The organism is Sulfitobacter litoralis (assembly GCF_900103185.1).
GTDB classification, from domain to species: domain Bacteria; phylum Pseudomonadota; class Alphaproteobacteria; order Rhodobacterales; family Rhodobacteraceae; genus Sulfitobacter; species Sulfitobacter litoralis.
This window is the reverse complement of the sequence record NZ_FNJD01000016.1, coordinates 1-56,731: the sequence shown is the minus strand read 5'-3', so window position 1 is coordinate 56,731 and position 56,731 is coordinate 1. Positions and strand designations below refer to the sequence as shown.

Annotated in this window: 54 protein-coding genes and 1 tRNA gene (1 of these 55 cut by a window edge); 20 read left to right on the top strand and 35 right to left on the bottom strand. The window is 59.6% G+C overall.

Features of this window, described 5'->3' with window-relative positions:
* A protein-coding gene (locus BLQ98_RS12940) for an efflux RND transporter permease subunit (protein ID WP_093733730.1) crosses the window boundary here: on the top strand, positions 1-3,298 show its 3' portion. It extends 524 nt beyond the left edge of the window; only the last 3,298 of its 3,822 coding nucleotides appear in the window; the start codon falls outside the window, past its left edge; it ends in the stop codon at positions 3,296-3,298.
* A gap of 3 nt (positions 3,299-3,301) precedes the next feature.
* Here the strand turns inward: BLQ98_RS12940 and BLQ98_RS12935 are convergent, their stop codons facing one another.
* The gene (locus tag BLQ98_RS12935) at positions 3,302-4,528 is read right to left on the bottom strand and encodes a multidrug effflux MFS transporter (RefSeq protein WP_093733729.1); all 1,227 of its coding nucleotides are present in this window, start codon (positions 4,526-4,528) and stop codon (positions 3,302-3,304) included.
* Positions 4,529-4,749: 221 nt separating this feature from the next.
* On the opposite strand from BLQ98_RS12935, the gene BLQ98_RS12930 reads away from it, so the two are divergent.
* On the top strand, positions 4,750-5,205 hold the full coding sequence (locus tag BLQ98_RS12930) for a DUF302 domain-containing protein (protein ID WP_093733728.1): 456 nt from the start codon (positions 4,750-4,752) through the stop codon (positions 5,203-5,205).
* Between the two features lie 32 nt (positions 5,206-5,237).
* On the opposite strand, the gene BLQ98_RS12925 is transcribed toward BLQ98_RS12930, so the two are convergent.
* On the bottom strand, positions 5,238-7,094 hold the full coding sequence (locus BLQ98_RS12925) for an ABCB family ABC transporter ATP-binding protein/permease (protein ID WP_093733727.1): 1,857 nt from the start codon (positions 7,092-7,094) through the stop codon (positions 5,238-5,240).
* An 87-nt stretch (positions 7,095-7,181) separates the two neighbouring features.
* Entirely contained in the window at positions 7,182-8,471 is a 1,290-nt protein-coding gene (locus BLQ98_RS12920) for a LysM peptidoglycan-binding domain-containing protein (protein ID WP_093733726.1), read from the bottom strand.
* A 111-nt stretch (positions 8,472-8,582) separates the two neighbouring features.
* Between BLQ98_RS12920 and BLQ98_RS12915 the strand changes: the two genes are divergently transcribed.
* Positions 8,583-9,137 (top strand): LOG family protein, encoded by a 555-nt coding sequence (locus tag BLQ98_RS12915; protein WP_093733725.1) that lies wholly within the window; start codon positions 8,583-8,585, stop codon positions 9,135-9,137.
* 260 nt (positions 9,138-9,397) lie between these two features.
* Here BLQ98_RS12915 and BLQ98_RS12910 read toward each other — a convergent pair whose 3' ends face one another.
* From BLQ98_RS12910 to BLQ98_RS12875, 8 genes are all read right to left on the bottom strand, one after another.
* Positions 9,398-9,853, bottom strand: a complete 456-nt coding sequence (locus BLQ98_RS12910) for a host attachment family protein (RefSeq protein ID WP_093733724.1) — start codon at positions 9,851-9,853, stop codon at positions 9,398-9,400.
* The gene (locus BLQ98_RS12905; protein ID WP_093733723.1) at positions 9,850-10,059 is read right to left on the bottom strand and encodes a hypothetical protein; all 210 of its coding nucleotides are present in this window, start codon (positions 10,057-10,059) and stop codon (positions 9,850-9,852) included. The genes BLQ98_RS12910 and BLQ98_RS12905 overlap by 4 nt, the downstream gene beginning before the upstream one ends.
* Before the next feature lie 153 nt (positions 10,060-10,212).
* Positions 10,213-10,812 carry a superoxide dismutase gene (locus BLQ98_RS12900; protein ID WP_093733722.1) on the bottom strand — a complete coding sequence of 200 codons (600 nt, stop codon included), beginning with the start codon at positions 10,810-10,812 and terminating at the stop codon, positions 10,213-10,215.
* A gap of 195 nt (positions 10,813-11,007) precedes the next feature.
* Positions 11,008-11,589 (bottom strand): sarcosine oxidase subunit gamma, encoded by a 582-nt coding sequence (locus tag BLQ98_RS12895; protein ID WP_093733721.1) that lies wholly within the window; start codon positions 11,587-11,589, stop codon positions 11,008-11,010.
* A complete protein-coding gene (locus BLQ98_RS12890) occupies positions 11,582-14,599 on the bottom strand; it encodes a sarcosine oxidase subunit alpha family protein (protein WP_093733720.1) in 3,018 nt (1,005 codons plus the stop codon). The genes BLQ98_RS12895 and BLQ98_RS12890 overlap by 8 nt, the downstream gene beginning before the upstream one ends.
* A gap of 79 nt (positions 14,600-14,678) precedes the next feature.
* Positions 14,679-15,008 carry a sarcosine oxidase subunit delta gene (locus tag BLQ98_RS12885; protein ID WP_093733719.1) on the bottom strand — a complete coding sequence of 110 codons (330 nt, stop codon included), beginning with the start codon at positions 15,006-15,008 and terminating at the stop codon, positions 14,679-14,681.
* Between the two features lie 93 nt (positions 15,009-15,101).
* Entirely contained in the window at positions 15,102-15,356 is a 255-nt protein-coding gene (locus BLQ98_RS12880; RefSeq protein WP_093733718.1) for a hypothetical protein, read from the bottom strand.
* A 97-nt stretch (positions 15,357-15,453) separates the two neighbouring features.
* Positions 15,454-16,698 (bottom strand): sarcosine oxidase subunit beta family protein, encoded by a 1,245-nt coding sequence (locus BLQ98_RS12875; RefSeq protein ID WP_093733762.1) that lies wholly within the window; start codon positions 16,696-16,698, stop codon positions 15,454-15,456.
* Positions 16,699-16,933: 235 nt separating this feature from the next.
* Here BLQ98_RS12875 and ccmI point away from each other — a divergent pair, with 235 nt between their 5' ends.
* Genes ccmI through BLQ98_RS12860 form a run of 3 tightly spaced genes read left to right on the top strand, consistent with a single transcriptional unit; the run spans position 16,934 to position 18,925 of the window.
* Positions 16,934-18,160, top strand: a complete 1,227-nt coding sequence (gene ccmI / locus BLQ98_RS12870; RefSeq protein ID WP_093733717.1) for a c-type cytochrome biogenesis protein CcmI — start codon at positions 16,934-16,936, stop codon at positions 18,158-18,160.
* Positions 18,157-18,642 (top strand): Holliday junction resolvase RuvX, encoded by a 486-nt coding sequence (gene ruvX, locus BLQ98_RS12865; RefSeq protein ID WP_093733716.1) that lies wholly within the window; start codon positions 18,157-18,159, stop codon positions 18,640-18,642. Before ccmI ends, ruvX begins: the two co-directional genes overlap by 4 nt.
* 40 nt (positions 18,643-18,682) lie before the next feature.
* Positions 18,683-18,925 carry a DUF1289 domain-containing protein gene (locus BLQ98_RS12860; protein WP_093733715.1) on the top strand — a complete coding sequence of 81 codons (243 nt, stop codon included), beginning with the start codon at positions 18,683-18,685 and terminating at the stop codon, positions 18,923-18,925.
* A gap of 17 nt (positions 18,926-18,942) precedes the next feature.
* Here BLQ98_RS12860 and BLQ98_RS12855 read toward each other — a convergent pair whose 3' ends face one another.
* Entirely contained in the window at positions 18,943-19,161 is a 219-nt protein-coding gene (locus tag BLQ98_RS12855; RefSeq protein ID WP_093733714.1) for a hypothetical protein, read from the bottom strand.
* A 287-nt stretch (positions 19,162-19,448) separates the two neighbouring features.
* Between BLQ98_RS12855 and dusA the strand changes: the two genes are divergently transcribed.
* A complete protein-coding gene (dusA, locus tag BLQ98_RS12850; RefSeq protein ID WP_093733713.1) occupies positions 19,449-20,462 on the top strand; it encodes a tRNA dihydrouridine(20/20a) synthase DusA in 1,014 nt (337 codons plus the stop codon).
* Positions 20,463-20,604: 142 nt separating this feature from the next.
* On the opposite strand, the gene BLQ98_RS12845 is transcribed toward dusA, so the two are convergent.
* The 10 genes from BLQ98_RS12845 to glpD form a co-directional block, all read right to left on the bottom strand.
* Complete coding sequence (locus tag BLQ98_RS12845; RefSeq protein ID WP_093733761.1) at positions 20,605-21,738, bottom strand: iron-containing alcohol dehydrogenase; 1,134 nt, start codon at positions 21,736-21,738, stop codon at positions 20,605-20,607.
* A gap of 4 nt (positions 21,739-21,742) precedes the next feature.
* Positions 21,743-22,726 (bottom strand): class 1 fructose-bisphosphatase, encoded by a 984-nt coding sequence (locus tag BLQ98_RS12840; protein ID WP_093733712.1) that lies wholly within the window; start codon positions 22,724-22,726, stop codon positions 21,743-21,745.
* 10 nt (positions 22,727-22,736) lie between these two features.
* Positions 22,737-24,224 carry a glycerol kinase GlpK gene (gene glpK, locus BLQ98_RS12835; RefSeq protein WP_093733711.1) on the bottom strand — a complete coding sequence of 496 codons (1,488 nt, stop codon included), beginning with the start codon at positions 24,222-24,224 and terminating at the stop codon, positions 22,737-22,739.
* 153 nt (positions 24,225-24,377) lie between these two features.
* Positions 24,378-26,099 carry an ABC transporter substrate-binding protein gene (locus tag BLQ98_RS12830; RefSeq protein ID WP_093733710.1) on the bottom strand — a complete coding sequence of 574 codons (1,722 nt, stop codon included), beginning with the start codon at positions 26,097-26,099 and terminating at the stop codon, positions 24,378-24,380.
* 71 nt (positions 26,100-26,170) lie between these two features.
* A complete protein-coding gene (locus BLQ98_RS12825; protein ID WP_005852584.1) occupies positions 26,171-26,443 on the bottom strand; it encodes a DUF2160 domain-containing protein in 273 nt (90 codons plus the stop codon).
* A gap of 24 nt (positions 26,444-26,467) precedes the next feature.
* Complete coding sequence (locus BLQ98_RS12820; protein ID WP_093733709.1) at positions 26,468-27,307, bottom strand: carbohydrate ABC transporter permease; 840 nt, start codon at positions 27,305-27,307, stop codon at positions 26,468-26,470.
* A complete protein-coding gene (locus BLQ98_RS12815; RefSeq protein ID WP_009826626.1) occupies positions 27,307-28,182 on the bottom strand; it encodes a carbohydrate ABC transporter permease in 876 nt (291 codons plus the stop codon). The genes BLQ98_RS12820 and BLQ98_RS12815 overlap by 1 nt, the downstream gene beginning before the upstream one ends.
* A 51-nt stretch (positions 28,183-28,233) precedes the next feature.
* Complete coding sequence (locus BLQ98_RS12810) at positions 28,234-29,313, bottom strand: ABC transporter ATP-binding protein (RefSeq protein ID WP_093733708.1); 1,080 nt, start codon at positions 29,311-29,313, stop codon at positions 28,234-28,236.
* Between the two features lie 15 nt (positions 29,314-29,328).
* Positions 29,329-30,417 carry an ABC transporter ATP-binding protein gene (locus BLQ98_RS12805; RefSeq protein WP_093733707.1) on the bottom strand — a complete coding sequence of 363 codons (1,089 nt, stop codon included), beginning with the start codon at positions 30,415-30,417 and terminating at the stop codon, positions 29,329-29,331.
* 13 nt (positions 30,418-30,430) lie between these two features.
* Entirely contained in the window at positions 30,431-32,044 is a 1,614-nt protein-coding gene (glpD, locus tag BLQ98_RS12800) for a glycerol-3-phosphate dehydrogenase (RefSeq protein WP_093733706.1), read from the bottom strand.
* A 287-nt stretch (positions 32,045-32,331) separates the two neighbouring features.
* Here glpD and BLQ98_RS12795 point away from each other — a divergent pair, with 287 nt between their 5' ends.
* From BLQ98_RS12795 to BLQ98_RS12785, 3 genes are read left to right on the top strand one after another with little or no spacing between them, the layout of a single operon-like run.
* Positions 32,332-33,087: a DeoR/GlpR family DNA-binding transcription regulator gene (locus BLQ98_RS12795; protein ID WP_093733705.1), complete on the top strand. Its 756-nt coding sequence runs from the start codon at positions 32,332-32,334 to the stop codon at positions 33,085-33,087.
* Positions 33,088-33,114: 27 nt separating this feature from the next.
* Positions 33,115-33,987 carry a carbohydrate ABC transporter permease gene (locus tag BLQ98_RS12790; protein WP_093733704.1) on the top strand — a complete coding sequence of 291 codons (873 nt, stop codon included), beginning with the start codon at positions 33,115-33,117 and terminating at the stop codon, positions 33,985-33,987.
* Complete coding sequence (locus BLQ98_RS12785) at positions 33,987-34,793, top strand: carbohydrate ABC transporter permease (RefSeq protein WP_093733703.1); 807 nt, start codon at positions 33,987-33,989, stop codon at positions 34,791-34,793. The genes BLQ98_RS12790 and BLQ98_RS12785 overlap by 1 nt, the downstream gene beginning before the upstream one ends.
* Before the next feature lie 20 nt (positions 34,794-34,813).
* Here the strand turns inward: BLQ98_RS12785 and BLQ98_RS12780 are convergent, their stop codons facing one another.
* The 4 genes from BLQ98_RS12780 to BLQ98_RS12765 are packed head-to-tail and all read right to left on the bottom strand — an operon-like array spanning position 34,814 to position 38,327.
* A complete protein-coding gene (locus BLQ98_RS12780) occupies positions 34,814-35,656 on the bottom strand; it encodes a metal ABC transporter permease (RefSeq protein ID WP_093733702.1) in 843 nt (280 codons plus the stop codon).
* Entirely contained in the window at positions 35,653-36,528 is an 876-nt protein-coding gene (locus tag BLQ98_RS12775; protein WP_093733701.1) for a metal ABC transporter permease, read from the bottom strand. The genes BLQ98_RS12780 and BLQ98_RS12775 overlap by 4 nt, the downstream gene beginning before the upstream one ends.
* Positions 36,525-37,421 (bottom strand): manganese/iron ABC transporter ATP-binding protein, encoded by an 897-nt coding sequence (locus BLQ98_RS12770; protein ID WP_093733760.1) that lies wholly within the window; start codon positions 37,419-37,421, stop codon positions 36,525-36,527. Before BLQ98_RS12770 ends, BLQ98_RS12775 begins: the two co-directional genes overlap by 4 nt.
* A 12-nt stretch (positions 37,422-37,433) precedes the next feature.
* The gene (locus tag BLQ98_RS12765; RefSeq protein ID WP_093733700.1) at positions 37,434-38,327 is read right to left on the bottom strand and encodes a metal ABC transporter substrate-binding protein; all 894 of its coding nucleotides are present in this window, start codon (positions 38,325-38,327) and stop codon (positions 37,434-37,436) included.
* Between the two features lie 147 nt (positions 38,328-38,474).
* On the opposite strand from BLQ98_RS12765, the gene BLQ98_RS12760 reads away from it, so the two are divergent.
* On the top strand, positions 38,475-38,885 hold the full coding sequence (locus BLQ98_RS12760; RefSeq protein WP_093733759.1) for a Fur family transcriptional regulator: 411 nt from the start codon (positions 38,475-38,477) through the stop codon (positions 38,883-38,885).
* Here the strand turns inward: BLQ98_RS12760 and BLQ98_RS12755 are convergent.
* The 6 genes from BLQ98_RS12755 to rpiA form a co-directional block, all read right to left on the bottom strand.
* Positions 38,882-39,568, bottom strand: a complete 687-nt coding sequence (locus tag BLQ98_RS12755; RefSeq protein WP_093733699.1) for a TetR/AcrR family transcriptional regulator — start codon at positions 39,566-39,568, stop codon at positions 38,882-38,884. The two genes, BLQ98_RS12760 and BLQ98_RS12755, sit on opposite strands and share 4 nt — an antisense overlap.
* A gap of 142 nt (positions 39,569-39,710) precedes the next feature.
* Entirely contained in the window at positions 39,711-41,195 is a 1,485-nt protein-coding gene (locus tag BLQ98_RS12750) for a Do family serine endopeptidase (protein ID WP_093733698.1), read from the bottom strand.
* Positions 41,196-41,434: 239 nt separating this feature from the next.
* Positions 41,435-42,418 (bottom strand): protease modulator HflC, encoded by a 984-nt coding sequence (hflC, locus tag BLQ98_RS12745; protein ID WP_093733697.1) that lies wholly within the window; start codon positions 42,416-42,418, stop codon positions 41,435-41,437.
* Positions 42,418-43,650: an FtsH protease activity modulator HflK gene (hflK, locus tag BLQ98_RS12740; RefSeq protein WP_093733696.1), complete on the bottom strand. Its 1,233-nt coding sequence runs from the start codon at positions 43,648-43,650 to the stop codon at positions 42,418-42,420. Before hflK ends, hflC begins: the two co-directional genes overlap by 1 nt.
* Positions 43,651-43,744: 94 nt before the next feature.
* Positions 43,745-45,211, bottom strand: coding sequence for an FAD-dependent oxidoreductase (locus tag BLQ98_RS12735; protein WP_093733695.1), 1,467 nt, complete (start codon positions 45,209-45,211; stop codon positions 43,745-43,747).
* Positions 45,212-45,232: 21 nt separating this feature from the next.
* On the bottom strand, positions 45,233-46,021 hold the full coding sequence (rpiA, locus tag BLQ98_RS12730; protein WP_093733694.1) for a ribose-5-phosphate isomerase RpiA: 789 nt from the start codon (positions 46,019-46,021) through the stop codon (positions 45,233-45,235).
* Positions 46,022-46,249: 228 nt separating this feature from the next.
* Here rpiA and BLQ98_RS12725 point away from each other — a divergent pair, with 228 nt between their 5' ends.
* The 4 genes from BLQ98_RS12725 (at position 46,250) to BLQ98_RS12710 (ending at position 50,135) form a co-directional block, all read left to right on the top strand.
* Positions 46,250-46,936 carry a glutathione S-transferase family protein gene (locus tag BLQ98_RS12725; RefSeq protein ID WP_093733693.1) on the top strand — a complete coding sequence of 229 codons (687 nt, stop codon included), beginning with the start codon at positions 46,250-46,252 and terminating at the stop codon, positions 46,934-46,936.
* Entirely contained in the window at positions 46,936-48,309 is a 1,374-nt protein-coding gene (locus BLQ98_RS12720) for an L-serine ammonia-lyase (RefSeq protein ID WP_093733692.1), read from the top strand. Before BLQ98_RS12725 ends, BLQ98_RS12720 begins: the two co-directional genes overlap by 1 nt.
* Before the next feature lie 93 nt (positions 48,310-48,402).
* Positions 48,403-49,083, top strand: a complete 681-nt coding sequence (locus BLQ98_RS12715; RefSeq protein ID WP_093733691.1) for a nitroreductase — start codon at positions 48,403-48,405, stop codon at positions 49,081-49,083.
* A gap of 140 nt (positions 49,084-49,223) precedes the next feature.
* Positions 49,224-50,135 (top strand): pirin family protein, encoded by a 912-nt coding sequence (locus BLQ98_RS12710; protein WP_093733690.1) that lies wholly within the window; start codon positions 49,224-49,226, stop codon positions 50,133-50,135.
* 39 nt (positions 50,136-50,174) lie between these two features.
* Here the strand turns inward: BLQ98_RS12710 and BLQ98_RS12705 are convergent, their stop codons facing one another.
* Positions 50,175-50,762, bottom strand: coding sequence for a TetR/AcrR family transcriptional regulator (locus BLQ98_RS12705; RefSeq protein ID WP_093733689.1), 588 nt, complete (start codon positions 50,760-50,762; stop codon positions 50,175-50,177).
* 22 nt (positions 50,763-50,784) lie between these two features.
* Between BLQ98_RS12705 and BLQ98_RS12700 the strand changes: the two genes are divergently transcribed.
* The 4 genes from BLQ98_RS12700 (at position 50,785) to BLQ98_RS12685 (ending at position 54,522) form a co-directional block, all read left to right on the top strand.
* Complete coding sequence (locus BLQ98_RS12700) at positions 50,785-51,138, top strand: hypothetical protein (RefSeq protein WP_237271896.1); 354 nt, start codon at positions 50,785-50,787, stop codon at positions 51,136-51,138.
* Between the two features lie 106 nt (positions 51,139-51,244).
* Entirely contained in the window at positions 51,245-52,531 is a 1,287-nt protein-coding gene (locus BLQ98_RS12695; protein ID WP_093733688.1) for a homoserine dehydrogenase, read from the top strand.
* Positions 52,532-52,632: 101 nt separating this feature from the next.
* Positions 52,633-54,372, top strand: coding sequence for a single-stranded-DNA-specific exonuclease RecJ (gene recJ / locus BLQ98_RS12690; RefSeq protein WP_093733687.1), 1,740 nt, complete (start codon positions 52,633-52,635; stop codon positions 54,370-54,372).
* Positions 54,373-54,447: 75 nt separating this feature from the next.
* Positions 54,448-54,522 (top strand) — tRNA-Glu (locus BLQ98_RS12685).
* Between the two features lie 18 nt (positions 54,523-54,540).
* Here the strand turns inward: BLQ98_RS12685 and BLQ98_RS12680 are convergent.
* Both BLQ98_RS12680 and BLQ98_RS12675 read right to left on the bottom strand, forming a co-directional pair.
* The gene (locus BLQ98_RS12680) at positions 54,541-54,984 is read right to left on the bottom strand and encodes a hypothetical protein (RefSeq protein WP_093733686.1); all 444 of its coding nucleotides are present in this window, start codon (positions 54,982-54,984) and stop codon (positions 54,541-54,543) included.
* On the bottom strand, positions 54,984-55,739 hold the full coding sequence (locus BLQ98_RS12675; protein WP_093733685.1) for a site-specific integrase: 756 nt from the start codon (positions 55,737-55,739) through the stop codon (positions 54,984-54,986). Before BLQ98_RS12675 ends, BLQ98_RS12680 begins: the two co-directional genes overlap by 1 nt.
* Positions 55,740-56,477: 738 nt before the next feature.
* Here BLQ98_RS12675 and BLQ98_RS12670 point away from each other — a divergent pair.
* A partial coding sequence (locus BLQ98_RS12670; RefSeq protein WP_141135334.1) for a transposase occupies positions 56,478-56,731 on the top strand: 254 nt, incomplete at its 3' end.

Below are 56,731 nucleotides of genomic sequence, written 5' to 3'. Positions count from 1 at the left end.
GGCGGGCGACCGTGACGAGATGCTCGAGGTGCTGATCGACCCCCTGCGGCTGGAGGCCTATGACGTCACCGCGGGCGAGCTGATCAATGTGGTGCAGAATAATAACCAGTTGATTGCTGCGGGCGAAGTGCGATCGGATCAGGGCAGCTTTTCCGTCAAGATCCCGTCGTCCTTCAACGACCCGCGCGATGTCTATGCCCTGCCGGTTAAAACCAACGGCGACCGTGTGGTGACACTGGGCGATCTGGCGACGATCAACCTGACATTCGAAGACCGCCAAGGCACAGCGCGGTTTAACGGCGAAAAGACACTGGCGCTGCAGGTGGTCAAACGCAAAGGCTATAATCTGATCGACACCTCCGCGCAGGTAAAAGAGATCGTCGCCGCCCAAAGCGCCGCCTGGCCCGAGGGGCTGAAAGCCGCCGTCACGCTTGGCACCTCCAACGACCAAAGCCGGATCGTCAACAGTATGGTGCAGCAGCTTTTGGGGTCGGTCTTTACCGCGATTGCGCTGGTGATGATCGTGGTGCTGGCCGCCCTTGGCATCCGCGCGGCACTTCTGGTGGGCTTTGCGATTCCCACGTCGTTTCTGCTGTGTTTTGCCTTTCTGGCGCTCATGGGGATTTCCATCTCGAACATCGTCATGTTCGGGCTGATCCTCGCCGTGGGGATGCTTGTGGATGGCGCGATTGTTGTCGTGGAATACGCAGACGCCCGCCAGCAACAGGGCGAAGGCCCGATGGCCGCCTATGTAGAGGCCGCCAAGCGCATGTTCTGGCCGATCATCTCGTCCACAGCGACGACGCTATGTGCCTTTTTGCCCATGCTGTTCTGGCCCGGCGTCCCGGGGGAGTTCATGGGCATGTTGCCGGTCACGTTGATCTTTGTACTATCTGCCTCGCTGGTGGTGGCGCTGATCTACCTGCCCGTCATGGGCGGCGTCACCGGACGGCTGGAACGTTGGATGGCGCAGAATATGACCGCTATTTCCAAGCTCCCCTTTTATCTGCATTTGCTGCTGTTCCCCGTCGTGTTTGCCATGATCGCCTTGCCGGTTGCGCTGATGCCGCCGCTGTTTGCAGTGATCTCTGGGCATTTTGCGGGGATGGACGGGCTGGATATTCCGGGATCGGTCATTCCGGTTCTTGCCGTGGTCTTCGTTTGCATTGCCGTGCTTTGCGCGCTTGTGGCGGTTGCAATATCGGGCGTGCTTTTGGGACTGACCAGCTTTTTCGCGCTGTTCACCCGCTTGGGGCGCGGCGGGAGGTGGGTCACGTCGCGGCTGTTCCGCAAGCGGCCTGATGTGATCAAAGCAGGCTACCGCCGCTCAGGCTTCGGGCGGGTCATCGCCTTTATCGCAGGCAATCCGGTGATGCCGCTCGTGGTTGCGGGGGTCGTTTTTGTTTTCGTTGGCACCACGATGATTTTCTTTGGAAACAACAACAAAGGCGTCGAATTCTTCGTCGAATCTGAACCCGAGCAGGCAATCGTCTATGTGCTGGCACGGGGCAACCTGTCGCTGGCTGAGAAAGACGCGATCATGCAGCAGGCCGAGGCCATCGTGCTGGCGCATCCCGGTGTGTCCACCGCTTTCGCTTTTGCGGGTGAAGGCGGGTTGGACAGCAACACCGGCGGGGTCCAAGCGCCCAAGGACAGCATCGGTCAGGTGCAGCTGGAAACCATCCCGTGGGAAGACCGGGCCCTGCGCCCCGAACTGGATGGTGACATCGTCATAGCAGAGCTGACAGAGGCGCTGAGCGCGATCCCCGGCATCAAGATCGAGATCCTCGCGCAGGCCCTTGGCCCGGCCTCGGGCAAGCCGGTACATCTGCGCCTGAAATCCGACAGTTTCACCGATCTGATCAGCGCCACCGCCGTGGCACGCGACACCTTCGATAAAATGCCCGGGCTGACCCTCATCGAAGACACCCGCCCCCTGCCCGGCATCGATTGGCAGATCGACGTGGATGTCGCCAAGGCAGGGCAATACGGGGCTGATGTGGTCACCGTCGGCGCCATGGTTCAGCTGGTCACACGCGGGCTGCTGCTAGACACGATGCGGGTCGACAGTTCGGACGAAGAGATCGAGATCCGCGTGCGTCTGCCGCAAGAAGACCGTGTGCTTAGCACGCTGGACACGCTGAAGGTACGCACGGCGGATGGGCTGGTGCCGCTGTCGAACTTTATCACCCGCACCCCCGTGCCCAAACTGGCAGAGATCAACCGGATCGACCAGAAACGCTATCTCGACCTCAAGGCAGATGTCTTCCCCGGTCTGGTCAAGCTGGTGCGCACAGTCGGCGGGCCAGAGGCTGACGCTAGCGCCGCGGAAAATGGGGCGACGACGCTCACCCTTGCCACGATGCGCCCTGCGGGGGACGCGGGCGATATCACGGGGCCGGACGGCGCGGCCTTCAAGATCACCCACCGGACCAATGCCGCCCAAGGCGTCGATCTACAGCAGCAGCTCGACAAGGGCACCCTGCGCATGATCCCGATTAATGCCAACGAACGGATTGCGGAGCTGACAAAATGGCTCGAGACGCAGCCTCTGCCCGATGGCGTCAGCTATGAATGGACCGGCGACCAAGAGGATCAGGCCGAAAGTCAGGCGTTTCTGTCCTCGGCCTTTACGGCGGCACTGGGGTTGATGTTCATCATCCTGCTGGCGCAGTTCAACAGCATCTACAACTCGGTGCTGGTGTTGCTCGCGGTGGTGCTATCGACCACGGGCGTGCTGATTGGCATGTTGGTGATGGATCAGACGTTTTCGATCATCATGACCGGCACTGGGATCGTGGCGCTGGCGGGGATCGTGGTGAACAACAACATCATCCTGATCGATACTTATCAGGAGTTCAGCCAGTACATGCCGCGGATCGAGGCGATCATTCGCACGGCGCAGGCCCGTATCCGCCCCGTTTTACTGACCACCATCACCACAATGGCAGGGCTTGCGCCGATGATGTTCGGGCTTAGCCTCGACTTTGCCAATGGCGGCTACACTATCGACAGCCCCACGGCGCTATGGTGGAAACAGTTGGCAACGGCGGTGGTCTTTGGTCTGGGCATCGCCACGGTTCTGACGCTGCTGGTCACGCCGTCGATGCTGGCGATCCGCGTGTGGGCCACGACCTATGCCCGCTGGATTGCGCGGCTGCTGGCCAAGATGTCGCTGGGGCGGGCGAGCCAATCAGCGCAGGACTGGGCGCTGGCACGCGACGCGCGCCGGCTTCAGACGACCGTGATCCAGTGGGAAGACATGGCGCAGCCGGCACATACCCAACCGGCCACATAAGCCTCAGGCAGCGGCAGACATCTGCTGAGCCGCCGCGGCATCCTGCTGCTGGCGCAGCTTGGGCATGGTAAAGATCACCAGCCCCAATGCCGCCACACCACAAAGCGCGATGCTCACCACCATCGGCACGGCAGTGCCGTCAAAGAACGGCGTCGTCGCAGCGATGCAGAAAGCCCCCGTTAGGATCGTCAAGCTTCCGCTGAGCGAAGATGCCATACCCGCGCGCCGCCCGTGGGCATCCAGCGCCGCGACCATCGCCGAAGGCACAACGACCCCCAGAAAGGAATAGGCCAGAAACAGCCCGATCAACAGCACCGGCAGCGTGCCGAAACCGGCCAGCACAACGCCCGTCAGCACCGCCGAACACACCGCAAATCCGGTAACCCCGCGCCCGATCAGCGTGGCAAGCCCCCACATTTCGGCCAGACGCCCGGCGGCTTGCGTGGCGATAAAGAACCCCACCGCGTTAAAGGCGAAGGCCAGCGAGAATTCGGTCGGGGTCAGCCCGAATTGACCAGTGTAGACGAAGGACGCGCTGGAAATGAACAAAAAGAAGCTCGCCATGCCGAAACCCGCGATAAAGGTCAGGCCAACGAACACCGGATCGCGGAACAGGATACCACAGCTGCGCGACAAATCTCCCAGATTGACCTTGCGGCGCTTGTCTGCGGTCAGCGTCTCGGGCAGCGCGATCTGCGCCATCGTCAACGTCGCCGCTGCAAGGATCGCCAACGCCAGAAAGATCTCGCGCCAGCTGCCAAAGGCGACGACCGCGCTGCCCGCCAAGGGGGCCAGCATCGGAGAGACTGAAATCACCAGCATGATCGACGACATCAACCGCGTCGCCTGCGCACCCGTGTACATATCGCGCACGATAGCACGGGGGATCACCATCACGGTCGCGCCGCCGATGCCCTGCACCAGACGCCCCAGCACCAGTGTCTCGATGTCGGGGGCCACCGCACAGATCACCGCACCGACGCAAAAAATGCTCATTCCGATAGCAAGGGTTTTCTTGCGCCCGATCTGGTCCGACAGCGGCCCGTAGACCAGCTGCGACACGCCGTAGGCGAGGAAATAGGCCACCAGCGTGATCTGCGCCGCCGAAACAGAGACATCCAGCGCCTCTTCGATCGCGGGCAGCGCGGGCAGATACATGTCGATGGCAAAGGGACCTGTCACACAGATAGAGCCAAGAATAAGGGCGGTACGGAACATTCCGGCGGGCATGGGCGGTCCTTTGAAATTGAGAGAGTGCCGTTCGCTTGCGCTCGGCCAGCGCTGAGCTAGCACATACGCCTCCATGAGCAAGAATACACCCCGTCGTTTGTGCACCTATAGCGGCAGAATACTGCTGGCTGCTTAAATTTCGGTCGCACAGACGCCGAACCGCATTAGGTATGGGGGGTACCCGTGACCAAAAGGTCATTTAAAACAAAGGAGACACCCCAATGATCCGCAAAACTCTTGCCGCGACAACGCTTGCTTTGACGACGCTCACAGCCCTACCCGCTGCTGCCGAAATCGTGACCAAGTCAAGCCCCCACTCTGTGCCAGATACGATCGATCGCCTTGAAAGCGCGGTGACCGAAGCAGGGGCCACGGTCTTTGCCCGCGTCGACCACGCAGAAGGTGCCGCCAACGTAGAGATGGAGCTTCGCCCCACCACGCTGCTGATTTTTGGCAACCCGAAATTGGGCACGCCTGCGATGCTGGACGGTCAGACCGCCGGTCTGGACCTGCCCATGCGCGTGCTGGCCTATGCAGATGACAGCGGCATGGTGCATGTCAGCTATCACGACCCCGCCACGCTGGCGGCAGACCACGGCTTGCCCGATGACGCCGAATACCTGACCAAAATGACCGGCGCGTTGAACAAACTGACCGACAAGGCCATCGCAGAATAATCTCTGCCTTGCCCCAAAACCCCTGACGCCAGCTATTCGCCTTCGGATTGCTGGCGTTGCCACAGCTGCGCATAGCGCCCGTTTCGTGCCAAAAGATCGTCATGGGTGCCCTGCTCGACCACCTCGCCCTGTTCGAGCACGACAATCCGGTCGGCTTCGGCCACGGTGGACAGACGGTGGGCAATGGTCAGCACCGTGCGGCCCTTGCCCGCCTGACGCAGGGCATCTTGAATTTCGTGCTCCGTCTCGCTGTCCAGCGCGCTTGTCGCCTCGTCCAGCAGCAGGATCGGCGGGTCTTTCAGCAAGGTCCGCGCAATGCCAACCCGCTGCTTTTCCCCGCCCGACAGTTTCAACCCGCGTTCGCCCACGGCAGTGTCATATCCAAGCGGTAAGCGCTGGATAAAGTCATGGATTTGTGCGGAACGCGCCGCGGCTTCGATGTCTTCTTGTGTGGCATTATCGCGGCCATAGGCGATGTTATATCCGATCGTGTCGTTGAACAGCACGGTATCCTGCGGCACCACGCCAATCGCGCGGTGCAGGCTGTCTTGGGTCACATCGCGCACGTCCTGCCCGTCCACGCGCAAAGCGCCGCCTTGCACATCGTAGAACCGGAACAACAACCGCCCGATGGTAGATTTACCCGATCCGGTAGAGCCGACAATCGCCACCATCTCGCCCGGAGCTGCCTCGATCGACACGCCTTTGAGGATTTCCCGGTCGTTGTCATAGCCAAAGCGCACGTTGTCCAGCGTGACACGCCCGCCGGAGACTTGCAGCGCAGGGGCGTCGGGCTTGTCCGAAATTTCAGCCGGTTGATCCAGCAGGGTGAACATCTGCCCCATATCCACCAGCGCCTGCCGGATTTCGCGGTAGACAGTGCCGAGGAAGTTCAGCGGCACGGTCAATTGCACCATATAGGCGTTAACCATGACAAAATCACCCACGGTCAGATCACCGTTCTGCACACCAATCGCGGCAAGGATCATCACGCCGACCAACCCACAGGTGATCAGCAACGACTGGCCAAAGTTCAGAAAGGCGAGCGAGTAATTCGTCTTGATCGCCGCCTCTTCGTAGCCGGCCATCGCCGCATCATACCGCTGCGCCTCGCGCTGTTCGGCAACGAAATACTTGACGGTTTCATAGTTCAGCAGACTGTCGATGGCCTTTTGGTTCGCGTCTGTGTCGCGGTCGTTCATCTGGCGACGTAGCTTTACACGCCATTCGGTCACCGCAAAGGTGAACCAGACATAAAGCCCGATGGTGACCGTCACGATCAGCAGATACCAAGCATCGAACAACACCGTCAGGATGATGCCCACCAGCAGCAGTTCTAAAATCAACGGCCCGATCGAGAACAGCAAGAAGCGCAGCAGGAATTCCACGCCTTTGACACCGCGTTCGATGATCCGGCTCAGCCCGCCGGTCTTGCGCGTGATATGATAGCGCATCGACAGCTTGTGAATATGTTCAAATGTTTCAAGCGCAAGCATCCGCAGAGCACGCTGCCCCACACGGGCAAACACCGCGTCGCGCAGCTGTTGAAAGCCCACGTTCATCGCGCGGGCCATACCATAAGCAATCGTCAGCCCTACCGCGCCAAGCGCCAGAAACGGCACGCCCTCGTTCGCAAGGGCGTCAACAGCGTCTTTGTAAATCACCGGAATGACGACCGAAATCAGCTTGGACACCACAAGGAAGATCAGCGCCCACACGACTCGCTTTTTGACCCACGGCATATCGTCGGGCCACAGATACGGGGCCACTTTGCGCAAGACCAGCAGGTTCGATTGCCGCTCTGCAGCTTGGGCAATTTCCTCTTCGGTCATGGGATACTGGGTGGCGGGTTTGGGCTGGCTTGCGGTGCGCGGGCTATCGGCTGACATGAACGATCCTGTGTAGTTGCCCCTTACATAGGCCCCTCCGTCGGATCATGCCAGTGCGGCTGCCCAATCTGCATGCATAGCTGTTAGTCAATCCGGCAGGTCAAAGACCTGACCCGGATAAATCAAATCTGGATCGCGGATTGAATCGCGATTCGCCGCAAAGACACGCACATAGAGCGTCGGATCGCCATATCGTTCCCGCGCAATCGCCCAAAGCGTCGCCCCTTCCTGCACGGTGACCGCCTTGATCGGGCCGTCGATGCCTGCCGTGGCGCGTGCCAGCACTTCGGGGGATTCCCGTTTGAACGGGGTTTCAACGCGGCTGATCACGTCGCCGCCCTGATCCAGTTCATCCACGCGCAGGGTGTAGATGCCGGTCTTGATATCCTCGATATCGCCGCGCCAGCGCCCTTCGGGATCGACCTCAAGCGCGCCGACATTGCGATTGTCGAGATAGACCCGTACCGAGGATGCCTTTGTCTGGGCCCGCCCCGCCAGTCGGACCTGCCCTGTTTCGGAATAGGTGATCGTATCCAGCGCAATCCGGTCGGTGACCTCGGGTGCTGAGGCTGACAGCAGCTCTACCCCGTCGGCGTCAGATTTGAGCAACGCTACCGTCGTTTCGGTCGCAGGGGGCGATGGGGCTGTGCGAGCGACGGGTTCGGGCTGCGGATCAAGCGCGGCTACCTCGGTCATTTCTGGCGCCGTGTCGTTTGGCATACCGTCACGTGCAGGCGCGACGGGATCAATCTTGGTGCCAACCGACGGCACTGGATCATCGCCTGAAGGCGCTTGAGCGACTGCCACTTGCGCCACCGCTGGTGCGGTAATCGGGGCCAGAATGACCTCCTCGACCGAGGCGACGGGGCCGCCATCAGCATCCGCGGTAAGGCTCAGGATTTTGCCGCTGCCGTCGGCGGGCAGAATGGCAAGGGTGGCGAATTTACCAGAACCATCGGCTTGCGCGCTGGCGACCTTTGCGCCGTTGCTGATGACGCTAACGCGGGCACCGGGGGCGGCACGGCCAGCGATCACGGTCATCCCGTCACTTTCGCGGCGGACTTCGTCAAAACTGGGTGTGGCGGGCGATGCGGCCGGTTCGGGTGTCTGCGGTGCGGGTGCGACATAGGGCACGGCTGCGGTGTCTTGGGGGGCGACGCTGGTCTGCGTGGTTGTAGCAGGCATGCTGCCAGTCTGCGTGCTGCCAGTCTGCGCGGGGGCCGCTTGCGTCGTCACGACCACATCAGGCGCGGTGTCTTGCGATATCACAGGCGGGACAGGATCAGCATCTTGCGACCAGAAATATCCGGCCACTGCAACCGCCACGACCAAGACCGCGCCTGCAAACTGAGCACCCCGCGTTTGAAACACCGCCATTCCGTTCATCCCTTTGAACTTCCCCACATTGAGCACTTGTACCAAGCAGGCTATCACCGGTCAAAATACAGCTGCATGCCAAGTGCATATTCGCAAAAAGGACCCCCGCTTATGATCCAGAAATCCGTATGTGTTTACTGCGGCTCGCGCCCCGGTGATGACCCCGAATATACCACACAAGCCGACGCTTTGGGACGGGCTTTGGCGCAGAACGACTGGCGTTTGGTCTATGGCGCAGGTGATGTAGGGCTGATGGGGACTGTGGCGCGGGCGGCACAGGCAGCCGGGGGCACGACCTTTGGTGTGATCCCCGACCACCTAGTGAAATGGGAAGTCGGCAAGACCGATCTGACCACCTATGTCGTGACCGAGACGATGCATGAACGCAAAAAAGTGATGTTCATGAACTGTGATGCTGTGGTGGTTTTGCCGGGTGGTGCCGGATCACTGGACGAGCTTTTTGAGGTCCTGACCTGGCGCCAGCTCGGCCTGCACCAAAAGCCGGTAATTCTATTGAATACAAACGGTTACTGGGACCCGTTGACCGCGCTATTGGATCATGTCGTCGCACATGGCTTTGCCGATGAAAGCCTGCTTGGCTATGTCGACACTGTGGATAATGTCGATGCCGCGCTCGAGGTTTTGCGGCGTGGGCTGACAGCTTAAGTACCTGTCAGATACGGGACCGAAAGCGGCAGCAAGTAGCCGCGCACCATCGGGACTTGGCTTGAGAAGCGCCGAGGCAAAATCTCTGGGAGCGGTGCATTTAACACAGCTTCGGCCTGATCTTCCGATCCCACCTAACTTTCAATGTGAAAGGGCACCCATAAACAGGTGCCCATTCCTACTCCGCGAAAAACCGCAGATATCCGTCTACAAACAAGGCATCAGAACTGCACCTATGGTGTGTCTATACCGCCACAGTATCACGCTGCGTCGAGTGTCGATTTCACGATATTCTCGATTTCTTCGATGGGGTGGTTGGTCAATGTCTTGGGGATTTCGCCTACGACTTTGTTTGCGACCTCTTGGTGCATCTCGCGACGCAGCTCTCCCAAGGTATTCGGCGGAGCGACGAGAACGATCTTGTCGAACTTGCCCTTGTGTGCTTGCTTATACAGGATCTCGGCCAGCTCTGCTGCAAAACGGTCCTTGGATAGCTGGTGCCAGTCGGTGTCATCCACAGCGGACCGGTGCACTGATGGGCCATCGTTAAAGCGCCCCCGTCGGTTTGCGGCCTGATCACGGTTTGGTGGATTCTCTTGCTCTTCTTCGCGAAACACCTGAAAGAAAGGATCCTCTCCGTCGGTTTCATTCACCATGAAAAGCGCTTTTTCACCGTCGGCGATCAGTACCCAAGTGCCATTTTCAATCTTGGTCATGCGTCTTCTCCGTGGTTGCGTTCGTCTTCGCCGGTGACGCGGGTGTCAGCGCCGGGTTTGTCGACCACCTGTTTCTCTTCGTCCTGGGTGCCGACATCGCGTTGCAGCCCGCCGCCAAAGCGGCCCTGATGGTCAATATCATCGGCTTCGCTGATGTATTTGTCGGTTTCCTTGACGCCGTCCTTCGATCTGTGACGCTCTGCCATTGTGGTCTCCTTCTCATCTTGTGGGTTCACAGACAAAACGCCCCAGTCACACGGGTGGTTCCACAAGAAAAGGCCCCACAGCGGAATGCTGCAGGGCCTTTAACATAGGTATATCAACGGCTTGGCGCGATGCCTTAACCGATTAAATCGCTATTACATGCGAGATGCAACGTTATCCCAGTTCACCAGATTGTCGAGGAAGTTCGACAGGTAGTCGGGGCGCGCGTTGCGGAAATCGATGTAGTAGGAGTGTTCCCAAACATCGCAACCCAGCAGTGCGGTTTGACCAAAGCAAACGGGGTTCACGCCGTTTTCCGTCTTGGTCACTTTCAGGCCGCCGTCGGTGTCCTTAACCAGCCACGCCCAACCGGAGCCGAACTGACCGCCACCGGCTGCCTTGAATTCGTCCTTGAACTTATCGACCGACCCAAAGCTTTCGGTGATCGCTTTTTCCAGCTCGGACGGCATTTTGCTGTCGTCGGGGGACATCATTTCCCAGAACTGGTTGTGGTTCCACAGCTGGCTGATGTTGTTGAAGATGCCGCTTTGCGCGACCGCATCAGGGTTGTAGGTGCCCTTGATTATTTCCTCGAGGGTTTTGCCTTCCCACTCGGTGCCTTCAATGGCTTTGTTGCCGTTGGTCACATAGGCGTTGTGGTGCTTATCGTGGTGATATTCCAACGTTTCCTTGGACATACCTTTGGATGCAAGCGCATCGTGGGCATAGGGAAGATCAGGAAGAGTAAAAGCCATGAGAAAAGCCTCCGTTATTGAATTGCGTCTGGGTCACATGAAGCCCGTCCCGTCATAAGGTCAAGTGCTGATCGACCCGCAAGGGGGAAACCGACACGGCTGACGGGGCGCTTGGATTGTCACCCGCTTAAAGGTAAAACGGCTGGCCAGCGGGAATGTTCCCGCCAGCGCACCGCCCTACCCTTGATCAGCGACTTACGGCTTGGCGCTATAAAATACAGGGGCCGAACCGGGCTGCGCCGCGATCTTAAGCAGATCATACACGTAAAGCGCGACCGACCGGAAGCAGACAAGACGGAAGCTGTCACCCTCTTCGATCCAGAACGCCGCCGGTACTTGCGCCAGCCGCGTGCGGCGGATCATGCCGGGGGTAAAGGTCGCTGGCGACAGGTCCACAGGCGCAAGCTTGGCCAGCACGTCGCGGCTGTGCGCGCCGCTAATGCGGAACACCGCCCGCGCGTCGGATACATTGACCGCCAGCGTGTGATTGCTGCCAAAGCATTTGGTCAGCATGTCGATCGTGTCGCTGACCTGATCATAGGGGCAGAGCAACAGCAGCTCGTCCGGTGACATCCATGCGACACCGCGATCCCCGTTGATCTGGACGCTGCGGGTGTCGGGAAGGCCCAGGCCGACGGCCTTTTTCAGCGCTTTCTTCATATAGGCCGCCGTTAGATCCCCGCGGACAGAGATCATGCCAATCGGATCCATCAGGGTTACCTCGGCAATGCCGCCGGTGAATTCTGCCGCTTTCAATGCGCTTACCGCCTCAGACATTTTGCTTGGCCCCTTCTTTGTCATAGAATACCGGATCGACGATTTTCGCCTGATAGGTCTTGCCGTCGGTCCCGGGGAAGTCGAGCACCTCGCCCATGCGGTCCGGCCCGTTCAACACCAGCCCCATGGCGATCCCCTTGCCCAAGGTCGGCGAATGATAGGTCGAGGTGACGCGCCCGATCATATTGCGCTGGCCGTTCTCGTTCTCGCCCTCGCCCACGGCATAGGCCCCGTCCGGCAAGGTGCTGCCGTCGGTGGTTTCCAGACCGACCAGTTTCCACCGCGTTGGATCGGCCATATGCGTCCGCTGTTGCGCGCGCTTGCCCAGGTAGTCGTCCTTCTTTTTAGAGATCGCCCAGTTCAGCCCCAGATCCTGCGGGATCACAGTGCCGTCGGTTTCATCCCCGATCATGATAAAGCCCTTTTCGGCCCGCAAGATGTGCAGACATTCGGTGCCATAGGGCATCACGCCCAGATCATTGCCCGCCACCATCAGCGCATCCCAGAACGCCTGCCCCTGCCCGGCGTCCACCGCGATCTCGTAGCTCAGCTCGCCCGAGAAAGAGATCCGGTAAACGCGGCATTTGAACCCGCCAAGCGTGCCGTCCGCCCATTCCATGAAGGCCAGCGCTTCTTTGCTGAGATCCATGCCGCCGAGCTTTTCAAGACATGTGCGGGCATTGGGACCGACCACGGCGATCTGCGCGTATTGTTCGGTCACATTGGCCGTGTAGACGTTGAAATCCCACCACTCGGTTTGCAGCCATTCTTCCATATGCTGGTGAATGCTTTCCGCGCCGCCCGTGGTTGTGTGGCAGAGGAAGGTTTCTTCATCAATCCGCGCAACCACGCCATCGTCGATCAGGAAACCGTTTTCCGAACACATCAGACCATAGCGGCATTTGCCCGGTTTCAGCGATGACATCATATTGGTGTAAAGCATATCGAGGAAGCGCCCCGCGTCCGGCCCTTTGACGATGATCTTGCCAAGGGTGGAGGCATCAAGCATCCCCAGTTTGCTGCGCGTGTTGGTGACCTCGCGCATGACCGCGTCATGGGTGCTTTCGCCTTTGCGGGGATAGGCATAGGGGCGTCGCCAGTGGCCGACAGGTTCCCAGTCGGCTCCGTTCGTCTCGTGCCAGTCATGCAGCGGCGTGCGACGGATCGGCTGGAACACGTCGCCGCGCGCCTCGCCCGCGATCGACCCCATAGAGATCGGGTGGTACGGCGGGCGGAAGGTGGTGGTGCCCACAGCAGGAATATCGGCATCCATCGCGCCGGCAAGCGTTGCCAGTCCGTTGATATTGCTCAGTTTACCCTGATCAGTAGCCATCCCCAGCGTGGTATAGCGTTTGGCGTGTTCGACGCTGACGAACCCTTCTTGCGCGGCGAGCCGCACGTCTGACACTTTGACGTCGTTCTGATAATCCAGAAACGTCTTTTCGCGTAGTTTAACGTTGGCACCCTGAGGCATCATCCAGACGGGGGCGAGCGGCGCTTCCTCTTGCCGGTCGGCGTTCGGCGATACGGCATCAGCGGGCAGCTTGAACCCCAGAGTGGTGGCCACGCCATCGGCTGCAGCATGGGCGTCGTGCAAGATGTCATCCAGCGCAAAGAAACCAGCGGCGGCACCGGCAGCGGTCACAAACCCATGCCCGTCCGCCCCCAGCGGCGGATTGTTCACATCAGGACGGAACATCGCACCGGCCGTGTCCCACGTCAGTTTACCGCCGCAGTGGGACCACAGATGCACCACGGGCGACCATCCGCCCGACATGGCCACCGCATCACAGGGGAAGGTTTCAAGCACCGCCCCTTCGCCTGACTGGCTGCATACCTCGACGCCCGTCACGCGCTTGCCACCTGTGACCCGCGCCACAGCGTGGCCCATCATCACGCGGATGCCCAGATCCTTGGCCCGCGCCATCAACGCGGAGTCTTGTGGCAATACGCGAGCATCCAGAATGGCGGGCACGGTCAGACCGGCCTCGGTCAAGGCGATGGCAGTGCGGTAGGCATCGTCATTATTGGTGACAACAACCGTGCGATCCCCGACCGAGACGCCATAGTTCACCAAGTAATCTCGCACTGACGCGGCCAGCATCACGCCGGGTATGTCGTTGCCAGAAAAGGACAAAGGACGTTCAATCGCGCCGGTTGCCGTCACGATATGCCCGGCACGGATGCGCCACAGCCGGTGGCGCGGCCCGGCAGTCTTGGGCGCGTGATCGGTCAGTCGTTCATAGCCCAGCACATAACCGTGGTCATACACACCTGCCCCCATGACGCGGGTGCGCAGGGTGACGTTCTCCATCGTCGATAGCTCTTCTACCAGTGTATCGACGAAGGCCCCAACAGGCGTGCCATCCACGGTGCCACCGTCCACCGGTGCACGTCCTCCCCAATGGGCGGTCTGTTCCAACACGATCACTTTTGCACCAGACAACGCCGCTGTGCGTGCGGCCTCAAGGCCTGCGACGCCGCCCCCGATGACCAACACATCGCAAAAAGCGTGAAAATGTTCATAGGTGTCGCCGTCCAAATCCTTCGGCGCTTTGCCCAGACCGGCAGAGTGGCGAATGATCGGCTCGTAGACGTGCTTCCAGAAGGGACGCGGGTGGATGAACATCTTGTAGTAAAAGCCCGCAGGCAAGAACCGGCTAAGATGCTTGTTGATCGCGCCCACATCGAATTCGAGGCTGGGCCAGTGATTCTGGCTCTCGGACTGCAGGCCGTCGAAAAGTTCGGTGGTGGTGGCGCGTTGATTGGGCTCGAACCGGTCTCCCTGTCCCAAATTGACCAGCGCGTTGGGCTCTTCCGGTCCTGCCGCAACAATGCCGCGCGGACGGTGATATTTGAACGAACGCCCCACCAGCATCTGGTCATTCGCTAGCAAAGCCGAGGCCAGCGTGTCGCCCTCGAAACCGCGCAACTGCTTTCCGTTAAACGAAAAACTGACTGCATTTGATTTGTTCAGCAGGCGGCCGCCTGTGGCAATTCTGGTGCTCATGAAGTCAAACCTTGGAATATTGCGAAAGCGCGGACGCCTCCGGCGGGAGTTTTCTTGGCAAAATGAAGGAGCGCGGCGATCATGGGGCGGTCGATGCCTGCCAGTCGGGGCGACGGTCCATTATCTTGTTGATGATATCTTGAGGGACGGTGCTGGTCTGGGCGGTATAGGTCCCAAATACCTCGAGCGTCATGGTATCGCGCGCGGCGTGAAACCACTTGCCGCATCCATAGACGTGGCGCCAACGTTCGAAATGCACGCCCTTGGGGTTGTCGCGCATAAACAGATATTGCTCGAATTCGGTATCAGAGGAGCCCGGGCCAAACCTTTTAAGATGCGCCTCACCACCGGCGTGAAATTCGGTTTCCTCGGCGGTGATCCCACAGTTGGGGCAAGTCAGTGTCAGCATGGGGCGCTCCCTTTGAGGTTGGCGTGAAACGCAAAAAGGCCGGCCCCATCACGGGGGCCAGCCTTTGTCATCATAAATAGAGTGGAAAGCGGCTTAGTTGCCGGTTGCTTCTTCTGCAGCGCCTTCAACGGCATCGGCAGCGCCATCTGTGGCCCCTTCGACGTTGACGTTGATATCACCGGAATCAGTCGCAGGCGTGCCGCCCGAAAAGAAGAAAAAGCCGAAGCCAAGGACCAGAACGACGAGAACACCGATGATGATACCGGAACCAGTGCCGCTGGTTTTGTTAACGGTGGTTTGGGGCGCTTGTGTGGTGTGTGGCGCTTGGTTGTGGTCAGGGTCTGCCATGTGAATGGTCCTTCATAAACTTGATATGAAGTGCAAACGCCGCTGCGCCCTATAAAGTTCCGTACTTTGCCGAAATGAACTGAGTTACGCACGCTGATCAATGGGCCACCCCTGCCGCCACGGATTCGTCGATAAAGCGCCCTTCCTGGAACCGGTTGAGCCCAAATGCGTCGGTCAATGGTGACCGGCCCTTGGCCATCAGTTCAGCCATGGCCCAGCCCGATCCTGGGATCGCCTTGAACCCGCCAGTGCCCCAGCCGCAGTTCACAAATACGCCTTCCACCGGCGTTTTCGACAGGATCGGAGACCGGTCCCCCGTGACATCCACGATCCCGCCCCATTGGCGCAGCATCTTGAGCCGCGAGACCATTGGGAAGGTCTCCACCAAGGCGCGCACGGTTTCTTCGATGTGATGGAATGACCCACGTTGAGTGTAGTTGTTGTACCCGTCGGTGCCGCCGCCAATCACCATTTCACCCTTGTCGGACTGGCTCATGTAGCCGTGCACGGTATTGGCCATGATCACCACATCCATGCAGGGCTTGATCGGTTCGGACACCAGCGCCTGAAGGGCGACAGATTCGATCGGCAGACGGAAGCCCGCCATTTCTGCCAAATGCCCCGAGTGCCCTGCGACGACCATAGCAAGCTTGTCGCAATCAATGTCGCCTCGATTGGTTGAGACGCCGGTGACCTTGCCATTTTCCTGCCGGATGCCGGTGACTTCGCATTTCTGGATCACGTCCATGCCCATATCCGAACACGCCCGCGCATAGCCCCACGCCACAGCATCATGCCGTGCCGTGCCGCCACGCTTTTGCCAAAGACCACCCAGAACCGGATAGCGCGGCCCATCGATGTTGATGATCGGGACCAGCTCTTTGACCTTTTCAGGCCCGATAAAATCGGTTTGCACACCCTGCAGCGCGTTTGCGTGGGCGGTACGCAGGTAGCCGCGCACCTCGTGGTGGGTCTGCGCCAACATGATCACGCCGCGCGGGCTGAACATGACGTTATAGTTCAGGTCCTGGCTCATGGTTTCATACAGCGACCGTGACTTTTCGTAGATCGCAGCAGAGGGATCTTGCAGGTAGTTCGAGCGGATGATCGTCGTATTGCGGCCCGTGTTCCCGCCCCCCAGCCAGCCTTTTTCAAGGATCGCCACATTGGTGATGCCAAAGTTTTTACCCAAGTAGTATGCCGTCGCCAGACCATGTCCGCCAGCACCGACAATGATCACGTCATAGCGTTTCTTGGGCTGCGCATCGCGCCAAGCCCGCTGCCAACCGGTGTGATGGCGCAGAGCTTCGCGGGCGACGGCAAAGGCTGAGTATTTCTTCATGAAAGCGGTCTCCGGCAAGGATTCGTGGGCAGCCGCACTCGGCTTGGCTTCTTTCTGGGTCCTCGGGGGAAAAAGAGGATACCCGTCGCGGCACTCCATAACAGTTTTGCGACATACGCCGCAATCGGGCAAAAACCATGCCCCGGCCGCGACGAGGTGCATCAATATGGCCCCTTTTGTCACCGCCCCGCAGCGGTTAGATGTGCATCAGCTATAATTACTGGACCGCATCTTTATGAGTTTCTGGATCATTGCCGCCGCAGGGGCCGCGCTCGTGACCGTATTGCTGGCGCGTGCCTTGTCCCGCGGGGCAAGCATGCCTGCCGAAATCGGTGCTGCGCATGACGTTCAAGTCTATCGCGATCAACTGGCCGAGGTCGAACGTGACGTGGCCCGCGGTGTTTTGCCCGACGCCGATGCGACCCGTGTGCGCACCGAAATCTCGCGCCGTATTCTGGCCGCTGATGCCGCGGGTCACATCGTTGTATCCGCCGGAGGCAAACCCTCGCCTGTCGTTACCTCGGTCATCGCGGTTGTATTGCTGGGCGGCAGCTTGGCCCTGTACTGGCAGTTGGGGGCACCGGGCTATGGCGATCTTGCGTTGCAGGACCGCATCGCACGGGCCGAAGACATGCGCCTGAACCGTCCTGATCAAGCCACCGCCGAAGCAGAGCTGCCTGCCGCCGACCTGCCGCCCGAGCTAAGCTCGGAGTATCAAGCCTTGCTGACGCGTCTGCGTGACACGGTTGCCGCGCGACCCGATGACATCCAAGGCAACATGCTGCTGGCCCAGAACGAGGCGCGCGTGGGCAACTACGCCGCTGCGGCGGCTGCACAGGGCAAAGTCGTGCGCCTGAAAGGCACGGAAGCCTCGGTCGAGGAAGTGTCGGGCTATGCCGAACTGATGGTAATGGCCGCAGGCGGCTATGTCTCGCCCGAGGCCGAAGCGGTGCTGCGTGCTGTGCTATCGCGTGAGGTCGAGAACGGCACCGCGCGGTATTATTGGGGCTTGATGTTGGTGCAAACGGGGCGCCCCGATCTCGCGTTCCGCATGTGGGACGGGTTGCTGCGGCGCGGCCCCGAAGACGCCCCCTGGATCGCGCCTATTCTCGCGCAGATCGGTCCTATCGCCACGCTGGCCGGCGTGGACTACACCGTCCCCGAGATTGGTAGCGGTGCCCTACGAGGCCCTTCGACAGAGGATGTGGACGCGGCACAGGACATGACCCCCGCCGAGCGTATGGAAATGATTGGCGGCATGGTTGAAACGCTGTCATCACGGCTGGCAACCCAAGGCGGACCCGTCGAAGATTGGGCGCGACTGATTTCATCGTTAGGGGTGCTTGGCGAAACGGCACGCGCCCGGTCGATCTATGAAAACGCGGTAGAGGTGTTTGCCGATGACCCTGCCGCAATGGATGATATTCAACGCGCGGGCGAACGCGCCGGAGTGACCGAATGATCTATGACGATATCACCGAATTCGCCGCCGCCCTGCCCCCGATGCAGGCACTGATCGGTCTGGACCTTGGCGAGAAAACTATCGGCGTTGCGGTCACGGACAGTTTCCTGTCGATCGCCACGCCGCTGGAAACCGTGCGCCGGAAAAAGTTTGGCGTTGATGCTGCCCGCCTGTCAGAGATCATCGCAGCACGCAGGATCGGCGGCCTCGTGTTGGGACTGCCCCGCAATATGGACGGGTCAGAAGGCGCGCGCTGTCAATCTACGCGGGCTTTTGCGCGCAACTTTGACCGGTTGGGGGATATCCCCATCGGGTTCTGGGATGAACGGCTCAGCACGGTCGCGGCAGAACGCGCCCTGCTCGAGGCGGACACGTCGCGCCGACGCCGCGCCGAGGTGATCGACCACGTGGCTGCGGGCTATATCTTGCAAGGGGTGCTCGACCGCTTACGTGTCATCAAGGCGCAAGGGACATCGGCATAGGGCCACGGCGTCAATCGCGAGAAAGCGTAGGGAAACAGGCATGAGCGACGATATTTGGAAACGGGACGAAGTAGAAAGCCCCTGCGTGAAGCTCTGCGTGGTGCATCCCGAAACACGTTTGTGCACAGGTTGCTTTCGGTCCATCGACGAAATCGGTGCCTGGTCGCGCATGTCGCCCCAAGAGCGCCGTAGCGTCATGGCCGACCTTCCATCGCGGGCGGGCACGTTGGCAAAACGGCGTGGCGGTCGGGCCGCACGGCTAAAACGCGGTGCCAAGGATTAAGACGTCACGCGCTTAGTTCAGCGGGCGACACGGTACAGGAAATCAAGCATTTCCCTGCGGGTTTGTGCGCCTTCGTGATCCTGCGGCGCGTAGTTCTCATTCGCCGCCGGCACCACCGGTGTCGACCCGAAATGTTGTGCCACGGTAATACATTTCCATGTCGCAACAGCGGGCACAAACGTGAGGATATTGGTCTGCTGATCTTGCACTGTATTGGTCATCTTCATCTCTGCCATCTCTCGTGTCGTTCAATTTGTGCGCCGATCGATTCGATTCTCGGTCGCCTGTCGGTAGTTTGGCTCCGACAGTGTGATATAAGTGTGAAGATATGGCAGGATTTAGGCAAAATCAGGGTAATAAATGCGCTGAAAGCCCTAGGGCACAAACTGATGCCTCCGATTTGGGCAAACCGCTGGTGCACGGTATGTGAACCGCTGGCCCTTGCCTTGGGCGCGCGGCTATAGCATTGACCCTTCCGAACCCCCATATTTCCAGTTCGATAAACGACAAGGCTCAGACCCTCATGGGATATAAATCCAACATCACCCGCGCCGCGCGCCTGTCCGTGGCACCTATGATGGACTGGACGGACCGTCATTGCCGCTACATGCACCGGCTGTTTTCGAAAGAGACGTTGCTTTATACGGAAATGGTGACTTCGCCGGCTTTGGTGCGCGGTGGTGCTGTGCATTTGCTGGATCACGATGTGTCAGAGCACCCCGTGGCCTTGCAGCTCGGCGGGTCCGATCCGGACGAGCTGGCAGAAGCGGCGCGGATCGGGGCGCAGGCGGGGTATGACGAGATCAACCTGAACGTGGGGTGCCCGTCGGATCGTGTGCAGTCGGGCTGCTTTGGCGCGGTGTTGATGGAGCAGCCGGCTCTTGTGGCCAAATCGGTTGCAGCCATGCGCCGTGCGGTTGATGTGGACGTCACGGTCAAATGCCGGATCGGTGTCGACGACCAGAACCCGGCAGAGGTGCTGCCCGAATTTTTGGCTCAGATCGTCGGTGCGGGCTGCGAACGTGTGACGATCCATGCGCGCAAGGCGTGGCTTCAAGGCTTGAGCCCCAAGGAAAACCGCGACATCCCGCCGTTGGACTACGACATTGTCCACCGGATGAAGGGGCTATTCCCGAACCTGCATATCTCGGTTAACGGCGGCATCACGTCTCTTGATCAGGCAGAGGCGTTTCTGGATGCGGGGCTGGACGGTGTGATGATCGGGCGTAGCGCCTATCACAATCCCACCGATATTTTGGCCCAAGCAGATCGCCGGATTTACGGCACGGGGCAAGATACCACCCCCGAAGATGTTGTGGCGCACATGCTGCCCTATATCGATGCGCATCTTGATCATGGCGGCAGGCTGAACCAGATCACGCGGCATATGATGGGCCTTTTCGCGGGGCGCACCGGCGCGCGGGTCTGGCGACGGACGCTGTCCGAGCAAGCCTCAAGACCCGGTGCCGACCGTCAGGTGTTGCTCGAAGCACTAGACGCCATGCAGACATTGGCCGAGGCGCAAGAGACGGTTTAACGATAGCCATCCTCTACGGCGGAAGAACCGCCGTTTCTCAAGATGCCGCCCCCTTCGTTGGAATGGCATGACGAACGGTGGCATCACCGCGGTTGCCAAGCTGCGTGAAACACTAGGGATTTTACGCCCCCAGTACCTTACATCAGGCGCGCAGGATCGCGATAAGATCTTCGTGCGTCAGGGAGAAAGGCGTGCCTTTCATCGACGACGCCCCAGCCGAAAGCTGGGCCACCTGCGCGTGATCGTCGGGGTCCAGTCCCATCTGAACCAGATCGCGCAACCCCATGTCGCGGGACCAGTTGCGCAAGGCAGACAGCCCTGCCCCTGTCTCCACCTCGAATGCGGTATCGATCAGGTCCAAGATCCACATCAGCCGTGTGTGCACCTGCGTGCCCGCTTTTGCCTTTTCCACATGAGACGCCAGGACAGCCGGCAGTAAGGCACCGCAGATCTCTCCGTGCGGGGCACCGGTCTGGCCACCGATGACACCGGCAAAGCCATGCACAGCCCCCAGACCTGCATTCGCGAGTGCCAAACCACCGCAGGTGCTGACCCATGCCATGTCGTCCCACGCATCTGCTGCGTCCTGCTCTACGATCGCGCGCAGCGCAGCCAGCCCTTTGGGGATCGCCGCCTGACACAGCGCATCCGTCATCGGTGTCGCCTTGACCGACAGGTAAGGTTCGATCACCTGCGTCACCGCATCCAACCCTGCCGCGAGAGTCACGTGGCGCGGTGCGCCCTGCATCAGGGCCGCATCCACAATCGCGATGTTGGGTATCATCCGCGCGTCACGCAGGCTGACCTTGACCCCATGTTCCGGCACAGCGATCACAGCGTTCTTGGTGACCTCTGCCCCCGTGCCCGCCGTGGTCGGCAGGGCAATCATCGGCAAAGGCGCGGTGTCGAGCGGTTTGCCGCCCCCTACCCCTTCGAGGTACTCCAAAGGTGCCTTCGCGCAGGGGATCAGCGCCGCAAGCGCCTTGGCAAAGTCGATCACCGAGCCACCGCCAACCGCGATGAGCACGTCGGGTTGATCTGCGCCTATACGGCCAAGTGCGGCCTCCAGTGCAGGTAAACTTGGCTCTGCCCCACAGCCTTCACTGACAACAGACAACCCCGCCGCTTGGCAATCTTCGATCAGCCACGCAGCGCGGGCAGCATTGGACCCGTGCACGATCAGCACACGCTTCCCAAACCCAGCGGCCAACGCTGCGGTCTGCGCGGCCTGTCCACGTCCGAAGTGCAGCGCTTGCGGAGAGAAAAACGAGAACATCGGCTTAGCTGTCAGCGCCATCTGCGTGATAGGCGTCGAGCACGGCAACCTCGTCGCGCGAGCCAAGGATCACCGGCACGCGTTGGTGCGGTGCCGTGGGGGCGACATCCATGATCGCGCCCTTCCCTGTCGATGCCGCACCGCCCGCGGCCTCGATCACCATCGCCATCGGGTTCGCCTCGTACATCAGCCGCAGCTTGCCGCCGGTCTTTTGATTATTGCTGTCAGCGGGGTACAGAAAGACGCCGCCACGGGTGAGGATGCGGTGCACATCCGCGACCATCGACGCGGTCCAGCGCATGTTGAACGACCGGCCACGGGGGCCTTCCTTGCCGGCGACGGCCTCGTCCACGTAACGGCTGACGGGGGCATACCAATAGCGTGCGCGCGAGGTGTTGATCGCATATTCCGAGGTCTCTGCCGGTACGGTCATCTGGGGGTGCGTCAGGCTGAACTCGCCAGTGTCCGGATCGCTACTGAAGCCTGCCACTTCGTCGCCCTTGGTGACCACAAACATGGTCGAGGGGCCGTAGATCGCATAGCCCGCGCAAATCTGGTTGCGGCCGTTGTGCAGCACGTTGCGGTCCCCATCGGCCTGTACCTGCATGACCGAAAAGATCGAGCCCACCGACAGGTTCACATCAAGGTTCGACGACCCATCCAGCGGATCGAAATACAGCAGGTAGTCGCCCTTTTGCGGCTCTTTCAGCCAGGTGACCTCTTCGACCTCTTCGGACACAAGTGCTGCCAGACGCGGGCTGTTGGCACACTCACGCTCGAACACATCGTTGGCCATGATATCGAGCGTTTTCTGCGCCTCGCCTTGAACGTTGATCTCTCCGGCGGCACCAAGGTTGCCCTCGAACGCGCCGCGGCGCACCAGACCGGCGATCAAACGCGACGCCGAGGCGATGTCTTCAAGCAGAAAAACCAGATCGGGATCAAAGCTGTTGTGTGTCAGATACCGGCGAAGCGTGGGGGCTGTCATGAAGATTTCCTTAAAAATTCAGGGTCGCGTCAACGGCCTTTTTCCAGAGCGCATATTTCGCGTCGCGCTGGTCATCGTCCATTTTCGGCGTGAATTGGGTTTCCTGTGTCCACGATTTCGCGAACTGTTCCTGATCAGGATAAACGCCCGCGTGCATCCCCGCAAGCCACGCCACCCCGAGGGCGGTGGTTTCATGCACCGTGGGCCGGTCGACGGGGGCGTTGATGATGTCAGACAGGAATTGCATGGTCCAGTCGCTGGCAGACATGCCACCATCCACCCGCAAAGTAGGCTGCACGCCATCGGCTTTCCAGTCGGCGGCCATCGCTTCCAGCAAGTCGCGTGTCTGGTAGCCAACGCTTTCCAGCGCTGCCTTGGCCATTTCGGCAGGCCCGGTGCCGCGGGTCAGACCAAAGACAGCGCCGCGACAATCGGGGTTCCAATAGGGCGCACCCAGCCCGACAAAGGCTGGTACCAGCACCACGTTCTGATGCGGGTCGGCCTGTTCAGCCAGCCCCTGAGTCTCGGCGGAATCCTGAATGATCTGCAACCCGTCGCGCAGCCATTGCACCACGGCCCCTGCGACAAAGATCGACCCTTCGAGCGCGTACGTCGGCTTGCCATCGAATTGATAGGCAATGGTGGTGAGCAGCCGGTTTTCCGACCGCACCGGCGTGTCGCCCGTGTTCATCAGCGCGAAACAGCCCGTACCATAGGTGGATTTCAGCATCCCCGGCTCGAAACACGCCTGCCCCACGGTCGCCGCCTGCTGGTCGCCCGCGACCCCGTGGATCGGCACGGCAGCGCCCAGAATATCGGGGGCGGTGCTGCCGAAATCATCGGCGCAATTCTTGACCTCTGGCAACATCTCCATCGGGATGTCGAGCAGGTCACAGATCGACCGGCTCCACCGGCCTTTGCGGATGTCATACAGCATGGTGCGCGCGGCGTTGGTGGCGTCCGTCGCATGGGACGCCCCACCGGTGAGCTTCCAGATCAAGAAGCAATCGACAGTGCCAAACAGCAGCTCGCCCTTGGCCGCGCGGTCGCGGGCACCTTCGACGTTGTCTAATATCCAAGCCAGCTTGGTGCCCGAGAAATAGGGGTCCAGCAGCAGGCCGGTGCGGTCGGTGAACATCTCTTCGTGGCCCGCATCGCGCAGGGTGCGGCACTGGCTAGCGGTGCGGCGGTCCTGCCAGACGATGGCGTTATAAATCGGGCGGCCGGTCGCCTTGTCCCAGACCACGACGGTTTCGCGCTGGTTGGTAATACCGATTGCGGCGATATCGCCTGCCTTGATCTCTGCCTTGTCGATGGCCCCGCGGCAAGTCGCCTGCGTCGTGCGCCACAGATCATTGGGATCATGTTCAACCCAGCCGGACTGAGGGAAATGCTGGGGGAATTCTTCCTGGGCGCTGGCAATCGACGTCATCGTGTCATCGTAAACGATGGCCCGTGTGGAGGTGGTGCCTTGGTCAATGGCAAGGATATACGTCATGCGCGTCCCTTTGGAAGTGTAGCAACCGTCAGATGGTGCCGTATCCTAGCAAGGGTCGGCAGGCCCGACCAGATGTCAGGGCAATGACGGATGTCGGCGTTGTTGGAAAATCATAGGTTCCGGGGCCAGCGAACCGGCCCCGGAAAGAGTGGCTTACTGCCAGGATTTGATCAGCTCATCATAGGCGATGGTCTGTGGCTCTTCGTCTTCGCTTTCCAGTTTCGCTTTGGGCGAACCGGGCTGGGACAGCCAGTACTCTGCGTCACGCTCTTCGTTCATCTTGGGGCCAATGTCCCCTTGAACGCCGGCACGCTCCAGACGGATCAGGACTTTTTCCTGATCGGCGCACAGGGCATCAAGCGCTTCCTGAGGTGTCTTCGCACCGGACATTGCGTCGCCGATGTTCTGCCACCACAGCTGCGCCAGCTTTGGATAGTCAGGCACGTTGGTACCGGTTGGGGACCACTGAACGCGCGCTGGCGAACGGTAGAATTCAACCAGACCACCCAGTTTCGGTGCACGCTCTGTAAAGCTTTCGTGCTGGATCGACGATTCACGAATGAAGGTCAGGCCAACATGGCTTTTCTTTACGTCCACTGTCTTGGAGGTGACGAACTGCGCATAGAGCCACGCGGCCTGTGCACGGTCCACTGGCGTGGATTTCATCAGCGTCCACGATCCGGCATCCTGATACCCGATCTTGGTGCCCTCAGACCAATATGCGCCGTGTGGCGAAGGTGCCATGCGCCATTTCGGCGTGCCATCTTCGTTCATCACGGGCAGATCAGGCTCTACCGATGCTGCGGTAAAGGCGGTGTACCAGAACATCTGCTGGGCGACGTTGCCTTGCGCTGGAATTGGGCCCGCTTCAGAGAAGGTCATGCCTGCAGCCGCCGGAGGCGAATACTTCTGCAGCCATTCGATCGCTTTGGTCACAGCATAGACCGCTGCTGGCCCGTTTGTGGCACCGCCACGCGCAACGCAAGAACCTACAGGCTGCGAGTTTTCGTTGACGCGGATACCCCATTCGTCGACGGGCAGACCGTTTGGTTCACCTACGTCACCGGCACCAGCCATCGACAGCCACGCATCGGTGTAGCGCCAGCCAAGCGACGGGTCTTTCTTGCCGTAGTCCATGTTGCCAAAGACTTCGCCTTCGACGCCAAGACGCGACAGGTCGCGACCGGTGAAGAATTCAGCAATGTCTTCATATGCGGACCAGTTGACCGGAACACCCAGATCGTAGCCATATTTCTCTTTGAAATCAGCCTTGTTCTGTTCGTCGTTGAACCAATCGTAGCGGAACCAATAAAGGTTCGCGAACTGCTGGTCGGGCAGCTGGTAGATCTTGCCATCGGGGCCGGTCGTGAACGACAGGCCGATGAAGTCTTCGAGGTCAAGACCGGGGTTGGTCACGGCCTTGCCTTCGCCTTCCATCCAGTCGGACAGATTGCGGGCTTGTTGATAGCGCCAGTGCGTCCCGATCAGGTCGGAATCGTTGATATAGGCGTCATAGATGTTCTCGCCCGACTGCATCTGTGTTTGCAGCTTTTCGACAACGTCACCTTCGCCGATCAGGTCATGGGTGACCTTGATGCCGGTGATCGCTTCGAAAGCGGGGGCCAGAACTGTGGATTCATATGTGTGCGTGCCGATTGTTTCGGACACAACGTTGATCGCCATGCCTTCAAACGGTTTTGCAGCGTCGACAAAGAACTGCAGTTCGGATTCTTGGTCTTCCCGCGACAGCGCGGACAGATCGCCGATTTCCTTATCAAGGAAAGCCTTTGCGGCCTCCATGTCGGCGAACGCAGGTGCGGCAAACATGCAAGCCGCAAGTCCGATCGCAGTCGTTCCCTTTAAGCGCAAGTTCATGATGTTCCTCCCTAGAATTGAACATTTGAGAGGTCCGGTTCTTGCAGACCGGCCCCCCTTATATTCCTCTTTTATACCCAGCGGAAAACCGCGATGGCATAGAAAAGGCAGACAACCAATGCCCCCCATTGGGGTGCACTGAGCAGCCCGAGCCAAGCCAGATTGATAAAGGCCGAGCCCAGAAGCGTGATGAACAAACGGTCACCGCGCGTCGTTTCCATCCCCAGTATACCGGCGCGCGGCACTTCGGGGAATTTGATTGCAAGGATCGTAAAGGTGATCAACGTCACCGCGATGATCCCAAAGAAAGCGGCGGTGGGCCAAGTCCAAGCCATCCAGTCCATAATGTGTCCTCCGGTCTTTCTTTATTAAACGCGGCCCAAGGCAAAGCCTTTGGCGATGTAGTTGCGCACGAAATAGATCACCAATGCGCCTGGCAAGATGGTCAGCACGCCTGCCGCGGCCAGCACACCCCAGTCGATGCCGGCGGCCCCGACGGTGCGGGTCATGGTGGCGGCAATCGGCTTGGCATCCACGCTGGTCAGCGTCCGGCTCAGCAGCAGCTCAACCCAGCTGAACATGAACAGGAAGAAGGCCGTGACCCCGATCCCCGACGCCACCAGCGGCGTGAAGATGCGGATGAAAAAGCGCGGGAAGCTGTAGCCGTCGATATAGGCCGTCTCGTCGATCTCTTTCGGGACGCCGCGCATGAACCCTTCTAGGATCCACACCGCCAGCGGCACGTTGAACAGACAATGCGCCAAGGCCACCGCGATATGCGTGTCAAACAGCCCGACGGAGCTATACAGCTGGAAGAACGGCAGCGCGAAAACCGCGGGCGGGGCCATCCGGTTGGTCAGCAGCCAGAAGAACAGGTGCTTGTCGCCCATGAAGCTGTAGCGCGAGAAGGCATAGGCCGCAGGCAGCGCCACCGCGAGCGAGATCACCATGTTCATCACCACATAGGCCATCGAATTCAGATAGCCCGTGTACCACGACGCGTCCGTGAGGATCGTCAGATAGTTGTCGAACGTCAGATCGGCTGGCCACAGGGTAAAGCTGTTCAGGATCTCGGTGTTGGTCTTGAGGCTCATGTTCAGCAGCCAGTAGATCGGCAGCAGCAGGAACAGCAGATAGAGCGCCATGACAATCGCATTGCCCTTGATCTTGGGCAGGGCAAACGCTCTTTTTTGTGCAAGATCAGACATCAGTGGCCATCCCTTTTATCAAGGTTCGTCATCACGGTGTAGAACACATAGGAGATCAGCAGGATCACCAGATAATACATGATCGAGAACGCCGCCGCAGGACCAAGGTCAAACTGCCCGAGGGCCATCTTGACCAGATCGATCGACAGGAAGGTGGTAGAGTTACCCGGCCCCCCGCCCGTCACGACGAACGGTTCGGTATAGATCATAAAGCTGTCCATAAAGCGCAGCAGGATTGCGATCATCAAGACGCCCATCATCTTGGGCAGCTCGATGTAGCGAAAGACTTTCCAGCGGCTCGCCTGGTCGATCTTGGCTGCTTGGTAATAGGCGTCGGGGATGGATTGCAGACCGGCATAGGCTAGCAGCGCCACCAGCGACGTCCAGTGCCAGACATCCATCACGATCACAGTGATCCATGCGGCATAGAAATCTTGAGTGTAGTTATAGTCGATGCCCAAGGCCGACAGCGTGTAGCCCAACAGGCCAATGTCCACGCGGCCGAAGATTTGCCAAATGGTACCGACCACGTTCCACGGGATCAGCAGCGGCAGCGACATCAGGACCAGACACAGCGAGGCCCAGAACCCTTTCTTGGGCATGTTCAGCGCGACAAAGATCCCCAGCGGGATTTCAATCGCCAGAATGATTACTGAGAATGTTACCTGGCGCCCCAAGGCATTCCACATCCGTTCGCTCGCCAGCATTTGTTTGAACCACTCGAGCTTGTCGTCAAGCGGATAGAAATCTCCGGCGAAAGCATCCTGCACGGAATAGTTCACCACGGTCATTAGCGGGATCACGGCAGAGAAAGCCACCAGCAGCAGCACGGGCAGCACAAGGAACCAGGCCTTTTGATTGACGGTCTTGTTCATGACGCGGTCCTTTCAGCGAGGGTCAGCGGGAAAGCGGCGGATTGGATCATCTCACGCCCCCTGCGGCGCAACGCGCCAGCTGTTGGCATAGACATTCACCCCGGCAGGGTCGAAAACAATGCGGTTCATATCCGGCGAAATCTCGGCACCCTCTTCGGCGATCACGTTGATTTCAGTGCCATTAAAGTCAGCACGCACGATCTTGTGACGGCCTACGTCCTCGATCCGTTTGATCGTGACGGGCAGCCCCGCCTCGCCCGTGGCAAGCCGTGTGAACTCAGGCCGCACGCCCAGTTCGACCTTACCGTCCAGCGGCGCAAACCCGTGGCCCAAGGCGATCTCGTGGCCGCCGATGACGGCCTTGTCACCGGTCACCGCCGCGTCGAGCACATTCATACCGGGCGAACCGATGAAATAGCCCACAAACGTGTGCTGCGGTGTCTCGAACAGCTCTTGTGGGGTGCCCATCTGGACCACGCGGCCATCGTACATGACGACAACTTTGTCAGCAAAGGTCAGCGCCTCTGTCTGGTCGTGGGTCACATAGATCATCGTGTGACCAAATTCATGGTGCAGTGATTTCAGCTGTGTGCGCAGTTCCCACTTCATATGGGGATCGATCACGGTCAGCGGTTCGTCAAACAGCAGCGCGTTCACGTCTTCGCGCACCATCCCCCGCCCGAGCGAGATTTTCTGTTTCGCATCCGCCGTCAGCCCGCGCGCCTTGCGGTTCAGCATGTCTTCCATGCCGATCATCCCCGCGATCTGCTGCACACGCTCGGCAACATAGGACGCATCCGCCCCCCGGTTGCGCAGGGGGAACGCCAGATTATCGCGCACAGTCATCGTGTCGTAGACCACTGGAAACTGGAAAACCTGCGCGATGTTGCGCTTGGTCGTCGGGTCGTTGGTCACGTCACGGTCGTTGAACAGGATGCGGCCCTGACTGGGATGCAGCAGGCCCGAGATGATGTTCAGCAACGTGGATTTACCGCAACCCGACGCGCCGAGCAGCGCGTAGGCTTCGCCGTCGACCCAGTCGTGGTTCAGTTCCTTCAGCGCGAAATCATCTTCGCTGGTGGGATTGGGCAAATAGGAATGCGCCAAGTTATCAAGGGTGATTTTTGCCATTGGTCCGGTCCTCCCTCAGGCCGCTGCCGCATAGGATGCGGGGGCCACGGATGTGCCGTCTTCGGCAAAGATATAAACATGTTTCGGGTCAAGATAGACGTTCAGCGGTGCCCCGATCTTGAGGTCTTTGACCCCGTGCACCAGACCGACCCAGTTTTCACCGTGGTGATCAAGGTGGATAAAGGTTTCGGAGCCCGTGATCTCGGTCACGTTCAGCTTGCCTGCAAATTCCAGCGCGTCGGCGGACTGCTTGGTCAGCTCAAGGTGGTTGGGCCGGAAGCCCGCGACATAGTTGCCATCGGCCACAGCCTTAAAGCTGCCGAATACCGCGACTTTCTTGCCGTCGCCGAAGGTTAGGGTGTCGCCTGCTTTGGTGATGTTCAAAAAGTTCATCGGCGGATCAGAGAAGACACGCGCCGTGGTGGCATCAACGGGCTGGCGGTAGACCACAGGGGTCAAACCAAACTGCGTGATGCGCCCTTCCCAAAGGGTTGCCGTGTTCCCGCCCAGCAAAAGTGCCTCTTCGGGTTCGGTTGTCGCATAGACAAAGATCGACCCGGCCTCTTCAAAGATCTTGGGGATCTCGGCACGCAGCTCTTCGCGCAGTTTATAGTCGAGGTTCGCCAGCGGTTCGTCCAGCAGCACCAGCCCTGCGTCCTTGACCAATGCCCGCGCCAAGGCACAGCGTTGTTGCTGGCCGCCCGACAGTTCCAGTGGCTTGCGGTCTAGCATGGGCGTCAACTGCATCAGATCGGCGGCCTTGCGCACGGCACTGTCGATCTCGGACTTAGATTTGCCCAACAACCGCATAGGGCTCGCGATGTTGTTATAGACGGTCATCGACGGATAGTTGATGAACTGCTGATACACCATCGCCACGCCGCGATCCTGAACGCGCATGCCGGTGACATCCTCGCCGTTCCAGATCACCTTGCCGGTGTTGGGCACATCCAGCCCCGCCATCAACCGCATCAGGGAAGTCTTGCCCGCAGATGTCGGCCCCAGCAGCACGTTCATGGTGCCGGACTGCAGCTCAAGATCTGTCGGATGAATATGCGTCTGGCCGTTTACGACCTTGGACACGCCTTGCAAAACGAGCGACATGTTCCTCTCCCCTTCACGCGCCAGTGGCGGCTGTAGTGTTGTCGGCGGGCGTGGCGGTGGTTTCCACCATCCATGCCTCCAACGTGTTCAATTCATCCGCGTCAAGCCGCAGGCCCAGTTTGGACCGGCGCCAGATGATGTCGTCAGCGGTGCGGGCAAATTCCTTGTCGATCAGCCACTTGGCCTCTCGCTCGGTCAGGGTCGCACCGAAATCACGCCCCAGATCTGCCGCGGTTTGCGCGTCGCCCAAGACATCAAATGCCTCGCGCCCATAGGCTTTGACCAGACGATCGGCCCAACGTTGGGTCAAAAAGCCGTAGCGGTCCTGCAACTCTTGTTTCAACGCCGCCACGCCGTCTACCGGAAAATCTCCGCCAGGCAAGGCGACACCCGCCGTCCAGGGTTTGGCGTCATTGGCGAAATAGGGCTGGATCTTCTCTAGCGCGCTTTCGGCCAAACGGCGGTAGGTGGTGATCTTGCCGCCAAAGACGTTCAACACCGGCGCACCGGCGGATGTGTCGACCTTCAGCACATAGTCCCGCGTCGCCGCTGTGGCAGAGCTCGCCCCGTCGTTATAAAGCGGGCGCACACCGGAATAGGTCCAGACGATGTCATCCGTGGTGATCTGCTTTTTCAGATACTTCGACGCGAACCGAACAAGATAGTCCTGCTCTTCAGGCGTGCAGACCGGCTTTTCGGACACGTGCTCGTGGTCGGCATCCGTGGTGCCGATCAGGGTGAAATCCGTCTCGTAGGGAATGGTGAAAATGATGCGCCCGTCTTCGCCTTGGAAGAAGTAGCATTTATCGTGGTCATAGAGCTTGGGGGTCACGATATGGCTGCCCCGCACCAGCCGCACCCCTTCCGACGAGTTGATGCGCACGGTGTTGCGGATCACGTTTTCCACCCAAGGGCCACCGGCGTTGACCAGCATCTTGGCGTGTACCACGCGTTGGCGGCCGCCGTCTTTTGGTTCCAGCGTGACCTGCCACATGCCATCGACCTGCTCGGCAGAGACAACCTTGGTCCGGGTGTTGATCCGCGCGCCGCGGGCTTGGGCATCGCGGGCGTTCAACACCACCAGACGGCTGTCTTCGATCCAGCAGTCGGAATATTCATAGGCCTTTTCGAACTTGTCGTGCAGCGGTGCGCCCTCGGGCGTGTTTGTCAGATCAACCGCGGTCGTCCCCTTGAGGATCTGCCGCCCGCCCAGATTGTCATACATGAACAGACCCAAGCGGATCAGCCACGCAGGGCGACGCCCCTTCATCCACGGCATAAAGACATTCAGCAGCTTGGACGTGGGTGTATCCCCCTCAAAGCGCATATCCTTATGATATGGCAGTACGAACCGCATCGGCCATGAGATATGCGGCATCGCTTTCAACAGGGTTTCGCGTTCGATCAACGCCTCGCGCACAAGGCGGACCTCCCAGTATTCCAGATAGCGCAGCCCGCCGTGAAACAGCTTGGTCGAAGCAGACGATGTCGCAGAGGCCAGATCGTTCATCTCGGCCAGCTCGACGCTAAACCCACGGCCCACGGCATCGCGCGCAATACCGCAGCCGTTAATGCCCCCGCCAATCACGAAAAGATCGACGCTGTGTTCTGTATCAAGCTGGCTCAATGAAGCCTCCCCGCATCATTATCGCGTCTCGCAGACAGGTTTGCGGGACGTCGTGACAAAAGACACCAAGCCCCTTCGTTTTTCAAGATCGAACGTTCGTTTCTTTTCGTTTTCACCTAGAGCCTTGATTTTAAGCGTCTTAATCTGCCCATAGACGCGCATTTTCGCGCAGTATGAACGATATACCACGATTCGCGGCCTTGACGTGCTTCGCTTAACGTAGATTGTACGCTTTGGACGGGTGTGCAGAAAACAACTGCATCCACGGCCCAAGACCGGGGGGATATATGTCAAATTTCAGACAGCGCGAGATTCTAGAGCTGGCACGCAAAGACGGCAAAGTCACCGTCGACGGGCTGGCAGAGGCGTATAATGTCACCGTGCAGACCATCCGCCGCGACCTGTCCGAGCTTGCTGAAAGTGGCAAGCTGGAACGGGTGCATGGCGGCGCGGTGATCCCGTCGGGGGTGGTGAACATTGTTTATGACGAACGCCGCCGCCTGAACGAAGAAGGCAAACGTGCCATCGCCGAACACTGTGCGCAGGCGATCCCGCATGGGGCGTCAGTGTTCATGAACATCGGCACCAGTACCGAGGCGGTCGCGCAGGAAATGCTGCGTCACGAAAACCTGCTGGTGGTGACGAACAACCTCAACATCGCCAATATCCTCGCCGCCAACCAAAGCTGCGAGATCATCCTGACGGGTGGTGTTTTGCGCCGTGCGGATGGCGGCATGGTGGGCGGGCTGACCGCCGAGATGGTCAAACAGTTCAAGTTCGATTTCTCGGTTCTGGGCTGTTCGGCCATCGATGCGGACGGCGATTTACTGGATTTCGATGGTCAAGAGGTGCTGGTTAGCCGTTCTGCCATCGGGCGGTCGCGCACGGTGATGGTCGTGGCCGATCACCTGAAGTTCCAGCGTAAGGCCCCGCTGACCATTTGTTCATTGCGTGATGTGAACACGCTCTTTACCGATCACCGGCTGCCCGACTCCTTAACGGCCGAATGTGTTGGCTGGGGCACCTCTGTTGTCACGGTCTGACCTTGGCCTAGCGATGAAAACCAGACCATGAAACACCGCGACCAGACCGGCTGGTTCTTTGTGGCTCCCGCCTGCATTCTGCTGGGCGTTGTCGGACTGATCCCGCTGGTCACCATCATCAACTATTCCTTTTTCGAGATTTTCACCCTGCAATCGCGGTTCTGGATCGGCACCGAATGGTTCCGTGATCTGATCACCGCACCGCGTTTCTGGGCGAGCTTTGGGCGCAGCGCGCTGTTTTCAACCTTCGTGCTGTGCATCCAGATTCCACTGGGGATCGCGCTGGCGCTTTGCATCCCGCGCGGGCGGTTCTGGGCGGGGGCCGCATTGGCAATGCTATCGCTGCCGCTGCTCGTACCGTGGAACATGATCCCTGCCCTCTGGCTGAGCCTGATGAATGGCGACACAGGCATTTTGGGGCAGTGGTTGGCGGGTTACGGCTGGCCCGCCGCGTGGAAAGACAGCGCCGTGCTGACATGGGTGGTGATCCTTGCGATGGACACGTGGCATTGGACCAGCCTCGTGGTCATCCTTGCCTATTCCGCGCTGACGACAATCCCCGATCCGCTGTATCAGGCCGCTGCCATCGACGGCGCGCGGCCCTGGCAGGTGTTCCGCCATATCCAATTGCCGCGTTTGCAGCACGTATTGCTCATGGCGGTGCTGTTGCGGTTCATGGACAGTTTCATGATCTACACAGAGGCCTTCCCGATCAACGCCGGCGGCCCAGCCGAGGCCAGCCTGTTCCTCGCCGTCGATCTGGGCGAGGAGATCAAGGCGTTCAACTACGGCCCCTCGGCCGCGCGATCGGTGCTGTATTTCCTGATCGTGCTGTGTGTGGCGTGGGTGTTCACCAAGGTTCAGGCCAAGCTTGATGATCCCAAACCGGGGGTGCCGTGATGATACCGCGTCGGGCATGGCCTGTAATCAAACTGGGGCTGTTGGGGGCGTTTATCCTCTTTACCATCCTGCCGCTGGTGCAGATGACGGTGCTGAGCTTTACCGCGACGCTCGCGCAGGACGGGCTGAGCTTGGGCGAGACGACGCTGCGCAACTATCGCGCGATCTGGGCCGATCCGAGCCTGCGCGCGGCCTTTGGCAATTCAGTCGCCTATGTGCTGATCAATATTGCCATCACCATCCCCGTCGCCCTGCCCGCCGCCTATGCCTTTGCGCGGCTGTCGTTTTTGGGGGACAAACACCTGTTCTTCAGCTTCATCGCCTTTCGCATCACCCCGCCGGTGGTGCTGACCCTGCCTATATTCCAGCTGTTTTCCGTGCTTGGCATCGTCAACTCGGTCACCGGCATCGCCTTGGCGCATTGTCTGTTCAACTTGCCGGTGTCGATCTGGATCTTGCAGGGCTTTATCGCCGCCGTGCCGCGAGAGATGGACGAGACGGCGTTCCTCGACGGCTATTCACGTCCCCGCTACATCTGGAAAATTCTGCTGCCGCAGATCGCGCCGGGCATCGCGGTCACGGCGTTCTTCTGCTTCATGTTCTCTTGGGTCGAGGTCGTTTTTGCCCGCATCCTGACCACCACGAATGGCAAACCAATCTCTATGGCGCTCAGCGCGATGTTCGGGTTTCACACGGATATCGGCATGGTCATGGCGTTCACGCTGACCTCGATGCTGCCGGGGGCGTTGCTGCTTTTTGCCATGCGCAACCACCTGTCGCGCGGGTTCAAGGTCGGGCGGGTCTAGAGGCCGCCCCACCCTTTAGATTACCCTCGCGCCGCTTGCCGCGAGGTGCGGCGCGTCACCAGCAGGCGGTTGATGAAGGCCAGGACAAAGATCGCCGTCAGGATCAGCACGATCGTCGGTGCCGGTGCACTATCAAGGAAAAAGCTGGCGTAGACACCCGCGAACATCGACGCGATGCAGACCAGCACAGATACGATCAGCATCGGGCCAAAGCTGCGCACCACCAGAAATGCAATCGCCCCCGGTGTGACCAGCAACGCCACCGCAAGGATCAGCCCCGTCGCCGTCAGCGTCGCCACGATGGTCAGCGACAACACCGCCAGCAACCCATAGTGCAAGACCCCCGTGTGCAGCCCGCTGGCCTGCGCCTGTGCGGGGTCAAAGGCGTGCAGCAGCAGGTCTTTCCACTTGAGCACTAGAAACGCCGTCACAAAGGCCGAGATCAGCCCCGCCGTCCAAAGATCTTGCACGCCGACGCCCAGCATATTGCCGAACAGCACGTGATCCAGATGCTGGTTCGTGGTGATCGAGGTGTACATGATGATGCCGATCCCGAACATGCCCGAAAAGACGACCCCCATCACGGTGTCCTGTTTGATCCGGCTGTTGTAGCTCAGGTATCCGGTCAGCATCGCGCAGGACATACCCGCGGCGAAGGCCCCTACAATCAGCGGCAGCCCCGTGATCCAGGCCAGCACGACCCCCGGCAGCACCGCATGGCTGACCGCATCGCCCATCAAGGCCCACCCTTTGAGCACAAGAAAGCATGACAGCAGCGCCGTGGGCGGGGCAACCAGCAGCACGATCCAAAAGGCGTTCTGCATGAAGGGAAACTGGAACGGAAACAGCAACGTGTCGATCATGGGGCCACCCCGTCTCGCAAAGATTTCAGGGCAGACTTTGCCTTGCGCCGCGCGGCCAGCACACCATGTTTCGGGGCGAAGACAAAGGCCAACAGGAAGATCGCGGTTTGCAGGGTGACGATCACCCCGCCCGTGGCACCGTCGAGGAAATAGCTGGCATAGGCCCCCAGAAAGCTGGTGATTGTGCCGATCAGCACCGACACGATGATCAGCCGTGGGAAACGGTCACACAGCAGATAGGCCGTCGCCCCCGGTGTCACGACCATCGCAATCACCAGAAAGGCGCCGACGGTCATCATCGCCGCTACCACCGCCGCCGATAACAGCATAAAGAACACCGCTTTTAGCAGCTCGGGCCGCAACCCGATGGAGCGTGCGTGGTTTTCGTCAAAGAAGGTAACCATCAGGTCTTTCCATTTCAGCAGCAGCACGGTCAGACAGACGACCCCGATGATCGCCAGCTGCACGATGTCTTGCGGGGCGATGGCAAGGATATTGCCCATAATGATGGTCTGGATGCTGACAGACATGGGCGACAGCGATACCATGAACAGGCCCAAGCCGAAAAACGCGGTAAAGATGATGCCGATGATCACGTCGATCTTCAGCCCCGACCGCCCCGACAGAAACAGCATCGCCCCCGCCGCCATGCCGCCCGCCAGAAATGCGCCAAGCGCAAACGGCAGCCCTAGCATATAGGCCCCCGCCACTCCGGGTACGACAGAATGGCTCAGCGCGTCACCGATCAGCGACCAGCCCTTGAGCATCAGATAACACGACAAAAAGGCGCAAACCGCGCCGACCATCGCCGACACCCACATGGCGTTGAACATATAGTCATAGCTGAACGGCTCTAGCAGCAGATCGATCATCTGTCGTCCTCAGTCGTATCGATGCGTTCGCCGTAATGCACGAAGGGGCGTTCGTCGTCGGTGATGATCCGCAGCTCGCGCCCGTCGTCGTCATCGTGCAGGTCTTGCCCCCCAAGGGTAAAGTGCCGCAGCACCCCGCCGAAAGCCGTTTCCAGATTGTCATGGGTAAAGACCGTTTCCGTCGTGCCATAGGCTAGCACCGTGCCCTTGACCAAGACGGTCCGGTCACAGAATTCCGGGACGGAGCCCAGATTATGCGTAGACACCAGCATCACCCGCCCTTCGTCGCGCAACTCGCGCAGCAGGTCGATGATCTGGTCCTCGGTCTTCACGTCTACGCCGGTAAAGGGTTCGTCCAGCAGGATCACCTGCCCGTTCTGCGCCAGGGCGCGCGCCAGAAACACACGTTTGCGCTGCCCACCGGATAACTCTCCGATCTGGCGGTGGCGGAAATCGGTCATGTTGACGCGGCGCAGGGCGTCCTCCACCGCCGCATGATCGGCGGCTTTGGGGCGGCGCAAGAACCCCATATGCCCATAGCGCCCCATCATCACCACGTCCTGCACCAGCACCGGAAAGGCCCAATCGACCTCTTCGGATTGCGGGACATAGGCCACAAGGTTTTCTCGCAACGCCTGTTTGACGGTCTTGCCCAGCAGGGTGATCTGCCCCCGCGCGGCGGGCACAAAGCCCATGATCGCCTTGAACAGCGTGGATTTCCCCGCCCCGTTCACCCCGACCAGCGCCGTGATCGTACCGCGCGGTATCTCGAAGCTGGCATCATAAAGCGCGGTGTGGCCGTTGCGATAGGTCACGGTCACATCGGTGGCCTTGATGCCGATCGCATCGGGCGCAAGCCCGGCATCTGGGGTCGTCGTGGGGGCGGGGTGCATACTGGTGTCCATTTACTTCAGGCCTGCATCCAGCCCGTCCGCGACAGTCTGCGAGGTGACGCGCAGCAAGTCCAGATAGCTTGGCACGGGCCCCTCGGCTGTGCTGAGGCTGTCGACATAAAGCACACCGCCATAGGCCGCGCCGGTTTCCCGCGCGACCTGCTTTGCAGGCGAGGTGTTCACCGTGCTTTCACAGAAAACGACCGGAATATCATTGTCGCGTACGGAATCGATGACCTTGCGCACCTGCTGCGGCGTGCCGGTCTGGTCGGCGTTCATGGGCCAGAGGTACAGCTCTTTCATCCCGAAATCCCGCGCAAGATAGCTAAAGGCCCCTTCGCAGGTCACCAACCAACGCTGGTCTTCGGGGATTTGCGCAATCCGGTCCCGCAGGGGCGTGATCGTGTCGCGAATCTCTTGTTTGTAGCTTTCAGCGTTGGCCGCATAGGTCGCGGCATTGTCGGGGTCATGCTGGACAAAGGCGGCGGCAATATTGTCGACATAGATCAACGCATTTTCCAAACCCATCCATGCGTGGGGGTTCGGTTTGCCCTCATACTCCCCCTCTCCGATCGAGATGGGGTCGACACCATCTGTCAGCGTGGCCGACGGGATATCGCCAAGGTTGGAGATGAACTGTTCAAACCACAGCTCTAGGTTCATGCCGTTCCACAAGATCAAATCAGCATCCACCGCCCCAACGATATCGCGCGGGGTGGGCTCATAGCCGTGAATTTCAGCACCGGGCTTGGTGATGGATACGACCTCTGCCACATCGCCCCCCACCTGCTGCGCCATGTCGGCCAGCACGGTAAAGGTGGTAACAACTTTGAAATCAGCCGCGACCGCGGGCATTCCCGCCATCGCAGCAACGCCAAGAACCGACGCCAGCACACTTTTTTTCATTCTGTTCCTCCAAGGACCAATGCATTCGCTAGATGTAAATGCGAATTAATCGCATATGTCAAACATGCAATTAAGAATAGGTCGCATAAACTTGCGGACAAGGGGAAACTCGCCTAAAAGAACCATAGACGACAAAGGATGCCGGCATTGACCCAGAGTATTGATTACAAGCAACTGCTGCGCGAAGCAGGCCTGCGGGTCACGCCACAGCGGACAACGATCGTATCGCTGCTGTCGGAGACTGACGATCATCCCAATGTCGAAGACCTGTATGAAAAGGCGCGTACGCTGGATGATACGGTGTCCGTCGCCACGGTCTATCGCACCATGTCAGTGCTTGAAAATGCAGGGCTGGTGCGTAAATTGGTACTCGAGGATGCCCCTGCACGCTACGAGATGATGCCCCAAACCGACCACGACCATCTGGTCGACATGGACAGCGGCGAACTGGTGGAAATTCCGGGGACAGAGATCGCAAGTCTGCTGGACCGCGTCGCCGCCGAAATGGGCTATGAGCTGGTCAGCCACCACACGGTGATCCGCGCGCGCAAGGTTTAGGTCTGCGTTTGATCCGCGAGGGATTTGACCATCGCAGCGGCACCGGCTGAAATCGTGCGCAAGATCACTTCGTCGGGGATGTCGCGGATCAGCCAGTCGCGCATGGGGCCAAAGGCCGACAAGAACACCATCAGGTTTGCAACAATATCAAGCCGTTGATCGTCGCTTTGCAGCCCCAATCGCGGCGCAAGCTGGTCGGCCAGGTCCTTCATCACCGCGAATTCACGGGCATGAAGGGCACGGCGATCCTCGGCCTTCATATGCGGCACACAACGATAGGCCAGCAGGGTGCCGTCCCGTTTCATCGCCCAACTTTCGCGAAAGTATTTCTCGAACGCGTCTTCCAGTGACAGGTCTTGATCCAGCAGGATGATCGGCAGGGTCGATACGTCTTCGCGAAACCACAACTGGTTCAGCAGCCGGCGCAGGATGTCATTTTTGTTGGCGATGTAATCATAGATGCTGGCCTGATTGACGCCCGACCGCGCACAGATGTCGCGGATCGTCGTCGCGGCAAAGCCCTTTTCCAGAAACAACGACAGCGCTGCTTCGCAAATCTGCTCGCGGCGGCTTTGGATCAGCGACTGGTTTTGCACATTGGTAATTTCCGCCTCTGCCAGCATTTGCGTGCGCAGTACAGACAGCCTGTCGCTGCGGATGGCCAAAGAGGATATGTCGTGCATGTAGCTGTCCTTTAATTCTCCTAAATCCTACCGGCTTTCGATATGCGAAACAACCGACAAGCGTGCGCGCCCGCTCCATGCAAAACCCCCGCCGGTACGGGGACCGACGGGGGCAGCGTTTTCATCAATCCTTAGGGGTGGTTTAGTCGTCCAGACCCAAGGCTACAAACCGTGGATCGCCCGCGCGGCGCACCAGCAGCAGCAGCGATTTGCGACCACCGTCTTTGGCCTCTGTGATGCGGTTTTCCAGATCGGTGATCGACAGGATCGGCTGCTGCCCTGCCTCGGTGATAATGTCACCAACGCGCAGGCCTTTTTCAAAGGCTTCCGACATCTCGTCGACCTCGGTCACGGCCAGACCTTCGACGGAATCATCGGCCCCGAGGTCGGTGCGCATGTCGTCGGTCAGCGGTGTGACAGTCAGGCCAAGCACAGATTTCACCGCAGGCGCTTCGGGCTGTGCCTCGTCCTCTGGTGCGGATACGGTTGGCCCTGTCCCCTCCGCATCTTCGCGGCGGCCAAGTTTCACCTTGATCGTCTGGGATTTGCCTTCGCGCAGAACGGTCACGCGAACCGATGCGCCAACGGTGCTGTTGCCCACCTGACGGACCAAACCACGGGTATCTTCGACTTCGACCCCCGCAAAGCTAAGGATGACGTCACCGGTCTTAAGGCCAGCATCCTTAGCGGGGCCATCTGGTACATCCGTGATCAACGCACCGGTTGCTTTGGCAAGCCCCATCGCGTCGGCCACGTCTTGTGTGACGTCCTGAATGCGGACGCCTAGCCAACCGCGGCGCGTTTCGCCAAATTCTTTCAACTGGTTGACCACACGGGTCACAACATTGGACGCCATCGAGAAACCGATACCGATGGACCCGCCATTGGGGGACAGGATCGCCGTGTTCACGCCAATCACCTCGCCGTCCATGTTGAACAGCGGCCCCCCCGAGTTGCCACGGTTAATTGCGGCGTCGGTCTGGATATAGTCATCATAGGTGCCGGACAAGGCACGGTTGCGCGCCGATACGATACCGGCCGACACAGAGAACCCCTGCCCCAACGGGTTCCCCATCGCCAGCACCCAATCGCCCACACGCGCGGCGTTGCTGTCGCCAAAGCTGACAAACGCCAAGGCGCTTGGGGCTTCGACCTTCAACAGCGCGATGTCGGTGTTGGGGTCGGTGCCGATCACTTCGGCCTTCAGTTCAAGGCCGGTGAAAAATTCGATGGTGATCTCGTCCGCGCCTTCGATCACGTGGTTGTTTGTCACGACAAAACCATCCTCGGAGATCACAAAACCCGAACCGAGCGCGGATGATTTACGCGGCGTCGGGGCTTCGTCACCATTGTTGCGGTCACGGAATTCCTTGAAGAAATCTTCGAAGGGGGATCCCTCGGGGACGATGCCGCGGGGGCCCGTGCGCCCTTCGACGGTGGTCGAGGTGGTGATATTCACAACTGACGGGCTGATCTTTTCAGCAAGCGGCGCAAGGCTTTCGGGCTTGGCCAGCGCCACCACGGTTTGCATCAGGACAAAGGCCAGCGCCAGCATACCCATCATTAACCATTTGATCTGGGGTGATATTGCGTCGGTACGCGACTGGGAAACGGCCTTTGGCTGCATTCGTCAACTCCGGTTATGTAAGGGGCACTAGACCCCGTTTTTGATGTCTAGGCAGAGTGCATCTGCAAACTCACTGCCGCAAGGTGAAAGATGGTCATCCTCACGCGCATGTCAACGCGTGCAGCGGTTTCTATCCGAAATTGCCGCTCCGCATACCCTCGGCAGCACATTCCGCGCCCCAGACGAAACAGGGGCCAGCATTGCTGCCAGCCCCTGTTTAAAAGTCAACTTGATTGGGATCAGTTGCCGGTTGTTGTGCCGATTCCGGTCCCAGTGCCCTGGGTCGTCGTGCCGGGGGTCGCCGTGCCCTGGGTCGTCGGGCCGGGGGTCGTCGTCGCGCTTGTGCTTCGGCTGCCTTCGCCTGAATTGAAGTAGTTAAAGAACTCGCCGTCAGGTGACATAACCATGGTAGAGTTTTCACCCTGCAACGCCGTCTCGTAGGCGCTAAGCGAGCGGTAGAATTCAAAGAACTCTACATCCTTGGAATAGGCCTGCGCAAAGATCTTGTTTCGCTCGGCATCTGCTTCACCTTCGGTGATGCGGGCATCACGACGGGCTTCCGACAGGATTTCGGTATAGGTACGATCCGCAAGGGCGGTGACACGCAAAGCCGCCTCGCGACCACGCGCCCGTTCGTCAGTTGCTTCGCGGTCCCGCTCGGCAATCATACGCTGCAAAGTCGCATCAAAGTTCTGCTCGGGCAGATTGGTCTGGCGCAGACGCACGTCGACGACTGTGAGACCCAATGCCTTCGCACGTTGATCGCTGCGTACTTGGATCTGGTCCATGAGGGCAGAGCGCTCGGGCGACAGGATCGTATCAGACGTCACACCCTGTGAACCAAGCACCGCACGGATCTGACCGTCGAGGATACCGTTCAGCTGGATTTCAGCCTGACGCCCACCATCAACACCCAAAGCTTGGCGAAACTGACGAATGTCGGAGATCCGGTAAAGAACAAACGCGTCCACCTCAAGCCGGCGGTCATCAGCTGGGGTCACCTCGATCATCGGGGTTTCCAGCGTCATGATGCGGTCTTCGTAACGCACAACTTCGTCAAGCAAGGGCAGCTTAAAGCCAAGGCCCGGCTCTTCGCGCACTTGTTTAATCTGGCCAAACCGCAGCACCAGCGCCTTTTCACGCTCGTCCACAATATAAACAGCTGACAGCAGGCCCACGAGCGCCACGGCGACGATGGGAACAATAAATTTTAGTTTGCTCATCAGTTTGACCCTCCAGCGTTGCCAGCATTGCGGCGCAACTCATTCAGCGACACATAAGGCACGATACCTTGTCCGCCGCCTTGTTCATTGTTCTCAAGGATAATCTTGTCGACATCCCCCAGAACCTTTTCCATCGTCTCAAGATGAAGCCGCTTGCGTGTTACTTCAGGCGCTGCGGTATATTCCTGCAAAACGGCTTCGAACCGGCTTGCTTCACCCACGGCGTCGTTGACAACGCGGGCACGGTAACCTTCTGCAGCTTCCAAAATCTGTGCCGATTCACCGCGTGCCTCGGCAGTGCGCCGGTTTGCATAGGCGTCCGCCTGACGTTCCACCCGATCGCGCTCCTGTGCGGCGGCCTGAACATCGCGGAAGGCATCAATCACGGTCTGCTGTGTCGTACGACCTTCGGCGTCCGTCATTGTTACCGTCTGGCTGGGCGGATCCACCTTGTTAAAGTTGACGCGGATGATGTTGATCCCGGTCTGACGGTTGTCCAGCGTCGTTTGAATCAACTCGCGCGCAGCGGCTTCAATGGCGGCACGGTCGCGGTTCAGGATCGGTGCCAATTCGGACTGGGCAATAATCTCGCGCATTGCGGACTCAGAAATCGCGCGCACGGCCGAATCCGGATCACGCAGCGAGAATTTGAAATCCTGCGCGCTTTTCACGTTCCAGACTACCTGAAAATCGATGTCGACGATGTTCTCGTCGGTCGTCAGCATCAGACCATCGTTGTCGTTCGAATTACGACCTGCACCGATGGTTTCGGCGCGGTTTGTGGTCACGTCAAATACTTCTGCTGTCACAAGCGGCCAAGGTGCAAAGTTCAAACCCTCGGTGCCTATACCCGAGAATTTACCCAAGAAAAGCTCGATCGACTGCTGCTCGGGGCGCACGGTATAAAAGCTAGCCATACCCCAGACGACGACAGCGGCCAGCACACCCAGACCGACTGTGCCACGGGTAAGTTTCGGGCCCGCACCGCCGCCGCTGCCGCCAGCTCCACCGGAATTCCGCGCGCCGCCTTTACCCCCCATGAGAACGCGCAGTTGTTCCTGCCCCTTCTTCATCAGATCATCGATTTCGGGGCGTTGGCCTTTATCACCGCCCGGTCCACGTCCGCCGCCACCGGTGGGTCGTTCACCGCCGGGCCGGTTCCGGTCACCGCCGTTGTTACCTCCGCCTGAGTTTCCACCGCCGCCCCAAGGACCGCCTGTATTTCCAGCCATTAATTCTTCCCTATTTATTGACCGCTTCAGCGGCCCTATCCCAACCGCCTAAGCGGTTTGATCATGTGCAAAGTCGGGCATAATCGCCCGGACTTCAAGCAGTGCGTGTCGGGCTGCGCATGGTGACCAGTTCTTCGGACATGGTCGGGTGCACGGCGCAGGTCGCGTCAAACTGCTCTTTCGTGAGCCCTGCCTTGACGGCAATGCCCACCAGCTGGATCAGCTCGCCTGCGTTTGGTGCGACGATGTGGCACCCCAGTACAACGCGTGTTTCCTTGCTCACAATGAGCTTCATCATCACACGTTTGTTCTTTTCGGCAAAGGCCGTTTGCATCGGCCGGAACGATGCCGAGTAAATCTCGACCGGTTCCTGCTCTGCGGCTTGCTCTTCGGTCATGCCAACAGTGCCGAATTCCGGCTGAGTAAACACGGCCGACGGGATCAGATCGTGGTCCACCGGCGTCGGGTTCCCACCAAAGACGGTCTGCACAAAGGCCATCCCTTCGCGGATCGCGACAGGTGTCAGGTTCACGCGGTCGGTGACGTCGCCAATGGCGTAGATCGACGGCACGCCTGACTGGCTGTATTCATCGACTTCGATCTCTTGGCGGCGGCCCAGCGAAATGCCGATCTCTTCCAGCCCCATATCCTGGGTGTTCGGCGCGCGCCCTGTGGCGAACAGCACCATATCGAACACTTTCTCGGACCCGTTGGATGCCTTGACCCAAACCGGCCCCTGCGTGCCTTGGGGTGTGGCGCTGCTGTTCAACTCGTTCGACTGCTCAGCTGTGGCACCCATCGCCGCATCAGAGTTGCTGGGCATGGTGCCGGCTTCGTGTTGGGATTCCAATGCCATTTCGACGATATTGGTGCCACAATGGATATCGATACCCGCCTCAGTCATGGATTCAGCGATCAGCCCGCGGGCTTCGTCGTCAAAGCCGCGCAAAATCTGCGCCGCACGGTTGTACATTGTCACTTCGACGCCCAAACCGTTCAGAATACAGGCAAATTCACAGCCTATATAGCCGCCGCCGATGATCAAGATCGACTTGGGCAGGGTTTCAAGATGAAAGATATCATCCGACACAATGCCCAGCTGTGCGTTAGGAACCTCGGGACGGACGGGGCGGCCTCCGGTGGCCACCAAAATATGCTTGGCGGTGCGGGTTTCGCCGTTCGCCAGTTGCACCGTATGCGCATCCTTGATCGTGGCGCGCTGGTCAAAGGTATCAACGTCTGAATTGGCTAACAGCTTGCGATAGACGCCTTCAAGCCGGTCCAGCTCGGTGTTTAGACGGCCCTTGAACGCGTGCCAATCGAATGTCCCGGGCTTGATGTCCCAGCCAAAGCACTGTGCTTCGTCCACCAGTTCGGCATAGCCCGACGCAAACACCATCAGCTTTTTCGGCACACAGCCCCGGATTACGCACGTCCCGCCATAGCGGTCCTCTTCGGCGAGGGCGACTTTGGCCCCGTATTCACCCGCCGCAACACGCGCGGCGCGTACCCCGCCGGAACCGCCACCAATGACAAAAAGGTCGTAATCAAAATCGCTCATCTGGGCCGGGGCCTTTCTTTGTTAATCGCTCAGGTCGGAAAACAGATTATCTGTCTCGACGAACTCCATCTTATCGCGATCAACAGTGCCTTCGTTGATGTCGCGCACTTCGACGCGGCCATCGCCATAGCCGATCACCACAGCATCACAGATATCAATGAACAGCCCGTTTTCAACTACACCCGGCATCTGGTTCATCACCAAAGCCATCTGGCGGGCGTTGCCGATCCGCTTGAGGTGCAGGTCAAGGATGTAGTTTCCCTCGTCAGTCACAAATGGGATCTCGCCGTTCATGCGAAGCGTCGAATTGCGCCCCAGCACATCCATCGACACCAAAGTCTCTTCGACAAGCGCCTGTGTGGTCTGCCAGCCAAAGGGAATAACCTCTACCGGAAGGGGAAATGCACCCAGCGTTTCGACCTCTTTGCCGATGTCGGCAATCACGACCATTTGATCGGAGGCGGTGGCCACGATCTTTTCTTGCAGCAAGGCACCGCCGCCGCCCTTGATCAGGTTCAGCTCTCCGTCGAACTCGTCCGCGCCGTCGATGGTCAGGTCCAGCCACTTGGCTTCATCAAGGCTGATCACCTCGATCCCCACTTCGCGCGCCAGCTGCGCGGTACGGGTCGACGTGGGCACGCCCTTGATCCGCAAGCCGTCGTCTCGCACCATCTCGCCCAGGCAGCGCACCAGCCACGCGGCGGTAGAGCCGGTGCCCAACCCGACGCGCATTCCGTCTTCTACAAATTGTGCAGCGCGTTTGGCGGCGACAAATTTGGCCTTATCGATGGGTGACAATTCTCCGGTCATGGCAGCGACTCCTCGTTAATCGACGCCCTTATAGACGCAGCCGCGCCGGCGCGCGACCCTCAAATCCGCATTGTCGTCGCGTCGCGTGGCCTTCGGGCGGTGGCACATGGTCTGCGCCACGACGCCACGGGGGTGTTATGCGCCGATAATCTGGATAGAGTACCGCAAACCGCGCAGATCGGTCGCTTTCAATCGCCCGCCTCCGGCGCAATGGGATACCACCGGCCTATGACCGATTACACGCTGCACTACGCCCCCGATAATGCCTCTCTGATCATCCGCCTCGCGCTTGAAGCGCAGGGTGTGGCCTATGACACCTGTCTGGTCGATCGCGAGGCGCAGGGGCAGTCTGCCCCCGCCTATCGGGCGCTGAACCCGCACGGGCTGATCCCCGCGTTGCAGACGCCGGACGGGCCGATGTTCGAAACCGGCGCGATCCTGTTGTGGCTGGCGGACCGTCATGGCGGGCTGGCCCCTGCCGCGACGGATGCCACGCGGGCGGATTTCCTCAAGTGGTTGTTTTTCGTCTCAAATACGGTGCACCCTGCCCTGCGTATGCTGTTTTACCCGGAAAAATACGTAGGCTCCGACGGCGCCGCCCAAGACGCGCTGCATGCAACCATAACCCAAGCGTTGCAGACCCACCTGCGTGCGCTTGAGGATCGGGCTGCTGCCGATACGCTGCCCCTCGCGCTTGCGTTTTACCTCGCTCCGCTGTTGCGCTGGTGCGCGCTGTATCCACAGAGCCGCGATCGCAGCTGGTTTGATCTGCGCGGCATGGCGCATCTGCACGCGCTTTGCGCTCGGGTTGAAGCACTGCCGTGCACCGCCGCCGCGCAAACCGCCGAAGGGTTGGGGCCCACGCCCTTTACTAAGCCCCGCCTTGCCACCCCACCCATAGGAAGTGCCACCTGATGTTTCTCTCTGTCTTCGATATGTTCAAAGTGGGCATCGGCCCGTCCTCATCCCATACAATGGGGCCCATGGTGGCAGCCGCGCGTTTTTTGGACCTGATGCGCGCCTCACCGTTCAAATTCGCAGGTCTGCGCGCGTCCCTGCATGGCAGCCTCGCCTTTACCGGCGTCGGTCACGCCACTGACCGCGCCACGATACTGGGCCTCGCGGGGTTCACGCCGCAAGACTATGACAATGACCGCGCCGAAAAGCTGCTGGCCGAGATCAACGAAACGCACCAGATCACGCTACCTGACCTTGGCACGCTGAAATTCGCTCCTAAGGTCGATATGATCTTTGACTACGACACCAAACTGGACGGCCATGCCAATGGGATGATGCTGATGGCCACCGACGCCCAAGGCGACGTCTCCTTGCGCGAGACATATTATTCCATCGGCGGCGGCTTTGTGATGACCGAAAGCGAGCTCGCGGGGGGCAAGGACACGGACGAAGGCGCGCCGGTCCCCTTCCCGTTCAAATCCGCGGCGGAAATGCTGCAAATGTCGACGGCATCCGGCAAGAGCATCGCGCAGATGAAACGCGCAAACGAAGAATCCCGCGGCGGGGCAGAACACCTGCGCGACGGCACGAAACGTCTGTGGCAGGTGATGAACGATTGCATCAACCGTGGGCTCGAAACCGACGGCATCCTGCCCGGTGGGTTAAACGTCAAACGCCGCGCCAAGGCGATCCATGATGCGCTGGTCTCAGAGCGTGGCCAGAACCAGCGCGCCCCTCACACGATCAACGACTGGATGAGCGTCTACGCCATGGCGGTGAACGAGGAAAATGCCGCCGGTGGGCAAGTCGTCACTGCCCCCACCAACGGGGCGGCAGGTGTGATGCCCGCGACCTTACGCTATTATCTGGACCACGTGCCCGGCGCGTCGGAGGCACATATCGAGGACTTCTTGCTGACCGCCGCGGCGATTGGCGGGCTGGTCAAGTTCAACGCATCGATTTCGGGGGCCGAAGCAGGCTGTCAGGCCGAAGTAGGATCCGCCGCGGCGATGTCTGCCGCGGGACTTTGTGCCGTGATGGGCGGGACGCCCGCGCAAATCGAAAACGCCGCTGAAATCGCGCTGGAACATCATCTGGGCATGACCTGCGACCCCGTGCGCGGTCTGGTGCAGGTGCCGTGCATCGAACGCAACGGGCTTGGCGCGATCAAGGCAGTGTCGGCGGCCTCGCTGGCGCTGCGTGGCGATGGCACCCATCTGGTACCGCTGGATGCCTGCATCGAAACCATGCGCCAGACCGGTGCGGATATGTCCGAGAAATATAAGGAAACCTCGCTTGGCGGGCTGGCGGTGAACGTTCCCAACTGCTGATCTTACGCAGCGGCACGCAGCCCTGCCCGCGCTTGACCCCACCGCGGAACTACAACAGTCTGACAGCCGTCAGGAAATTTGCGGGAGGGCAAGATGGAACTGAAACAGGCCATGCAGGAACGGCGCAGCATCAGGGGCTTCAAGAAAGAACCCGTGTCGCGTGCACTGCTTGAAGAGGTCGTCGCATTGGCCAACCGTGCGCCATCGTCGATGAACACACAGCCCTGGCATCTGCACGTCCTGACGGGTGACCCGCTGGAAAAAGTCCGCGAGGGGAACTCTACCCGCATGCTGGAAGGCGTGCCGCCCGTGCGTGAAATCAGCGACCACGGGGCTTATGCGGGGGTGCACCGGGACCGTCAGGTGGGCATCGCGAAGCAGCTTTTTGCCGCTATGGGGATTGAACGCGAAGACAAGGAACGCCGTCAGGATTGGGTCATGCGCGGTTTCCGCCAGTTTGATGCGCCCGTGTCCATCGTGGTGTGCTTTGACAAGTCACTGAATGACAATGGCACTATCGCGCATTTTGATCTGGGCGCGGTGACCTATGGTCTTGTCCTTGCCGCATGGAGCAAGGGACTGGGCTGCGTCATTAACGGTCAGGGTATCATGCAATCGCCCGTGGTCCGCGAGCACGCGCAAATCCCCGACGATCAGGTGATCATGACCTGTGTCGCTATGGGCTGGCCCGACGAGGATTTTTCGGCCAACGCCGTCGTTTCTACCCGCCGTCCCGTCGAAGAGGTGACCCGCTTCGTCGGCTTCGACGACTGATAGATCTGACTGTGTCGCACGGGGGAAGGTATCGCTGCCCGCCCTGTGCGACCATGCACACTTATGGTTCGTACAGCGACTATTGCCGCATGAAAGCACGCCCCTTATCTAAGTTCCAGACCAGGATAAGGAGAGCCCCTATGTCGATCCGCCCTACCCTAGAGACCCGCGCGGCCCAGCAAACGATGGAAGGCGCAGGCGTGAAGCTACACCGTGCTTTCGGGTTTCAGGACCCGTCCGAGCTGGACCCCTTCCTGCTGTTCGACGATTTCCGCAACGAACGTCCGCAGGATTTCGAAAAAGGGTTCCCGTGGCACCCGCACCGCGGGATCGAAACAATCACCTATGTGCTGGAAGGCACGGTCGAACACGGGGATTCCCTGGGCAACGTCGGCACGCTTGGTGCTGGTGATGTGCAGTGGATGACGGCGGGCTCCGGCATCCTGCATCAAGAGATGCCCAACGGAAACGCCAAGGGACAAATGCACGGGTTTCAGCTTTGGGGTAATCTGCCCTCTGCGCAAAAGATGACTGCGCCGCGCTATCAGGATGTCACGGCCAAGGATATCCCCGTGGTCACCGATGACGATGGCACGACAGTACGCGTGATCACAGGCGAATTCTGGGGTAAAAAAGGCCCCGTGGACGGCATCGCCGCCGATCCGCAATATCTTGATATCACGGTCCCAGCCGGTGTGCGCAAAACCTTTCGCATCGATACCTACCGCCGCGCCTTTGCCTATGTTTTTCAGGGATCAGCCGCCTTTGCCGATGCCTCTGCCCCGTCAGGGGTCTTGCTAGAGAAAGAGGTCGGCGGCGAAGAGGTGAACATCCGCGATCTCAGCGGCGACCGCACACTGATCCGTTTTGGCACAGGTGACGAGGTCACGATGCAGGCAGGACCGGAAGGCGTACGCTTTTTGCTGATCTCGGGCGCACCGATTGACGAACCCGTCGCGTGGCACGGTCCGATCGTGATGAACACGCAAGAGGAACTGCGTCAGGCGATGCGCGATTTGAACAACGGGACGTTCATCAAACCCGCACACTAAATATTACTTGAAGTTAAAGGGGTGTGGGCCGGCTCGGCCCTACCCCGCCATGACGGATTTTCGCACCATATCCCAATATTGCGTGATCACCTCGTCCAGCGACAACCGTCCGCCTGCGCGGAACCACGTGTTCACCCCTGTTAGCATCGCAATCACCGCCAACGTGGCAATCTTGGTATCTGCGATGGCGAAATCTCCGGCGGCGGCCCCATCGCGCAATATCGCCTCAAGCCGGTCCTCATACTGACGGCGCAGGGTTTCGACAGTGGCAAAATTCTCGGTCGTCAGGTTGCGCAACTCCATATAGGAAATGAACACCTCGTCCGGGCGATCCGCGTGGAACCGGATGTGGAAATCAACGAAATGCCGCAGGCGTTCAAGCGCGGTCGGGGCAGCGTCACTGGTGCAGGCCTCAAGCAGGTCGTTCATGTGATCTTGCAGCAGGGTGAACAGCAGCGTTTGCTTGTCCGGTGTATAGTTATAAAGCGCCCCTGCCTGTACCCCCACCTCGGTCGCGAGTGCGCGCATGGACACGGCGGCAAAGCCGTGCCGCGCAAACAGCCGCAGCGCAGCCGCGCGGATTTTTGGCCGAGTGATGTCAGAATGTGATCCGGTTGTACGCCCCATGGGGCGAAGGTTAATTGAACACATGTACAAAGGCAAACCCCTGCTTGCGCGATTTCTGTCGCTGGTGCATGACTGGGAAATGAAGAACCGTATTCTCTTATCATTCTGCCTTGCCGCGCTGGTCCTACCCGCGGCGTGCACCCAGTTTCCCGCGCTCGACAGCCGTGCCACGCCCGAACTTCTCGCCGCAGATTACCCCGCGTTGGTGCCAATTGATCCGCTGCTGGCCAAGGCAGAGGGCGGACAGGTCAACATCCCGCAGATCGAAAACGGTCTGACCTCTCGGGTCGAACGGTTACAGGCGCGTGCTGCACAGTTGCGTGGATCGGTCCTGTCGGGGCCTGAAAAGCAGCGTTTGTCCCAAGGTTTACAGTAAAGCAGATGCAATGTCGCGTTGCGTGCGCGGCGGGAAAAGGATACATCGCGGCGAACCCCGTTAAACGCCGCAGCCCGCTGCCGCGCACCACCAAAAGGATTGCACCATGTCACAACCGCTTCGTCTTGGGATTGCCGGATTGGGCACCGTTGGGGTTGGCGTGGTGCGGATCATCCGCAAGCAGGCCGCACTGATCGAAGCGCGCACAGGCCGCCCTATCACCATCACCGCCGTCTCTGCACGCAGCCGCGACAAGGATCGTGGTGTGTCCCTGTCCGGCTACGCTTGGGAAGACGATCCGGTCGCGCTGGCGAAACGCGATGACGTCGATGTGTTTGTCGAACTGATGGGCGGCGACGAAGGTCCCGCCAAGGACGCCACCGAGGCCGCACTGGCCTCGGGCAAAGATGTGGTCACCGCGAACAAGGCATTGCTGGCCATCCACGGTCAGGCGCTGGCCGAACAGGCCGAAGCTGCCGGCTGCCTGATCCGCTATGAGGCCGCCGTCGCAGGGGGCATCCCGGTGATCAAGGCGTTGACGGAAAGCCTTGCCGGAAACGAGATCACCCGCGTCATGGGCGTGATGAACGGCACCTGCAACTATATCCTGACCCGCATGGAAGAAACCGGCAACGGCTACAACTCCCTGTTCGAAGAGGCCGAGGCGCTTGGCTACCTTGAGGCGGACCCGAACCTTGATGTGGGCGGCATTGACGCCGCGCACAAGCTGGCGATCCTGTCGTCCATCGCTTTTGGCACACAGGTGGATTTCGACGGGATCGAGATCGAAGGCATCCAGCGCGTCAGCATCGACGACATTCTGGCTGCCGCCAATATGGGCTACAAGATCAAGCTTTTGGGCGTCGCACAAATGACCGGCCGCGGGCTGGAACAACGCATGCAGCCCTGTCTTGTGCCTGACAGCTCTCCGCTGGGGCAACTGGCGGGCGGAACCAATATGATCGTGCTGGAAGGCGACGCAATTGGGCAGATCGTCCTGCGCGGCCCCGGTGCCGGCGAAGGCCCCACGGCCAGTGCCGTAATGTCAGATATCTGCGATATCGCGCGCGGCTGGCATGGTCCAGTCTTTGGCCAGAAGGCGACGACGCTCGCCTCGGCCACTGCGGCGCTGTCGCAGCGTCCTGCCGCGTTTTATTTGCGCATGGGCCTACTGGACAAACCCGGTGCCTTGGCCAAGGTCGCCACCGTTCTAGGCGAGGCCGGCATCAGCATCGACCGCATGCGCCAGACCGAACATCGCAGCGATCAGGCCCCGGTGCTGATCGTTACGCATAAATGCAGCCGTACCGCGCTGGACGAGGCGCTGGACGCGATGGCGCATACCGGTGTGCTGGCAAGCGACCCTGTGGCGCTGCGTATCGAGGATCTTTAACACCGAAGCAGGCGAGGTTTGGGCCCCGATCTGCGGAGTATGCGCAGGACAGGCCGGATGCCTTCGGCGAGGATTTTTGACCATTTGGAAGTGAGGGATGCATGAGCTTTCTAGGTGTTGATGCGTCTTTGACGGGGCGGCGTTGGGTCGGCCCCGGTGTCGAGGTGGAACGCGCCACGCAAGTTCTGGTGCAGCAGACCAGCCTGCCGCTGGCCCTATGTCAGGTATTGGCGCGGCGCGGCGTGGCGGCCGAAGAGGCCGAGGCCTTCCTCGCCCCCTCCTTACGCGACCTGCTGCCTGACCCGCGATCCCTGCGCGATATGGAAAAGGCCGCGACCCGTTTTCTGGCTGCGGTCAAAGCGCGTCAGCGGATTGCCGTTTTTGCGGATTATGATGTGGATGGCGGTAGCTCTGCCGCGCTGCTGCTGGTCTGGCTGCGCGAGATGGGCTGCGCCGCGACGCTGTATGTGCCGGACCGGATCGACGAAGGCTACGGCCCAAATGACGCGGCGATGGCGGAACTGGCGGCGGCGCATGATCTGATTGTCTGCGTCGATTGCGGCACCCTGTCTCATGGGCCCGTGGCCGCTGCCGTCGGGGCGGATGTGGTTATTCTGGATCACCACCTTGGCGCAGAAACCCTGCCCGACGCTTTGGCCGTTGTGAACCCGAACCGACAGGATGAAGATGGCACGTTGGCACATCTATGTGCGGCGGCGGTCGTATTCTTGATGCTGGTCGAGGCAGGGCGTCAGCTGCGTGAAGCGGGTGCACGCGGGCCCGACCTGATGGCGATGCTGGATCTGGTGGGGCTGGCCACGGTGGCGGATGTGGCTCCGTTGATCGGCGTCAACCGCGCTTTTGTGCGTCAGGGACTGCGCGTTATGGCGCGGCGCGACCGGGTCGGTCTTGCGGCCCTCGCCGATGTGGCACGCATGGATACGGCCCCCGCGGCCTATCACCTTGGGTTCTTGCTGGGCCCCCGAATCAACGCAGGCGGACGCATTGGTCAGGCCGATCTCGGGGCGCGATTGCTGGCCTGCGATGACCCGCACGAGGCACAATCCCTTGCTGAAAAGCTCGACCTGTTGAACACCGAGCGGCGCGATGTAGAGACCGCCGTACGTGCCGCTGCGCTCGATCAAGCAGAAACACGCGGGTATGACGCGCCGCTGGTTTGGGCGTCGGGCGCGGGCTGGCACCCCGGCGTGGTGGGCATTGTTGCGTCCCGTCTGAAAGAGGCGTCAAACCGTCCGTCGATCGTGATCGGGTTCGAGGATGGCATCGGGAAAGGATCCGGGCGCTCTGTCTCGGGGATCGACCTGGGTGCCCCGATCCAGCGGCTGGCAGCCGAGGGCCTGCTGATCAAGGGTGGCGGACACAAAATGGCCGCAGGCCTGACCGTGGCCGAGGACAAGCTCGAGGAAGCGATGGCGCGGCTGTCGGAACTGCTTGCCAAACAGGGCGCGCATCTGGCGGGCGCAGCAGACCTGAAGCTTGACGGCATGCTGATGCCCGCCGCTGCCACTGTCGAATTGGCACAGCAGGTGGAACAGGCCGGTCCCTTTGGTGCCGGTGCCCCTGCCCCGCGATATGTGTTTGCCGATATGCAGATCCGCTTTGCGAAACGGGTGGGTGAAAGCCATCTCAAGATCAGCTTTGGCGACGGCAACAATACCAAAATGGACGCGATCGCCTTTGGCGCGTTTGACGGACCGCTTGGTCCGGCGCTGGAAAACCACGGCGGCGCGCGGTTCCATCTGGCGGGGCGTCTGGACATCAACACATGGCGGGGGCGACAGACGGTGCAGTTGCGTCTGGAAGACGCAGCCCCTGCATAAAAAATTTTTACTTTCTTTCGATTTCTGCTTGCGTGCCTGCCCCGCTTTCCTTAGAGAAACGCTCACAAGCTAAGTGGCCCGTTCGTCTATCGGTTAGGACGTCAGGTTTTCAACCTGAAAAGAGGGGTTCGACTCCCCTACGGGCTGCCACATCTCTCCTCAAAGCCTTTATTCATTGGCATCTGATACTTCAGGTGTCCCACGGTTTTCGTGGCGTGGGACACTTCGCTCTTGGCGAGCTCTCTCAACCCTGTCGAAGCCAGACTCCACCAATCGGGCGCGGTCAACTCCCTGGACATAGGGTGCCGACGATTTGAAGTCCGAGTGAGAAAGGCGAGCGGCAATCTCATAGACATTGGCACCCGATAGGGCCATCTCGTGTCCAGTAGCTTTTCGAACTCCGTGTTGAGAGCGCGTGGCCCTCTTTTCAGTCCTTTTTTCACCTGTCTTGTTATCTACCACTTCAATACTTTTGTAGAATCCTGCTTGCACAACCCACTTTGAAATCTTGTTTCCCAATGAATTTTTCGAAGCGAACGGACGACCGTATTCAGTGAGCAAAAAAGCGTCCTCATGCACACCGAGCTCCAGTTCCTCAGCAAGTTCTTTCATTAGAGGCACCTCCACATACTTAGAGCCCTTCTTTTTTGGCTGCCAACCCAAAAAAAGGCACGTCCTTGCTTGAGCTTGATGCTCTCCGGTCCAATATCGAAAGTGTCTCCGATGCGGCCTGCCATATTCTTGGTCAAATAAAACCAGCGCCGCGCCATGGTGCCACTTCCATGTGTTTCCAAGAATTTTTTCTCTTCTTCTTCTGTCCACGCTATTGCGCCACCACGCCCCTTATGTGGGCTTGAAACTACGAAAACTTCCGACTTCTCTGGAAACCCACGAGATTCACCCCAGCGATAAGCGGCCTTCATGGCTTTAAGACACGTTTCCGCAGCACCTGTGTGCGAACCAAAAGATTCGAGGATGTGAACGAATGCTTCTCTGGGGAAGTCCGCATTGAGCTCCCCCATGCGCCGCCCGCGCATTTTCACATTGGCTGCCTGTCGAAGTCCACGCTGCCGACCGGTCCTTGTGTCTTCATTCAGAACCCCAGCCGTTACCATGTCTACCATCGCTGCGTTAAAACGCTCACACTGTTCATCAAAGGTGCCACGCGCAACCTTAGCGGGAATTTGAGCCTCCAGCTTAATTCCAAGCCTCGCAGCCTCGTAGTGATCCTTAAAAGCTGGATTACTCGGGCCCACGGGTATTGTGATACGCCGAGATTTATCGCCTTCTACACGAACTCGCCAACGGGGATTTCCCGCAGGTGTAAATTCCTCCAGAAGACCCGGGTATTCTGTCCAAACTCTCATCGTAGGTCCTCAAATCTTTCTGGCTCGTCCGAAAACGCCTCTTCGCTTGGAATTTTCGTATCGATTGCATCTGAGACAGATATTTCGATCCGGAAAGAACCGTCTCCGTGAACATGAAGAGCACCGGGTATGAGCCCTGCGGTAATCACGGCACTGATGGCATTTGATAGAGAAGCTTGAGATGGACGTGCGGCTGGCATTGTGTTTCCTCATTTTCGAGGATGTGCGTCGGATTTTCGCATTTCGGGGACATCTGTGTTTATGGTTCGATATCTCTCGAATTCCGGTAGATAATTAAAAATAATCATTATAAATCATTGACTTGAATTAAATTCACCGTATTGATAAAAACTCAAAACTGAGAGCGCAGCTGATCAACTACGACTTCCTCTGCACCCTTTTTCGAATTATCTCGAGCGCTCCTTTGGAGATCCGCCTGTCGCGGCGTAATCAACATCGACAAAAGCCTTTGTCGAGACAGATTGCATATCAAACGCGTGCAGGCCGTGAGCAGCAGTTGGGGTGAAAGGTCGGCACGCGCTGGCTGGTGGCTGCCCAAGGCAACCTCTGGGCATCTCAGCCCTCAAGATGACGGCGCTGAACCTCAGCGCCGTCCTGCGTCATCCCTGAAGAAGATCGTCCATCAACCGCTCGGCCGTAACCGCTGTTTAGACCCCACCTTCCGATGACGCGTGTATTCTGCGAGTCCGTGCTTCATGGATTTGAGGGAGTTTCTCCATGGATTGTACGATTGAGGTTCTCACGGATGCGGGCGGTAGCCGTCGGAGGTGCCGCCGTTGGCCTGAAGAAGTTAAGGCCCGGATCGTGGCCGAGACCCTTGTTGATGGGGCGACAGTGAACGCCGTTGCGCGGCGATATGGGATGCGCCCCAATCATTTGTCTGAATGGCGTCGGATGGCCCGGGATGGCAAGTTGGTCTTGCCGAACCTGGACGGCGTGTCTTTTGTTCCGGTTGCGATTGAGGAACCCGC

Bases quoted from the DNA above. Each gene is read 5' to 3' on its own strand.
- BLQ98_RS12935 (WP_093733729.1), bottom strand. From the start codon at position 4,528: ATGCCCGCCGGAATGTTCCGTACCGCCCTTATTCTTGGCTCTATCTGT.
- BLQ98_RS12930 (WP_093733728.1), top strand. From the start codon at position 4,750: ATGATCCGCAAAACTCTTGCCGCGACAACGCTTGCTTTGACGACGCTC.
- BLQ98_RS12925 (WP_093733727.1), bottom strand. From the start codon at position 7,094: ATGTCAGCCGATAGCCCGCGCACCGCAAGCCAGCCCAAACCCGCCACC.
- BLQ98_RS12920 (WP_093733726.1), bottom strand. From the start codon at position 8,471: ATGGCGGTGTTTCAAACGCGGGGTGCTCAGTTTGCAGGCGCGGTCTTG.
- BLQ98_RS12915 (WP_093733725.1), top strand. From the start codon at position 8,583: ATGATCCAGAAATCCGTATGTGTTTACTGCGGCTCGCGCCCCGGTGAT.
- BLQ98_RS12910 (WP_093733724.1), bottom strand. From the start codon at position 9,853: ATGACCAAGATTGAAAATGGCACTTGGGTACTGATCGCCGACGGTGAA.
- BLQ98_RS12905 (WP_093733723.1), bottom strand. From the start codon at position 10,059: ATGGCAGAGCGTCACAGATCGAAGGACGGCGTCAAGGAAACCGACAAA.
- BLQ98_RS12900 (WP_093733722.1), bottom strand. From the start codon at position 10,812: ATGGCTTTTACTCTTCCTGATCTTCCCTATGCCCACGATGCGCTTGCA.
- BLQ98_RS12895 (WP_093733721.1), bottom strand. From the start codon at position 11,589: ATGTCTGAGGCGGTAAGCGCATTGAAAGCGGCAGAATTCACCGGCGGC.
- BLQ98_RS12890 (WP_093733720.1), bottom strand. From the start codon at position 14,599: ATGAGCACCAGAATTGCCACAGGCGGCCGCCTGCTGAACAAATCAAAT.
- BLQ98_RS12885 (WP_093733719.1), bottom strand. From the start codon at position 15,008: ATGCTGACACTGACTTGCCCCAACTGTGGGATCACCGCCGAGGAAACC.
- BLQ98_RS12880 (WP_093733718.1), bottom strand. From the start codon at position 15,356: ATGGCAGACCCTGACCACAACCAAGCGCCACACACCACACAAGCGCCC.
- BLQ98_RS12875 (WP_093733762.1), bottom strand. From the start codon at position 16,698: ATGAAGAAATACTCAGCCTTTGCCGTCGCCCGCGAAGCTCTGCGCCAT.
- ccmI (WP_093733717.1), top strand. From the start codon at position 16,934: ATGAGTTTCTGGATCATTGCCGCCGCAGGGGCCGCGCTCGTGACCGTA.
- ruvX (WP_093733716.1), top strand. From the start codon at position 18,157: ATGATCTATGACGATATCACCGAATTCGCCGCCGCCCTGCCCCCGATG.
- BLQ98_RS12860 (WP_093733715.1), top strand. From the start codon at position 18,683: ATGAGCGACGATATTTGGAAACGGGACGAAGTAGAAAGCCCCTGCGTG.
- BLQ98_RS12855 (WP_093733714.1), bottom strand. From the start codon at position 19,161: ATGGCAGAGATGAAGATGACCAATACAGTGCAAGATCAGCAGACCAAT.
- dusA (WP_093733713.1), top strand. From the start codon at position 19,449: ATGGGATATAAATCCAACATCACCCGCGCCGCGCGCCTGTCCGTGGCA.
- BLQ98_RS12845 (WP_093733761.1), bottom strand. From the start codon at position 21,738: ATGTTCTCGTTTTTCTCTCCGCAAGCGCTGCACTTCGGACGTGGACAG.
- BLQ98_RS12840 (WP_093733712.1), bottom strand. From the start codon at position 22,726: ATGACAGCCCCCACGCTTCGCCGGTATCTGACACACAACAGCTTTGAT.
- glpK (WP_093733711.1), bottom strand. From the start codon at position 24,224: ATGACGTATATCCTTGCCATTGACCAAGGCACCACCTCCACACGGGCC.
- BLQ98_RS12830 (WP_093733710.1), bottom strand. From the start codon at position 26,099: ATGAACTTGCGCTTAAAGGGAACGACTGCGATCGGACTTGCGGCTTGC.
- BLQ98_RS12825 (WP_005852584.1), bottom strand. From the start codon at position 26,443: ATGGACTGGATGGCTTGGACTTGGCCCACCGCCGCTTTCTTTGGGATC.
- BLQ98_RS12820 (WP_093733709.1), bottom strand. From the start codon at position 27,307: ATGTCTGATCTTGCACAAAAAAGAGCGTTTGCCCTGCCCAAGATCAAG.
- BLQ98_RS12815 (WP_009826626.1), bottom strand. From the start codon at position 28,182: ATGAACAAGACCGTCAATCAAAAGGCCTGGTTCCTTGTGCTGCCCGTG.
- BLQ98_RS12810 (WP_093733708.1), bottom strand. From the start codon at position 29,313: ATGGCAAAAATCACCCTTGATAACTTGGCGCATTCCTATTTGCCCAAT.
- BLQ98_RS12805 (WP_093733707.1), bottom strand. From the start codon at position 30,417: ATGTCGCTCGTTTTGCAAGGCGTGTCCAAGGTCGTAAACGGCCAGACG.
- BLQ98_RS12795 (WP_093733705.1), top strand. From the start codon at position 32,332: ATGTCAAATTTCAGACAGCGCGAGATTCTAGAGCTGGCACGCAAAGAC.
- BLQ98_RS12790 (WP_093733704.1), top strand. From the start codon at position 33,115: ATGAAACACCGCGACCAGACCGGCTGGTTCTTTGTGGCTCCCGCCTGC.
- BLQ98_RS12785 (WP_093733703.1), top strand. From the start codon at position 33,987: ATGATACCGCGTCGGGCATGGCCTGTAATCAAACTGGGGCTGTTGGGG.
- BLQ98_RS12780 (WP_093733702.1), bottom strand. From the start codon at position 35,656: ATGATCGACACGTTGCTGTTTCCGTTCCAGTTTCCCTTCATGCAGAAC.
- BLQ98_RS12775 (WP_093733701.1), bottom strand. From the start codon at position 36,528: ATGATCGATCTGCTGCTAGAGCCGTTCAGCTATGACTATATGTTCAAC.
- BLQ98_RS12770 (WP_093733760.1), bottom strand. From the start codon at position 37,421: ATGCACCCCGCCCCCACGACGACCCCAGATGCCGGGCTTGCGCCCGAT.
- BLQ98_RS12765 (WP_093733700.1), bottom strand. From the start codon at position 38,327: ATGAAAAAAAGTGTGCTGGCGTCGGTTCTTGGCGTTGCTGCGATGGCG.
- BLQ98_RS12755 (WP_093733699.1), bottom strand. From the start codon at position 39,568: ATGCACGACATATCCTCTTTGGCCATCCGCAGCGACAGGCTGTCTGTA.
- BLQ98_RS12750 (WP_093733698.1), bottom strand. From the start codon at position 41,195: ATGCAGCCAAAGGCCGTTTCCCAGTCGCGTACCGACGCAATATCACCC.
- hflC (WP_093733697.1), bottom strand. From the start codon at position 42,418: ATGAGCAAACTAAAATTTATTGTTCCCATCGTCGCCGTGGCGCTCGTG.
- hflK (WP_093733696.1), bottom strand. From the start codon at position 43,650: ATGGCTGGAAATACAGGCGGTCCTTGGGGCGGCGGTGGAAACTCAGGC.
- BLQ98_RS12735 (WP_093733695.1), bottom strand. From the start codon at position 45,211: ATGAGCGATTTTGATTACGACCTTTTTGTCATTGGTGGCGGTTCCGGC.
- rpiA (WP_093733694.1), bottom strand. From the start codon at position 46,021: ATGACCGGAGAATTGTCACCCATCGATAAGGCCAAATTTGTCGCCGCC.
- BLQ98_RS12725 (WP_093733693.1), top strand. From the start codon at position 46,250: ATGACCGATTACACGCTGCACTACGCCCCCGATAATGCCTCTCTGATC.
- BLQ98_RS12720 (WP_093733692.1), top strand. From the start codon at position 46,936: ATGTTTCTCTCTGTCTTCGATATGTTCAAAGTGGGCATCGGCCCGTCC.
- BLQ98_RS12715 (WP_093733691.1), top strand. From the start codon at position 48,403: ATGGAACTGAAACAGGCCATGCAGGAACGGCGCAGCATCAGGGGCTTC.
- BLQ98_RS12710 (WP_093733690.1), top strand. From the start codon at position 49,224: ATGTCGATCCGCCCTACCCTAGAGACCCGCGCGGCCCAGCAAACGATG.
- BLQ98_RS12705 (WP_093733689.1), bottom strand. From the start codon at position 50,762: ATGGGGCGTACAACCGGATCACATTCTGACATCACTCGGCCAAAAATC.
- BLQ98_RS12700 (WP_237271896.1), top strand. From the start codon at position 50,785: ATGTACAAAGGCAAACCCCTGCTTGCGCGATTTCTGTCGCTGGTGCAT.
- BLQ98_RS12695 (WP_093733688.1), top strand. From the start codon at position 51,245: ATGTCACAACCGCTTCGTCTTGGGATTGCCGGATTGGGCACCGTTGGG.
- recJ (WP_093733687.1), top strand. From the start codon at position 52,633: ATGAGCTTTCTAGGTGTTGATGCGTCTTTGACGGGGCGGCGTTGGGTC.
- BLQ98_RS12680 (WP_093733686.1), bottom strand. From the start codon at position 54,984: ATGAAAGAACTTGCTGAGGAACTGGAGCTCGGTGTGCATGAGGACGCT.
- BLQ98_RS12675 (WP_093733685.1), bottom strand. From the start codon at position 55,739: ATGAGAGTTTGGACAGAATACCCGGGTCTTCTGGAGGAATTTACACCT.